This is a genomic window from Kitasatospora sp. NPDC089797 (assembly GCF_040684795.1).
Classification (GTDB): Bacteria; Actinomycetota; Actinomycetes; order Streptomycetales; family Streptomycetaceae; genus Kitasatospora.
In genome coordinates this window covers 1-54,067 of the sequence record NZ_JBFBGS010000064.1, presented here as the reverse complement: position 1 = coordinate 54,067, position 54,067 = coordinate 1, and the positions used below count along the sequence as shown (strand labels likewise).

Genomic DNA, 54,067 nt, shown 5'->3' with positions numbered 1-54,067 from the left:
CCGCTGCTGCGCCGCTGCCGCGCGGTGCGGACCCGCGGCCACGGCATCCACGTCACCGGGCGCTGAAGGGCGGAACCTCCAGAGTCGGTAGGAACCCTCACGCTCGGGAGGCTGCCGGGAATCCTACCGACCTGAGACGCCGCCCCCCCCCCTCCGCAAGGGGGGTGCGGGGCGGCTCGCGTGCTTCTGGGGGTAGGAAATCCTGGGGAGTCTCCAGGGGGAATCAGGGAGCCAGGGAGCCCCCGGGGAGGATTTTTCTGAGGAATCCCGAGGAAGCGTGAGGAATCCCGAGGAATCCAAATCCCCTGTTCAGAGCCCTACCGTCAGCACTCGATGACGTTGACCGCGAGGCCGCCGCGCGAGGTCTCCTTGTACTTGATCTTCATGTCGGCGCCGGTCTCCTTCATCGTCTTGATCGCCTTGTCCAGCGAGACGTGGTGGCGTCCGTCGCCGCGCAGCGCCATCCGGGCCGCGGTGACGGCCTTGACCGACGCCATGCCGTTGCGCTCGATGCAGGGGATCTGGACCAGGCCGCCGACCGGGTCGCAGGTGAGGCCGAGGTTGTGCTCGATGCCGATCTCGGCGGCGTTCTCGACCTGCTCGGGGGTGCCGCCGAGGACCTCGGCCAGGCCGCCCGCGGCCATCGAGCAGGCGGAGCCGACCTCGCCCTGGCAGCCGACCTCGGCACCGGAGATGGAGGCGTTCTCCTTGAAGAGCATGCCGATGGCGCCGGCCGCGAGCAGGAAGCGGACGATGCCGTCCTCGTCCGCCCCCGGGATGAAGTTCAGGTAGTAGTGCAGGACCGCCGGGATGATGCCCGCCGCGCCGTTGGTGGGCGCGGTGACCACCCGGCGCCCGGAGGCGTTCTCCTCGTTGACCGCCATCGCGTAGAGGGTCACCCACTCCATCGCGTTGGCCGGCCCGATCCCCTCGGCGCGCAGCGTCCGGGCCGCGGCCGCGGCCCGGCGGCGCACCTTCAGCCCGCCCGGCAGGATGCCCTCGCGGCTCATGCCGGCCCGCACGCACTCCTGCATCACGGACCAGATCTCCAGCAGCCCGGTGCGGATCTCCTCCTCGCTGCGCCAGGCCTTCTCGTTCTCCAGCATCAGGCCGGAGATCGACAGCCCGGTCTCCCGGGTGAGCCGCAGCAGTTCCTCGCCGGTGCGGAAGGGGTAGCGCAGCGCGGTGTCGTCGGGCTTGACCCGGTCCGCGCCGATCGCGTCCTCGTCCACGACGAAACCGCCGCCGACCGAGTAGTAGGTCTTCTCCAGCAGGGTCGAGCCGTCCGCCGCGAACGCCCACAGGGTCATCCCGTTGGCGTGGTAGGGCAGCGAGCGGCGCCGGTGCAGGATCAGCTGGGTGTCGGGGTCGAAGTCGATGGGGTGCTCGCCGAGCAGGCTCAGCCGCTTCTCGACGGTGATCCGCTCGACGTCCTTGTCGGCCTGGTCGACGTCCACGGTCCGGGGCGAGTGGTTCTCCAGCCCCAGCAGGACGGCCTTCGGGGTGCCGTGGCCGTGGCCGGTGGCGCCCAGCGAGCCGTAGAGCTCGGCGCGCACACCGGTCACCCGCTCCAGCAGGCCCTCGGTGCGCAGCCGGCGGGCGAACATCCGGGCGGCGCGCATCGGGCCGACGGTGTGGGAGCTCGACGGGCCGATGCCGATGGAGAAGAGGTCGAAGACGCTGATGGCCACGGGGACGTCCTTGTCTGGTCTCGTGGAAGGACAGGCAGGCGGGGATGACACGGGACGGGGCACCGCGCGCACTGTCCAGTGTGCGCGGTGCCCCGGGGTCCCAGGTGCACCGGCGGGGTGAGGCCGGTCACCTCATCCCGAACGGGATCACTCCTGGTTGGCCAGGGTGGGGTAGAGCGGGTGCTTCTCGGCGAGGGCGGTGACCCGGGCCTTCAGCGCCGCGGCGACGGTGGCGTCGAAGCCGGGCTTGAGCGCCTCGGCGATGACGTCGGCGACCTCGCGGAAGTCCTCGGCGGCGAAGCCGCGGGTGGCCAGCGCCGGGGTGCCGATCCGCAGGCCCGAGGTGACCATCGGCGGGCGCGGGTCGTTCGGGACGGCGTTGCGGTTGACGGTGATGCCGACCTCGTGCAGCCGGTCCTCGGCCTGCTGCCCGTCGAGCTCGCTGTTGCGCAGGTCGACCAGGACCAGGTGGACGTCGGTGCCGCCGGACAGCACGGTGGCGCCGGCCTCCGCGACGTCGGCCTGCAGCAGGCGCTCGGCCAGGATGCGGGCGCCGTCCAGGGTGCGCTGCTGGCGCTCCTTGAACTCCTCCGAGGCGGCGACCTTGAAGGCGACGGCCTTGCCGGCGATCACGTGCTCCAGCGGACCGCCCTGCTGGCCGGGGAAGACCGCGGAGTTGATCTTCTTGGCGTACTCGGCCTTGGACAGGATGACGCCGCCGCGCGGGCCGCCCAGGGTCTTGTGGGTGGTGGTGGTGACCACGTCCGCGTACGGCACCGGGTTCGGGTGCAGACCGGCGGCCACCAGGCCGGCGAAGTGCGCCATGTCCACCATGAGCAGCGCGCCGACCTCGTCGGCGACCCGGCGGAACGCGGCGAAGTCCAGCTGGCGGGGGTAGGCGGACCAGCCGGCGATGATCAGCTTCGGCTGGTGCTCCTTGGCCAGGCGCTCGACCTCGGCCATGTCGACCTGGCCGGTCTTCTCGTCGACGTGGTACGCGACCACGTTGTAGAGCTTGCCGGAGAAGTTGATCTTCATGCCGTGGGTCAGGTGACCGCCGTGGGCCAGGTTCAGGCCCAGGATGGTGTCGCCCGGCTGGATCAGCGCGAACATCGCGGCGGCGTTGGCCTGCGCGCCCGAGTGCGGCTGGACGTTGGCGTGCTCGGCGCCGAACAGGGCCTTGATGCGGTCGATCGCGATCTGCTCGACCACGTCGACGTGCTCGCACCCGCCGTAGTAGCGACGGCCGGGGTAGCCCTCGGCGTACTTGTTGGTGAGCACCGAGCCCTGGGCCTCCATGACCGCCACCGGGGCGAAGTTCTCGGAGGCGATCATCTCCAGGGTGGTCTGCTGGCGGTGCAGCTCGGCGTCGACCGCGGCGGCGATCTCCGGGTCGAGGGCGTGCAGGGACTGGTTCAGAACCGTCATGGTGTGGTCTTCCCGGGAGGAGGGGGGAAAGGGGCCGGGCAGGGGCGGGGCGACCGCCGGGCGGCCGCCCCGGTCGGGAGCGTCAGCCGCCGATGAAGGCGGTGTAGGCGTCCGCGCTGAGCAGCTCGTCGGTGGACTCCACCCGGACCTTGAACAGCCAGCCGCCCTCGAACGGGGCGCTGTTGACCAGGCTGTTGTCGTCCAGGACGTCCTGGTTGACCTCGGTGACCTCGCCGGTCACCGGGGAGAACAGGTCGCTGACCGACTTGGTGGACTCCAGCTCGCCGCAGGTCTCGCCGGCGGTCACCGCGTCGCCGACCTCGGGCAGCTGCACGTAGACGATGTCACCGAGCGCGTCGGCGGCGTGCTTGGTGATGCCGATCGTCGAGACACCGTCCTCGGCGGCCGTCAGCCACTCGTGCTCCTTGGTGTACTGCAGGTGCTGGGGGTTGCTCATGGCGTCATTCTCCAGGATGGGAAGCGGGCACGGCGCAGCGGGCCGCCGCGCGGACGGCTCCGGGATGCGTCGATCGGGAAAACGGGGGCGGCGACGGCCTCGCCGGGCGCGTCAGCGGGCGCGCTTGTAGAACGGCAGCGCCACGACCTGGACCGGCTCGTGCTTGCCGCGCACGTCCACCGCGACGGTGCCGCCCGGGGTGGCGTGGGCCGCGTCCACGTAGGCCATCGCGATCGGCTTGCCCAGGGTCGGGGACGGCGCCCCCGAGGTGATCCGGCCGATCGGCGCGCCCTCGGTGGAGACCACCGTGTACTCGGCGCGCGGCACCCGCTTGCCCTCGGAGACCAGGCCGACCAGCACCTTCGGCGGGTTGGTCTCGGCCGCGGCGGCGGCCAGTTCCAGGGCCTTGCGGCCGACGAAGGCGCCCTCGTTGGTGGTCTTGTCGAAGCGGACGACCCGGCCCAGGCCGGCGTCGAACGGGGTCAGGTCGGTGGACAGCTCGTGCCCGTACAGCGGCATGCCGGCCTCCAGGCGCAGCGTGTCGCGGCAGGACAGGCCGCACGGGACCAGGCCGCGGCCCTCGCCGGCGGCGGTCAGCGCCTGCCAGACGGCCTCGGCGTCGGCCGGGGCGCAGAAGACCTCGAAGCCGTCCTCGCCGGTGTAGCCGGTGCGGGCCAGCAGCACGTCATGGCCGGCCACGGTGGCCGGGAGGATCGCGTAGTACTTCAGACCGGGCAGGTCGGCGTCGGTGGTCCCGGCCAGGATCGCGGTGGCCTCCGGGCCCTGCACGGCGATCAGCGCGTAGGTGTCGCGGTCGTCGGTGACGACGGCGTCGAAGCCCTTGGCCCGGGCGATCAGCTCGTCCAGGACCAGCTGGGCGTTGGAGGCGTTGGCGACGACCAGGAAGGCGTCCTCGCGCAGGCGGTAGACGATCAGGTCGTCCAGGATGCCGCCGTCCTCGGCGCAGATCATGGTGTAGCGGGCGCGCAGCTCACCGAGGGCGGAGACGAAGCCGACCAGCGCGTGGTCCAGCATCTCGCCCGCCTGCGGGCCGGTGACGGTGATCTCGCCCATGTGGGAGAGGTCGAACAGGCCGGCCTTGGTGCGGACGGCGAGGTGCTCCTCGCGCTCGCTGCCGTAGCGCAGCGGCATGTCCCAGCCGGCGAAGTCGGTCATGGTCGCGCCGAGGGCGCGGTGCAGCGCGTCGAGAGCGGTGAAGCGGAGGGACGACATGGCCAGGAACTCCTCGGTCGGGGCACTCAGGGGTGCACGCGCCGGACCGGACCCGTTCGGGGCCGACCCCTGCGCGCGGGCATGCGGCGGCGTGGGTCTCCCCATCTGTCGTCGGACCTGAGAGCTTCACCGCCCGCCTGCCCTCGGCTGTGACCAGCATCAGCTGGTTCCAGCATCGGGGACAGGACGGCGGCTTGCACCGTGGGTGGGCGCGCGACCGGGCCGTGCGCCGCTTTCCAGATGTGCCTAACCCGCGCGGTAGGGGGGCCTGAGAGATTCCGGGGAGGACTTGCTCCTTCGGCGCCGGCTGTGCCTCCTGAGGGGCACTCCGGGCTCTCCCGCGCGGGTTCGAGCGGCCGGTGTGGAGTTGTGGGGGCCCGCGGCGCATGCCGTCGGACGCGCACATCATGGCACGTCCGCGCGCGCGAGGGGAGGGGGGACCCGGTCACACGGCAGACGGGCGAACGCGAGCCCTAAACTTCTCCGCGTCGGCGCAGCAGTGGGCGGCCGACCGGCACGAGGGCGGATCGCGGCGCATGGGGTACCCGGTGGAGCAGCAGCAGGGGTGGGGCGGGCCGGAGGCGGCGCCGTCGGGCGGTGCGTGGCCGGCGAACGAGCTGGAGCAGGTGCTGACGGCCGCGCTGGGCGATCCCGGGGCGACGCCGCGGGTGATCGAGGTGCTGGCCCGCAGCCAGGTGTGGATCCCGCTGCCGGCCGGGGGCGACCCGGCCGGGCAGGCGCTGGACCTGCCGACCGTCGAGCTGGCCGGGGCCCCGTACGTGCCGGTGTTCTCCTCGCAGGAGGTGTTCCTCCAGCAGGCGCCGGGGATGGCCTTCGCGGTCGCCCCGGCCTGGGAGTTCGCCCGCGGGCTGCCGCTGGGAGTGGGCATCGCGGTCAACCCCGAGGCGGCGGTGGGCATCCCGGTGCCGCCGCAGGGCGTGGCCGAGCTGCGCCGCGGCCCGCGCGACGACCGGTGGGAGCAGGCCGGGGACGCGGTGGAGGCGCCGTCCGGCGGCCGGGTGGCGCTGCGCGAGCCGGTGCCGGGCGAGGACCCGGAGCACTTCCTGGCCGCCTGCCGGGCCGAACTGTCGGCCCTGCCGGGGGTGTTGACCGCGCGCCGGGCGCTGGCCAGCATCGAGGGCGAGCCGACGGTGATGTTCGTGGGCGTGCAGTTGGATCCGGCGGCCCCGGCCGACCCGGGTGCGGTGAACGAGGCGCTGGGGCGGGCGCTGGGAACCGCGCCGCTGCCCGGCGGCGTCCACCTCGTACTGCTCGACCTCGCCGACGACCCGGTGGTCGGGTGGCTGCTCACCCAGGTCATGCCCTTCTACACGCGGGTGTGAGCGGGGATCCTTCACAGGCACGTCGCCGTGGCGGCGGCCGGTGCCGCGCCATAGGGTGCGTGCAGGCGGCTGACGGGCCGGCGGGTTCAGGAAAGAGGCGCGGCGAGGTGGGCGCATGAGTGCGGGAACGGGAGCGGGCGGGGTGCCGGGGCCCTGGGGCCAGGCTCCGGCCGGGCGCCCGGGCGCGGATCCGGGCGCGTTGGAGCAGGTCCTGCGCGAGGTCGCGCCGGAGCGCTTCGACGCGTACGAGCGGCTGCTGCACGCGCTGGCCGAGGGTCGGGTCTGGATGCTGCTGTGGCACGGCACGCCGGGCAGCCCGGACGCGCAGTACGGGAACATGGAGATCAGCGGCCACGGCTACGCGCCGGCCGTGACCTCGCCCGAGCAGCTGACGGCCTCGGGCTGGGCCCGGGCCCACGAGGTCGTCTCGGGGCGGGAGATCGCCGCCTCGCTGTACCGCACCCGCTGGGGCCTCTGGCTGAACCCGCACGCCCCGGGCGGCGGGGTCGGGGTGCCGTGGGCGGACCTGCGGCGGATCGCCGCGGGCCTGGACCGGCTGCCGGCCGGTCCGTTGAAGCTGAGCGAGCCGCAGGTGAACGCCCAGCCGTTCTTCGCGCTGCTGGAGCGGCAGGCCGGTGAGGTGCGCGCGGTGCGGGCGCTGCGCCGGGCCTGGGTGCAGCCCGCGGTGGGGGAGCCGTACCTGGCGATCGGCCTTGACCTGTACGAGAGTTCACCGCCGGCGGTGGAGGCGGTGCGGGCACTGATGCAGCGGGCGATCGCGGTGGCCCCGGAGGGGCTCGCGGTGTCCACGGTGGCGATGGCGGACGAGTACGACCCGGTGGCGCTGTGGATGCGCGCCAACGCGCGGCCGTTCTTCGACCGGGAGGCGGGGCGTCCGCCGTCGGGCCCGTACCCGCAGGGCGCGCCGTACCCGGGGCAGTCGCTGCCGGGACAGCCGGGGCCGGGGCGGTCGGTGGCCGGGCCGGGGTACGCCCCGTACGGCACCCAGCCGCCGGCGCCGGGCTGGGGGCAGCCCCAGCGGCCGTGGCCCGGATACCCGGGCCGTTGATCGGCGAAACCCCTTTTCGATAAAAGCTCCAGCACGAAGCCGACTTGATGGGTCATCAGGTCGGCTTCGGTGCTTTCCGGACGAATTTTCCGGCCTTGATACGGGCACATCTTGACATGGCAGTTACAGCCGTGTGAAGAGGTATATGCCGAAGATCGGGGAGGTGCATGCAGGCAGATCACAGTTGGGCATCTGTCGGTTGGCAGGGCTGGCGCAAGCCAGTTCGGATGGCAGAGAGTTCTGCGCAACGCATAGCGCGTACTGGAAACCCCACGAAGGTGAACGCGCCCGCCGACCGCTCGATCCACGCGATGCCCATCCCGCGTGGTGGCAGTACCCGTGCACGACGTACTGCCGCGAACACCCGCTCCTAGCACCTCCGCACGTCCGCAGCCGTACCGCCGATCCCGGCGCCCGGCGCCCGTGGGCCGGCCACCGTCGGCGAGGGGACCAACTGACCATGACCGCAACCATCTCCACCGCCGGGAACGGACCGGAGGCGCCGTCCTCCCCGACCCCGGTCAAGACGATCGAGGGCCGTTCCCTCGGTCGGATCGCCTGGACCCGCTTCAAACGGGACAAGGCCGCCGTCGCCGGCGGCATCGTGGTGATCCTGCTGATCCTGCTGGCCGTCCTGTCCGGGCCGCTGGAATCCGTGTTCGGGCTCGACCCCGACGCGTCGAACACCGACCTGCTGGACGCCAACCTCGGTGGGATCCCGCTCGGGGACTGGGGCGGGATGAGCGCGGACCACCCGCTCGGCGTCGACCCGCTGCAGGGCCGCGACCTGCTCGCCCGCGTGATCGACGGCTCCTGGGTCTCCCTGCTGGTCGCCTTCGGCGCGACCGTGCTGTCCAACACCATCGGCACCGTGCTCGGCGTGATGGCCGGCTACTACGGCGGCTGGGTGGACACCCTGATCAGCCGGCTGATGGACGTCTTCCTGGCGTTCCCGCTGCTGCTGTTCGCCATCGCGATCTCCGCCTCGCTCCAGGGCGGCGCGTTCGGCCTCCACGGGCTCCCGCTGCACATCATGGTGCTGATCTTCGTGATCGGCTTCTTCAACTGGCCCTACATGGGCCGGATCGTGCGCGGGCAGACCCTCTCGCTGCGCGAGCGGGAGTTCGTCCACGCGGCCCGCAGCCTCGGCGCCCGCGGCCCGTTCATCCTGTTCAAGGAACTGCTGCCCAACCTGGTCGGCCCGATCCTGGTCTACTCGACCCTGCTGATCCCGACCAACATCCTCTTCGAGGCGGGGCTGAGCTTCCTCGGCGTCGGCATCCAGCCCCCGCAGTCCTCCTGGGGCGGCATGCTGGCCGACGCGAAGAACTACTACCAGGTGGACCCCCAGTACATGGTGGTCCCCGGTGTGGCGATCTTCATCACCGTGCTCGCGTTCAACCTGCTCGGCGACGGGCTGCGTGACGCCCTCGATCCCAAGAGCAACTGACCCACGAGCGACTGACTCGGCGTCAGGCATTCCCTCCTCCACATCCTCAAGGGGTTGATCCCACCATGCGTAGGTCCCGCACCGTCGCGCTGACCGCCCTGGCCGCCGCCGCGGTCCTGGTCGTCACCGGCTGTACGTCCAGCTCCAAGAGCGGCGACGGCAGCTCCTCCTCCTCGTCCGGCTCCGGCGACGCGAGCGGCGCCGACGCGGCAACCAAGCAGATCGTCAACGTCTCGGACAAGAAGGGCGGGACGGTCACCTACGAGATGAAGGGCACCCCGGACTCGCTCGACCCGGGCAACACCTACTACGCGTACATCTACAACTTCGCGCGCCTGTACGGCCGTCCGCTGACCACCTTCAGCCCGGGCGCCGGCGCCGACGGCAACAAGCTGGTCCCGGACCTGGCCGAGTCGATGGGCCAGGTCAGCCCCGACGGCCTGACCTGGACGTACAAGCTGCGCGCGGGCCTGAAGTACGACGACGGCACCCCGATCAGCTCCAAGGACGTCAAGTACGCCGTGGAGCGCTCCAACTTCGCGCCCGAGGTGAACTCCAACGGCCCGACGTACTTCCACGACCTGCTGGTCGACAACCCGACGCCGTACCAGGGCCCGTACAAGGACAAGACCGGCGACCTGAAGTCGATCGAGACGCCGGACGACACCACGATCGTCTTCCACCTCCAGCACCCCTTCGCCGACTTCGACTACCTGGTCAGCGCCCCGCAGACCGCGCCGGTCCCGCAGGCCAAGGACACCGGTGCCGACTACGTGAAGCACGTCGTCTCCTCGGGCAGCTACAAGTTCGAGTCCTACGAGGACGGCAAGCAGGCCGTCCTGGTGCCGAACACCAACTGGGACAAGAGCACCGACCCGATCCGCAAGCAGCTCGCGGACAAGATCGTGCTCAAGATGAACGTCGACCAGGCCACCATCGACAAGGACCTGATCGCGGGCAACGCCCAGGTCGACCTGGTGGGCGGCGGCGTCGACCCGCAGACCCAGGCGCAGATCCTGCGCGACCCGAAGCTCAAGGCCAAGACCGACAACGCCTACGGCGGCCGCCTGGTCTACATGGCGATCAACTCCAAGGTCGCGCCGTTCGACAACATCGACTGCCGCAAGGCCGTCCAGTTCGCGATCGACAAGGTCGCGGTGCAGACCGCGCTCGGCGGCCCGATCCGCGGCCAGGTGGCCAGCACCGTGCTCCCGCCGGACATCCCGGGCCACCAGGACTTCAACCTGTACGAGACCAAGGACAACAAGGGCGACGAGGCCAAGGCCAAGGACTCGCTGAAGGCCTGCGGCAAGGACGGCGGCTTCAGCACCGTCCTGACCGCCCGGACCGAGCGCGCCACCGAGGTCGCCGCGGCCACCCAGATCCAGGCCCAGCTGAAGAAGATCGGCATCAACGTCGAGATCCAGCAGTTCCCGCAGGGCAAGTACCTGACCGACTCGGCCGGCGCGCCGCAGTTCACCCAGGACCACAACATCGGTCTGATGATGATGCAGTGGGGCGCCGACTGGCCGACCGGCTACGGCTTCCTCCAGCAGATCGTCGACGGCCGCGCGATCAAGCCCTCCGGCAACAGCAACCTCGCCCAGCTGAACGACCCGGCCGTCAACAAGCTGATCGACGACGCCGCGATCAACCCGGACAAGGCCGCCCGCGAGAAGATCTACGGCGACATCGACAAGAAGGTCATGGAGTCCGCGGTCTACGTCCCGCTGACCGACTTCAAGGTCTTCCTGTACCGCCCGGACAGCGCGACCAACCTCGCCTCCACCTCGGCCTTCAACGGCGAGTACGACTACCTGAACATCGGCAGCAGCAAGTAAAGAGCCTGGCTCCGCATCCCTGAAGGCAGGTGAAGGCAGCGGCGCCCGCCGCCGTCCGGCAGATCCCGGACGGCGGCGGGCCGCCGGAGCCGCCCAACTGTGTTTGCCTACATCATCCGCAGGATCCTCGCGGCCCTGGTGCTGCTGCTGGTCGTCAGCGCCGTCACCTTCGCGATCTTCTTCCTGCTCCCGCGCCTCGCCGGTGAGACCAGCGACCAGCTGGCCGCGCAGTACATCGGGAAGGACCCCGGCCCCGCGGCGATCGCGGCGGTCAAGCAGAACCTCGGGCTGGACCAGCCGCTGTACACCCAGTACTGGCACTTCCTGAAGGGCCTGTTCGCCGGCGCCGAGTACAAGTTCGGGCCGGAACCGGCCACCTGCCACGTGCCCTGCTTCGGCTACTCCTTCAAGAGCCACCTGGAGGTCTGGCCGCTGATCACCAGCCGGATCCCGGTCACCATCTCGCTCGCCATCGGCGCGTCGGTGCTCTGGCTGGTCTCCGGCATCACCACCGGCGTGATCTCCGCGCTCAAGCCGCGGTCGATCTTCGACCGGCTCTCGATGGGCGTCGCGCTGGCCGGCGTCTCGCTGCCGGTCTTCTTCACCGGCGCCCTGCTGCTGACGGTGTTCAGCTACGAGTGGCCGATCCTGGACAACCTGCACTACGTCGACTTCACCGACGACCCGCTGATGTGGGCCCGCAACCTGATCCTGCCGTGGATCTCGCTGGCCTTCCTCTACTCCGCGCTCTACGCCCGGCTCACCCGCGCCGGAATGCTGGAGACCATGAGCGAGGACTACATCCGCACCGCCCGCTCCAAGGGTCTGGCCGAGCGCAAGGTGGTCGTCCGGCACGGGCTGCGCTCCGCGCTCACCCCGATCGTCACCATCTTCGGCATGGACCTCGGCCTGCTGCTCGGCGGCGCCCTGATCACCGAGCAGGTCTTCTCGCTCAACGGCGTCGGCCAGTTCGCCGTCCAGGCGATCAGCGACAACGACCTGCCCAAGATCCTCGGCGTCACCCTGCTCGCCGCCTTCTTCATCGTCGTCTGCAACCTCGTGGTCGACCTCCTGTACGCCCTCGTCGACCCCCGCGTGAGGCTCTCGTGACCGACCTCCAGAAGACCCCGGCGGACACCGCCCCGGCCGGCCCCGCCACCGACGCGGCCGCCGGGGCCGCCCGGCCCCCGCTGGGGGACCCCTTCCTGTCCGTCCGCGACCTGCGGATCCACTTCGACACCGACGACGGCCTGGTCCGCTCGGTGGACGGGGTCAGCTTCGACCTGCACAAGGGCCGCACCCTGGGCATCGTCGGCGAGTCCGGCTCCGGCAAGTCCGTCACCTCGCTCGGCATCATGGGCCTGCACCGCTCCAAGCGGGCCCGGATCAGCGGCGAGATCCGGCTGGACGGCGAGGACCTGATCGCCGCCGGACCGGACCGGGTGCGCCAACTGCGCGGCCGCGAACTGGCGATGATCTTCCAGGACCCGCTGACCGCGATGCACCCCTACTACACCGTCGGCGCGCAGATCGTCGAGGCGTACCGGGTGCACCACCCCCAGGCGAGCAGGAAGCAGGCCCGGACCCGGGCGATCGAGATGCTCGACCGGGTCGGCATCCCGCAGCCCGACCGCCGGGTGGACGACTACCCGCACCAGTTCTCCGGCGGCATGCGCCAGCGCGCGATGATCGCCATGGCGCTGGTCAACGACCCCTCGCTGCTGATCGCCGACGAGCCCACCACCGCCCTGGACGTCACCGTCCAGGCGCAGATCCTGGACCTCATCCGCGACCTCCAGCAGGAGTTCGGCTCCGCCGTCATCATCATCACCCACGACCTCGGGGTGGTCGCCGAGCTCGCCGACGACATCCTGGTCATGTACGGCGGCAAGTGCGTCGAGCGCGGCCCCGCCGAGAGCCTCTTCGACGCGCCCGAACACCCCTACACCTGGGGCCTGTTGGGCTCGATGCCGCGACTGGACCGGGAGCTCCAGGAGCGGCTCGTCCCGGTCCGGGGCACCCCGCCCAGCCTGATCAACGTGCCGTCCGGCTGCGCCTTCCACCCGCGCTGCCCGTACGCCGCCCTGACCGGCGGGCGCTCCACGGGCGAGGTTCCGACGCTGACCGAGGCCGTGCCCGGACACCTCGCGGCCTGCCACCTGGCGGTCGACGAGCGGCACCGCATCTTCGCCGAAGAGATCGCGCCCCGGCTGTGAGCCCGGCCCCGTACCACCTTTCTGGAGAGAACCGATGACGGACACTCAGGGGGCCACGATCCCTTCGCCGGCGCCCGCCGCCGAGCGCGAGCCGCTGCTCAAGGTGACCGGCCTGACCCGGCACTTCCCGATCCGCGGCGGACTGCTGCGGCGCCAGACCGGCGCGGTGCGGGCCGTCGACGGCATCGACTTCACCGTCAACGCCGGCGAGACGCTGGGCGTCGTCGGCGAGTCCGGCTGCGGCAAGTCGACCATGGGGCGGCTGGTCACCCGGCTCGACGAACCGACCGGCGGGACCATCGAGTTCGAGGGCACCGACATCACCCACCTGAGCGTCGGCGGGATGCGCCCGCTGCGCCGGGACATCCAGATGATCTTCCAGGACCCGTACTCCTCGCTGAACCCCCGGCACACCGTCGGCACCATCGTCAGCGCGCCGTTCAAGCTCCAGGGCGTCCAGCCCGAGGGCGGGGTCAAGAAGGCCGTCCAGGACCTGCTGGAGCTGTGCGGACTCAGCCCCGAGCACTACAACCGCTACCCGCACGAGTTCTCCGGCGGCCAGCGCCAGCGCATCGGCATCGCCCGGGCGCTCGCCCTCAAGCCGAAGATGATCATCGCGGACGAGCCGGTCTCGGCGCTGGACGTCTCCATCCAGGCCCAGGTGGTCAACCTGCTGGACGACCTCCAGCAGGAGCTCGGCCTGACCTACCTGATCATCGCCCACGACCTCTCGGTGGTCCGGCACGTCTCGGACCGGGTGGCGGTGATGTACCTCGGCAAGATCGTCGAGATCGCCGACCGGGACTCGCTCTACCGCAGCCCGATGCACCCGTACACCAACGCCCTGATGTCCGCCGTCCCCGTCCCGGACCCGCGCCGGCGCCACTCCGCCGGGCGCGAGCGGATCCTGCTCAAGGGCGACGTGCCCTCGCCGATCAACCCGCCCAGCGGCTGCCGCTTCCGCACCCGCTGCTGGAAGGCCCAGGACGTCTGCGCCTCGCAGGAGCCGCCGCTGACCGCGCTGAAGACCGGGCACCAGGTCGCGTGTCACTTCCCTGAGCGCAGCGAGGGGAACGACTAGCACCGCCCGGAGCGCGGCGAGGGGAACGACCAGCGCCGCCCGGAGCGCGGCGAGGGGAACGACCAGCGCCGCCCGGAGCGCGGCGAGGGGAACGACCAGCGCCGCCCGGAGCGCGGCGAGGGGAACGCCCAGCGCCGCCCTGAGCGCGGCGAGGGGAACGCCCAGCGCCGCCCCGACCGGCACGAAGGCCGCCCGACCCCGGAGAGGGGCGGGCGGCCTTCTCGCCGTGTCCCGGTGCGGCCGGTCGGCCCCGGCGGCCCGCGGCCGCCACGAGACGATTTCATCCGGACTGTGACCATGGTCCGGAAAGTCGCGCCGGATCGGGTACACATGGACGGTGAGTTCGCAGATCTTCCCCGCCGACGTGCAGCAGTCGCTGGACCTCGTCGGCATCTTCGTCTTCGCGCTCTCCGGAGCGCTGCTCGCCGTCCGCAAGAACATGGACATCTTCGGGATCTGTGTGCTGGCCGAGGTCACGGCCCTCGGCGGCGGGGTGATGCGTGACCTGGTGATCGGGGCGACGCCGGTGGCCGCCTTCACCAACCTCGGCTACTTCGTCACCCCGCTGGCGGCCGGGCTGGTGGTGTTCTTCCTGCACCCCGAGGTCGAGCGGATCAACCGTGCGGTGCAGACCCTGGACGCCCTCGGCCTCGGGCTGTTCTGCGTCACCGGCACCGCGAAGGCGCACGACTACGGGCTGGGCGCGGTCGCCTCCGTCGCGCTCGGCATGGTGACAGCGGCCGGCGGCGGGGTGATCCGCGACGTGCTGGCCGGGGAGATCCCCTCGCTGCTGCGCTGGGACCGCGAGATCTACGCCGTGCCGGCGCTGGTCGGCGCCGCCCTGGTGGCGCTGCTGATCGGTGCGGACCGGCTCACCGGGGCCACCGGCACCGCCGCCGCGCTCACTGCCTTCGGGCTGCGGATGCTCGCCCTGAAGTACGGCTGGCGTGCCCCGCGGGCCTGGCACCGCAACGGTTCTCGCACCAGCGAGGAGTAGGCGAGCCGCCGTAGGCGAGCGAGATCGCCTCGGCGGTGCAGAGCAGCTCCGGCAGCATCCGGGCCAGCTCGGCCGGTGGCACCCGGCTGGCCGGGGCGCTCAGCGCACAGGCCGCGACCGTCCGCCCGCCGCTGCCCGCGACCGGCGCGGCCACGCAGGTCACCGGCTCCCGGTGCTCGGCCGACTCGGCCGCCCAGCCCCGTCGGCGCACCGCCGCCAGCTCGGCCTCCTCGCCCGGCCCGGCCGGCGCCAGTCCGGCGAGCAGCACCCGCCCGACCGCCGTCCCGGTCACCGGGGCGCGGCGCCCGATCCGGGGCGGTCCGGTGTCGGCGGGCCCGGCCACCTCGTCCAGGTAGAGCACCTCGCCGTCGGCCAGCACGGCCAGCCGGACGGTGTAGCCGCAGCGGGCGTTGAGCGCGGCCAGGTAGGGCGCGGCGACCTGTCGGACGTCGAAGTCCTCCAGTGCCCGGTGGGCCAGCGACAGCACCTTGCCGCCGACCCGGTAGCGCAGGTCGGGCTGGCGGCGGACGAAACCGTGCTCCTCCAGGGTGCGCAGCAGCCGCAGCGCGGTGGACTTGTGCACCCCGAGGCGGCCGGCGGCCTGGTCCAGCGAGAGCGGTCCGTCGCCGAGCGAGCCGAGCAGGGTCAGCGCGCGGTCGACCGACTGCGACATAGCACCCCCTGGACCTCGTGCGAGACGTGTCCGTCAGGCTAACCGCTGGGCGGTGCAGTGGTACAAACCAGTGCCGGACGCCGGTGTCCGCGCGGTGGCCGGATCAACGCGGGCTCTGGATCGGGGCGCCGGGGCGCCCTCTACAATCGGGGGGTTATGCCATACCTGGACCATGCGGCGACCACGCCGATGCTGCCCGAGGCGATCGCCGCGATGACGGCGCACCTGGGGGTGGTCGGCAACGCCTCGGCCCTGCACGCGGCCGGCCGCCGGGCCCGCCGGGTGGTCGAGGAGTCCCGCGAGTCGCTGGCCGACTCGCTGGGCGCCCGCCCGAGCGAGATCGTGTTCACCGGTGGCGGCACCGAGTCCGACAACCTGGCGGTCAAGGGCCTGTACTGGTCCCGCCGGGACGCCGACCCGGCCCGCACCCGGGTGCTGTGCAGCCCGGTCGAGCACCACGCGGTGCTGGACGCGGTGCACTGGCTCTCCGAGCACGAGGGCGCGACGGTGGAGTACCTGCCGGTCGACGGCCACGGCCGGGTACACCCCGAGGCGCTGCGCGGCGCGATCGAGCGCGACCCCGCGTCCGTCGCCCTGGTCACCGTGATGTGGGCCAACAACGAGGTCGGCACCGTCCAGCCGGTGCGCGAACTCGCCGCCGTGGCGGCCGAGTACGGCATCCCGATGCACGCCGACGCGGTGCAGGCGCTCGGCCAGGTCCCGGTCTCCTTCGCCGACTCGGGGCTCACCGCGCTCACCGTCACCGGGCACAAGGTCGGCGGCCCGTTCGGCATCGGCGCGCTGCTGCTCTCCCGCGGTGCCGCGCCGGTCCCGCTGCTGCACGGTGGCGGCCAGGAGCGCGACGTGCGCTCCGGCACCCTGGACGCCCCCGCCGCCGCCGGTTTCGCGGCCGCCGCGGCCTGGGCCGTCGAGCACCGGGCCGAGCAGGCCGTGATGCTGGGCGCGCTGCGCGACGAGCTGGTGGCCGGGGTGCTGGCGGCCGTGCCGGACGCGGTGCTCAACGGCGATCCGGCGGGGACGGGCCGGCTGCCCGCCAACGCCCACTTCTCCTTCCCCGGCTGCGAGGGCGACGCGCTGCTGATGCTGCTGGACGCCCAGGGCATCGAGTGCTCGACCGGCTCGGCCTGCTCGGCCGGGGTGCCGCAGCCCAGCCACGTCCTGCTGGCGATGGGCGTCGACCCGCTGCTGGCCCGGGCCTCGCTGCGGTTCTCGCTCGGCCACACCTCGGTGGGGGCGGACGTCGCGGCACTGACCGGGGCGATCGCCCCGGCCGTCCAGCGGGCGCGCAACGCGGGCCTGGCATCCGTGCGGCGCTGAGATCGACTCCGGGAACAGCCGCTCCAGCACGTACGCTTGTCGGCATCATGACTGACTTCCCGGGGGCCCCGACCACACCGTCCACCGGCCGTCTGCGCGTGCTCGCGGCGATGTCCGGCGGAGTCGACTCCGCCGTCGCCGCGGCCCGTGCCGTCGAGGCCGGCCACGAGGTGACGGGCGTCCACCTGGCGCTGTCCGCGAACCCGCAGTCCTTCCGCACCGGTGCGCGCGGCTGCTGCACCATCGAGGACTCCCGGGACGCCTGGCGGGCCGCCGACGTGATCGGCATCCCGTTCTACGTCTGGGACCTCGCCGAGCGCTTCCGCGAGGACGTGATCGACGACTTCGTCGCCGAGTACGCCGCCGGGCGGACCCCGAACCCCTGCCTGCGCTGCAACGAGAAGATCAAGTTCGCCGCGCTGCTGGACAAGGCGATCGCGCTGGGCTTCGACGCCGTCTGCACCGGCCACTACGCCCGCGTCGTCGACCTGCCCTCCGGGGAGCGCGAGCTGCACCGCGCGGTGGACGGCGCCAAGGACCAGTCCTACGTCCTCGGCGTGCTGGACGCGGAGCAGCTCGCCCACTCGCTCTTCCCGCTCGGCGACACCACCAAGGAGGAGATCCGGGCCGAGGCCGAGCGCCGCGGCCTGGCCGTCGCCAAGAAGCCGGACAGCCACGACATCTGCTTCATCGCCGACGGCGACACCCAGGGCTTCCTGGCCCGGCACCTGGGCACCGCCACCGGCGACATCCTCGACGTGGACGGCACCAAGCTGGGCGAGCACGACGGCGCGTACGGCTTCACCATCGGCCAGCGCAAGGGCCTGCGGATCGGCCGCCCGGCCGCCGACGGCAAGCCGCGCTACGTCCTGGACATCTCCCCGGTGAACAACACCGTCACGGTCGGCCCGGTCGAGGGCCTGGACGTCACCGCCCTGACCGCGATCCGCCCCCGCTGGTGCGGCACCGAGCCGCTGACCGAGGGCCGCTACACCGCCCAGCTGCGCGCCCACGGCGAGGAGGTGCCGGTCACCGCCTCGATGGTCGACGACACCCTGCACGTCCGCCTCGACGCCCCCGCCCGCGGCATCGCCCCCGGCCAGGCCGTGGTCCTCTACGACGGCACCCGGGTCATCGGCTCCGCCACCATCGCCACCACCGAGCGCCCGGCCGTGCACGCCTGAGGACGGCGGGTGACGACGCCGGTGGAAGGGACCGCGCGATGAACGAAGGCGCCCGGGGCGAGGCCCCCGACGAGCGCGGAGGGACCGGGCCGGGGGAGGCCGCGCCCGGGGAGACCCGGCGCAAGGACGCCCGGCGCAACCGGGAGGCCCTGCTCGACGCGGCGGCCGCGGCCTTCGTCGCCGCCGGCGTGGAGGCTCCGGTGCGCGACATCGCCGCCCGGGCCGGCGTCGGGGTGGGCACCATCTACCGGCACTTCCCGACCCGGGCGGACCTGGTCATCGCCGTCTACCGGCACCAGATCGACGCCTGCGCCGGGGCCGGCCCGGCCCTGCTGGCCGAGGGCCCCACCCCGCACGCCGCGCTGGCCCGCTGGATCGACCTCTTCGTCGACTTCCTGGTCACCAAGCACGGGCTGGCCGCCGCGCTGCAGGGGGACAACGCGACCTTCGACGGTCTGCACGCCCACTTCCTGGACCGGCTGCTGCCGGTCTGCGCCGAACTCCTCCGGGCCGCCGAGGCGGCCGACGGGATCCGCCCCGGCCTGGACGCCTACGCGCTGCTGCGCGGCGTCGGCAACCTCTGCATCGGCGCCGACAGCGACCCCCGCTACGACGCGCGCCGACTGGTGCGGCTGCTCGTCGCGGGGCTCCGCCCGGAATGACGGTGGGCGGGGGCGGCCGGGCGTGATAAACCAGACGACACTATGAACATCTGTGTCTTCTGCTCCGCGTACTCGCTCGACGACCGCTACTCCGCCCCCGCCGCCGAGTTCGCCCGGCTCCTCGGGGAGGGCGGGCACACCCTGGTGTGGGGCGGTTCCAACGCCGGACTGATGGGGCTGCTCGCCGACGAGGTCAAGGCCGCCGGCGGCCGGCTGGTCGGGGTCATGGTCGAGATGCTGAAGCACAAGGGGTACGCCGGCGCCGACGAGCTCGTGATGACGGCCGATCTGGCCGAGCGCAAGCGGGAGTTGGCGGCCCGCGCGGACGCCGTCGTGGTGCTGGTCGGCGGCCTGGGCACGATGGACGAGGTCACCGAGGTGCTGGAGCTCAAGAAGCACGGGATCTTCGACAAGCCGGTCGTCCTGCTGGACACCGAGGGCTTCTACGCGGGCCTGCGCACCCAGCTGGAGCGGATGGACGCCGAGGGCTTCCTGCCCCGGCCGCTCGCCGAGCTGGTCGGCTTCGCCGACACACCGGCCGAGGTGTTCGCGCAGCTCAAGGCCTGAGAGGATCGGGACCATGGCTGCACATCTGATCACCGGCGCCGGCTCCGGCATCGGCGCCGTCCTGGCCGGGAAGCTCGCCGAGCGGGGGGACGAGCTCTGGCTGCTCGCCCGGGACGCCCGGCGGGCCGGCGAACTGCGCGACCGGTTCCCCGGCGCCCGCACCCTGGTCGGGGACCTCGGCGAGCCCGGCAAGCTGTCCTGGGCCTTCGGGCACCAGGCGCTGCCCGTCGAGCTGGACTCGGTCCTGCACGTGGCCGGCGCGGTGGAGCTGGGCACCGTGGGCGAGCTGCCGGTGAAGGCCTGGCAGGACACCCTGAACGTCAACCTGGTCGCCCCCGCCGAACTGACCCGGCTGCTGCTGCCCTCGCTGCGCCTCGCCAGGGGCCACGTGGTGTTCGTCAACTCCGGCGCCGGCCTCACCGCCCACGCCGAGTGGTCGGCCTACGCGGCGAGCAAGCACGGCCTGAAGGCGCTCGCCGACGCGCTGCGCCAGGAGGAGCACGCGAACGGCGTCCGGGTCACCTCGGTCTACCCGGGCCGCACCGCCACCGCGATGCAGGCCAAGGTGCACCAGCAGGAGGGCAAGGAGTACGACGCCGGCCGCTGGATCGAGCCGGAGTCCGTCGCCCGGGCGGTGCTGGCCGCCCTGGACGCCTCCCGGGACGCCGAGATCACCGACCTCACCGTCCGCCCCGGGTACTGAACCGGAGCACCGGCGCCGCGCACTGGTGACACGGCACTAGGCTCGGACGGGTGACCACCGGACACCCCTTCCCCGACCTGCGCGGCGCCGCCACCGGCGTCGGCTCGCTGCCCGGCACCGACGCCCGGGAGGCCGCCAGGACCGCCACCGGCGCGCTGGAGCACCTGCCCTTCCTGCCGGAGCTGCCCGCCCGCGGCCCGGGCGCCGACATGATCGGCCGCGGCGCCGGCCTGCTGGTCGAGCTGTTCGCGCAGACCGAGCCGAGCGGCTGGCGGTTCACCGACCACCCCGGCCGGGACACCCGGCGGGCCCGCTCCTGGCTCGGTGAGGACCTGGACGCCCTGGAGGAGTTCACCCAGGGCCACCGGGGCCCGCTCAAGGTGCAGGCCGTCGGGCCGTGGACGCTGGCGGCGAGCATCGAGCTCAAGCACGGCGAGAAGGCGCTCGCCGACCACGGCGCCTGCCGGGACATCGCCGGCTCGCTCACCGAGGGGCTGCGCCGGCACCTCGCCGAGGTGCGCCGGCGCGTCCCGGGCGCCGAGGTGGTCCTCCAACTGGACGAGCCCTCGCTGCCCGCCGTGCTGGCCGGCCGGGTGCGGACCGCCAGCGGCTTCCAGCGGCTGCGGGCGGTCGACCGGCAGGTCGCCGAGGAGGTGCTGCGGGAGCTGGTCCGCGGCCTGGACGCGCCCGTGGTGCTGCACTCCTGCGCCCCGGACGTCCCCGTCCCGCTGCTGCGCCGGGCCGGCGTCGCCGGGATCTCGCTGGACTTCTCGCTCCTCACCGAGCGCCAGGACGACGACCTCGGCGAGGCGGTGGAGGGCGGCACGGTGATCCTCGCCGGTGTCGTCCCCGCCACTGACCAGGCAGTGTCCGACCCGGCCGGTAGTGTCCAGGGGATCAGGACCTTGTGGCGCAGGCTCGGGTTCGCTCCGGAGCTGCTGGGCCGCCGCGTGCTGGTGACGCCGACCTGCGGTCTGGCCGGGGCCTCCCCGGCGTACGCCCGCACGGCGCTGTCGCTCGCGGCGCGGGCGGCGCAGAGCCTGGTGGACAACCCGGAATGAGAACGTAGGAGGGCTTGCGGTGACGGCTGTCGAGGGCTGGGAGGACGTCCCGGCGGAGGTGCGCCGGCGGCACGCCGACCTGGCGAAGGAGATCACCGACCACCGCGCCCGCTACTACGAGCAGGACGCGCCCGTCGTCAGCGACGCCGAGTTCGACGCGCTGATGCGCGAGCTGGAGGCGCTGGAGGCCGAGCACCCGGCCCTGGTGACGCCGGACTCGCCGTCGCAGCGGGTCGGCGGCGCGCCCACCGCGCTGTTCGCCGAGGTCGAGCACCGCGAGCGGCTGCTCAGCCTGGACAACGCGATGGACGACGAGGAGCTCGGCGCCTGGGCGGACCGGGTCGCCGGCGAGCTGGACGGCATCGACTACCACTACCTGTGCGAGCTCAAGGTGGACGGCCTGGCCGTCAACCTCACGTACGAGAACGGCCACTTGGTGCAGGCGGCGACCCGCGGCGACGGCCGGGTCGGCGAGGACATCACCGCCAACGTCCGCACCATCAAGGAGATCCCGCACCGGCTCAGCGGCGAGGACGTCCCCGAGCTGGTGGAGATCCGCGGCGAGGTGTACTTCCCGACCGAGGAGTTCGACGCGCTCAACGCCTCCTTCGCGGCGGAGAACGAGCGCCGCCGGCAGGAGAACGAGGAGCGCGCCGCGGAGGGCCGGCGGCCCCGGGCCCTGATCCGGCTGTTCATGAACCCCCGCAACGCCGCCGCCGGTTCGTTGCGCCAGAAGGACCCGCACGTCACCGCCTCCCGCCCGCTGCACATGGTGGTGCACGGCATCGGGGCCCGGGTCGGCTTCGACATCGACAACCAGTCGCACGCCTACCGACTGCTGCACGACTGGGGCCTGCCCACCGCCCGGCACAACCGGGTGGTCGGCACGCTGGCCGAAGTGCGGGCCTTCATCAAGCACTTCGGCGAGCAGCGGCACTCGGTCGAGCACGAGATCGACGGCGTCGTGGTCAAGGTCGACGAGATCGCCCTCCAGGGCCGGCTCGGCGCCACCTCCAAGTCCCCGCGCTGGGCCATCGCCTGGAAGTACCCGCCGGAGGAGGTCACCGGCAAGCTGGCCGAGATCAAGGTCGGCATCGGCCGCACCGGCCGGGCCACCCCGTACGCGGTGCTGGCCGAGCCGGTGAAGGTGGCCGGCTCGATGGTGCAGTACGCGACGCTGCACAACCAGGAGATCGTCAAGGCCAAGGACGTCCTGCTCGGCGACACCGTCGTGCTGCGCAAGGCCGGCGACGTGATCCCCGAGATCCTCGGCCCGGTCTACGACCTGCGGGACGGCACCGAGCAGGCCTTCGTGATGCCCTCGCACTGCCCGGAGTGCGGCACCGAGCTGCGCCCGATGTCCGAGGGGGACATCGACCTGCGCTGCCCGAACGCCCAGCACTGCCCGGCCCAGATCCGGGAGCGGATCGCCTTCCTCGGCGGTCGGTCGTGCCTGGACGTCGAGGGGCTGGGCTACGTCGCGGCCACCGCGCTGACCCAGCCGCTGGAGCCGGCCGAGGCGCCGGTGCGCAACGAGGGCGACGTCTTCGGGCTGACCGAGGAGCAGCTGCTGCCGATCAAGGTGCTGGTGCGCGACCAGAAGACCGGCATGCCCAAGCTGGACGACCGGACGGGCACGGAGAAGGAGGTCTTCTTCTTCGCGACCACCAAGGGGGAGCCGAAGAAGTCGTTGCAGACCCTGCTGGACAACCTGGAGGGGGCGAAGGACCGCCCGCTCTGGCGCTTCCTGAACGGCCTGTCGATCCGGCACGTGGGCCCGGTCGCGGCCCAGCAGCTGGCCCGGGAGTTCCGTGACCTGGACAGGGTCTTCTCGGCCACCGAGGAGGAGCTGGCGGCGGTCGAGGGCGTCGGTCCGACCATCGCCCGCTCGATCAAGGAGTGGTTCGAGGAGGAGTGGCACCGCGAGATCCTGGAGAAGTGGCGCGCCGCGGGCGTGCGCTTCGTCGAGGAGTTCGCGGACGAGGAGGAGGCGGAGCGTCCGCTGGAGGGCCTGACGGTGGTGGTGACCGGAACGCTGGCCGGCCACACCCGGGACGGCGCCAAGGAGGCGCTGACCTCGCGCGGAGCGAAGGTGACCGGTTCGGTTTCGAAGAAGACCGACTTTGTGGTCGCCGGCGACAATCCGGGATCCAAGTACGACAAGGCCGTTCAGCTCGGACTGCCGGTGCTGGACGACGCGGGCTTCGCCGTGCTGCTCGCCGACGGGCCGTCCGCCGCCCGCGCCCACCTGGGGCTTCCGGAGCCGGAGCCGGCCGCGGAGCCCGCGCAGGCCGCCGCGGAGGGCTGATCCGGGACGGCCCCGATCGGCCGGGGGCCGGATCCGTGTTGTTATCGTCCTGATGCAACGTCATCGGGTGTCGTCCCGTGAAAGCGGGCATTGTGTCACTGTGCGACACCCGGGCGCGGTGGCGCGTTTCCGGTTGTCCGAAAGTCTGCCCACCGGGTGGACCCCGGCATACCCTGGAGCGCAACAGAGTGTCAGCAGGGGTGGGGGCACCGGCTGAGCCGGTGCTCCTCGGGGTCGCTCCATGCCCGGCAGCTGTCGGTACCGGCACGGTGCCTCACCGTAAGGCGGCCTGACGGGGCGGGCCCGACGGAGGACAGGGCTTATGGATCGTACGACCGGCGGCGTGCCCACACGCCCGCCGCAGGGGGTGGCAGGTGCGGTCCTGCTGCTCGGCGTGCTGCTGGCCGGAGCCGCGCCGCTCATCCCGCTGGCCGTCCTGGTCTACCGGTACGAACCCGAACTGCTGCCGCTCTTCGCGGTGCCGCTGGCCGTCCTGGTGGCGGCCTGGCGGATCGCCCGGGATCGCGCCCGCGACCAGCTGACCGACCCGCTGACGGATCTGCCCAACCGTCAGGCCCTTCTGCTCGCCGCCCAGGAGGCGATCGCCGAGCGCGAGGAAGGGTGCAGCGTCGGTCTCATCCTGCTTGACCTCGATCGATTCCGATCACTCAACGACACACTTGGTCATACGGCCGGTGACCGGTTGCTGGTTCACATCGCCCGCCGACTGCACCGGGCGCTGCGCTCCGGCGGGCCGGCCGGCAGCGCCACCCGGGAGTCCATCGACGACGTCTTCGCCGGCCTGCCCCGGCACTACCGCCGCGGCCGCCCGATGGTGGCCCGGATGGGCGGCGACGAGTTCGCCGTCCTGCTCCCCGGCATCAACTGCCCGGACAGCCTGGAGCGCGTCGCCAAGGCGCTCATCGCCGAACTCGCCGCCCCGATCCGGCTGGACGGGCTGCTGCTGGTGCTGGAGGCCACCGCCGGCGTCTGCGTCCACCCGCAGCACGCCCAGGACGCCGAGTCGCTGCTGCGCCGCGCCGACGTCGCGATGGGCCACGCCCAGCGCGAGTGCAGCGGGGTGGCCCAGTACGACGAGACCCAGGACGCCGACACCCCGTACCGGATCGGTCTGCTCGGGGACCTCCGCCGGGCCCTGGAGACCGGCGAGGTGCAGCTGCACTACCAGCCGAAGGTCGCCTTCGACGGCCGGGTGGTCGGCCTGGAGGCGCTGCTGCGCTGGGAGCGGCCCGGGCAGGGGAAGGTCTCCCCGGACGAGTTCGTCGGCCTCGCCGAGTCCAGCGGCCTGATGCCCCGGCTCACCGACTACGTGCTGGAGGCGGCCGTCGGCCAGCTCGCCTACTGGCGCGACCAGGGCCTCCAGGTACAGGTCGCGGTGAACGTCTCGCCGCGCGACGTGCTCAACCCCGGGTTCGCCCAGCGCGTCGCCGGCCACCTGGTCCGCCACCAGGTCCCGGCCCACGCGCTCCAGCTGGAGATCACCGAGCGGCTGCTGCTGGACGACTCGCGGCGCGCCGCCGACACCCTCGCCGAACTGCGCGGCTACGGCGTCGGGATGTCCCTGGACGACTTCGGCACCGGCCACTCCTCGCTGGTGCGGCTGCGCAGCCTGCCGGTCGGCGAGCTGAAGATCGACCGCTCCTTCGTCTCCCGGATGGTCGCCGACGACCACGACGCCGCGGTGGTCCGCTGCTCGGTGGAGCTGGCCCACTCGCTCGGCCTGACCGTGGTCGCCGAGGGCGTCGAGGACGACGAGACCTGGGAACGGCTGCACTGCATGGGCGTGGACGCCGTCCAGGGCTGGCTGGTCTCGGCCGCGCTGCCCGCCGAACAGGCCACCGCCTGGCTGCGGGTGCACCGCACCACCGGCGCCCCGACGGTGGAGCGCTTCGGCCCCGCGTCGCAGCTCCCGCCGGTCGTCAAGCCGGTCGACCGGCCCACCGGGATCAAGCCGGCCGCCCAGCCCGGCGCGCTGCCCCCGGTGCTGCCGCCGACCCTCCCGCCGGTGCTGCCGCCCGCCCTCCAGGCGGTGCCGCGCACCCAGGCCGTGGCGCGCACCCAGGCGCTGCCGGCCGCGCAGATCGGCTTCCGGGCGCCGGGCGCGGCGGGCTGGGCCCGCACCGGGCCGCAGTGAGGACAGCGGCGCGGACCGCGCCGGAGGCCGCGGTGTCGGGGGCGCGGGTCCACTCGTTGGCCGGTGGCCGGGTCGGGCCCCATAGGATGGGGTGCAAAGACCACGAGGACGGAGCGCCGAACCCGGCTGCTCCTGCCCGGGCCCGGCACCGCCGCAGGCGTCGCCGGGTCTCACCAGAACTCACCCTGAGGATCGCTGCATGCCTGGCATCACGCGCGAGGAGGTCGCCCACCTCGCCCGGCTGTCGCGTCTTGAGCTGAAGCCCGAAGAGCTGGACCACTTCGCCGAGCAGCTCGACGTGATCATCGGCGCGGTCGCCCGCGTTTCCGAGGTCGCCGGACAGGACGTCCCGCCGACCTCCCACCCGCTGCCGCTGACCAACGTCATGCGCGCGGACGAGGTGCGGCCCTCGCTCACCCCGGAGCAGGCGCTGTCCGGCGCCCCCGCCGCCGAGGAGCAGCGTTTCCGTGTGCCGCAGATCCTCGGGGAGGACTGACCGAGATGACCGAGCTGATTCACTACACCGCCGCCGAGACCGCGGGCGCCATCGCCAAGGGCGAGGTCTCCGCCGTCGAGGTCGCCCAGGCGCACCTGGACCGCATCGAGGCCGTCGACAAGAAGGTCAACGCCTTCCTGCACGTCGACACCGAGGGTGCGCTGGCCGCCGCCAAGGCCGTCGACGAGAAGCGCGCCAAGGGCGAGGAGCTGGGCCCGCTGGCCGGCGTCCCGCTCGCGCTGAAGGACGTCTTCACCACCAAGGGCATCCCGACCACCTGCGGGTCGAAGATGCTGGAGGGCTGGATCCCGCCCTACGACGCCACCCTGACCACCCGTCTCAAGGACGCCGGCGTCGTCATCCTCGGCAAGACCAACATGGACGAGTTCGCGATGGGCTCCTCCACCGAGAACTCCGCCTACGGCCCGACCGGCAACCCGTGGGACCTCACCCGCATCCCCGGCGGCTCCGGCGGCGGCTCGGCCGCCGCGCTGGCCGCCTTCGAGGCCCCGCTGGCGATCGGCACCGACACCGGCGGCTCGATCCGCCAGCCCGGCGCCGTCACCGGCACCGTCGGCGTCAAGCCGACCTACGGCTCGGTGTCCCGCTACGGCCTGGTCGCCTTCTCCAGCAGCCTGGACCAGGGCGGCCCGTGCGCCCGCACCGTGCTGGACGCGGCGCTGCTGCACGAGGCGATCGCCGGGCACGACCCGCTGGACTCCACCTCGATCGACGCGCCCGTCCCGGCCGTGGTCGAGGCCGCGCGGATGCGCGACGTCCGCGGCATGCGGATCGGCGTCGTCAAGGAGTTCGCCGGCGAGGGCTACCAGGCCGGCGTGATGCAGCGCTTCGACGAGTCGGTGGAGCTGCTGCGCGAGCTGGGCGCCGAGGTCGTCGAGGTGTCCTGCCCGTCCTTCACCCTGGCGCTGCCGGCGTACTACCTGATCGCGCCCTCGGAGTGCTCCTCCAACCTGGCCCGCTTCGACGCCATGCGCTACGGCCTGCGGGTCGGCGACGACGGCTCGCGCTCGGCCGAGGAGGTCACCGCGCTGACCCGCGAGGCCGGCTTCGGCGACGAGGTCAAGCGCCGCATCATCCTGGGCACCTACGCGCTCTCCTCGGGCTACTACGACGCCTACTACGGCTCGGCCCAGAAGGTCCGCACGCTGATCTCGCGGGACTTCGACGCCGCCTTCGCCGGCGTGGACGTCCTGGTCTCGCCGACCACGCCGACCACCGCCTTCCCGATCGGCGAGCGCGCCGACGACCCGATGGCGATGTACCTGGCCGACCTGTGCACGATCCCGTCCAACCTGGCGGGCAACGCGGCCATGTCGCTGCCGGTCGGCCTGGCTCCGGAGGACAATCTCCCGGTCGGCCTGCAGATCATCGCTCCCGCGATGGCGGACGACCGCCTGTACCGCGTGGGCGGCGCCGTCGAGGCCGCACTCAACGACAAGTGGGGGCACACCCTGCTGGAGGAGGTACCGGCACTGTGAGCAAGATCGAGAAGGCCAAGGCCCCGAGCTCCGTCAAGACCCCGGGCTCGAGCTCCCTCAAGGGCTTCAAGCACAGCAAGCCCGGCCTGTGGCTGTCCATCGGCACCAGCGCGTTCGGTGCGGTCTCCGTCGTCAAGGACGTCCGCAAGGCCCGCGAGGAGAGCGACACCCTCAAGCTGGTCAACGCCCTGGTCGGCGCCGCCGCGCTGATCACCGGCACGGCCCTGCTGGTGCGCGAGCTGCGCCAGCTCGCCTCCGACGACGTGCTGCTGGGCTGACGCCCCGGCCCGGCCCCGCGTGCTGTGCGGGGCCGGGCCCGTACCTCCCAAGCTTCAAGTGAGAAGGGACGCTGTGAGCGTCATGAACCTGGTCTCCTACGAGGACGCTCTCGCGTCGTACGACCCGGTGATGGGCCTTGAGGTCCACGTCGAGCTGGGCACCAAGACCAAGATGTTCTGCGGTTGCTCGACCGAGCTGGGCGCCGAGCCGAACAGCCAGACCTGCCCGACCTGTCTGGGCCTGCCGGGTTCGCTGCCGGTGGTCAACGCGGTGGGCGTGGAGTCGGCCGTCAAGATCGGCCTGGCGCTGAACTGCGAGATCGCCGAGTGGTGCCGGTTCGCGCGGAAGAACTACTTCTACCCGGACATGCCCAAGAACTTCCAGACCTCGCAGTACGACGAGCCGATCGCCTTCAACGGCTACCTCGACGTGCAGCTGGAGGACGGCTCGACCTTCCGGGTGGAGATCGAGCGCGCCCACATGGAGGAGGACACCGGCAAGTCCAGCCACGTCGGCGGCGCCACCGGGCGCATCCACGGGGCCACCCACTCGCTGCTCGACTACAACCGGGCCGGCATCCCGCTGATCGAGATCGTCACCAAGCCGATCGTCGGTGCGGGCGAGCGCGCCCCCGAGGTCGCCAAGGCGTACGTGGCCGAGCTGCGCGAGCTGATCAAGGCGCTGGGCGTCTCCGAGGCCCGGATGGACAAGGGCCAGATGCGCTGCGACGTCAACCTGTCGCTGCGCCCGAACGGCACCGAGACCTTCGGCACCCGCTCGGAGACCAAGAACGTCAACTCGCTGCGCAGCGTGGAGCGGGCCGCCCGGTTCGAGATCCAGCGGCACGCGACCGTGCTGACCGACGGCGGCACCATCGTCCAGGAGACCCGTCACTTCCACGAGGAGGACGGCAGCACCACCTCGGGCCGGATCAAGGACAACGCCGAGGACTACCGCTACTTCCCCGAGCCGGACCTGGTGCCGGTGGCCCCCGCCCGGGCGTGGGTCGAGGAGCTGCGGGCCGGTCTGCCGGAGCTGCCGCGGGTGCGTCGCGCCCGGCTGCAGGCCGAGTGGGGCCTGTCCGACAAGGACATGCAGTCGGTGCTCAACGCCGGTGCGGTCGAGCCGATCCTGGAGACCATCGCGGCCGGCGCCCCCGCCGACCAGGCCCGCAAGTGGTGGATGGGCGAGCTGGCCCGTCGCGCCAACGAGACCGGCACCGAGCTGAGCGAGCAGCCGATCACCCCGGCGCAGGTCGCCCGGGTCACCGCGCTGGTCGCCGAGGGCAAGCTGAACGACAAGCTGGCCCGGCAGGTCATCGAGGCCGTGCTGGCCGGCGAGGGCGAGCCGGACGAGGTCGTCGAGAAGCGCGGCCTGGCCGTGGTCTCGGACGACTCCGCGCTGGGCGCCGCCGTCGACCAGGCCATCGCCGAGAACGAGGCGATCGCCGCCAAGATCCGCGACGGCAAGGTCCAGGCCGTGGGCGCGCTGGTCGGCGCGGTCATGAAGGCCACCCGCGGCCAGGCGGACGCGGCCCGGGTCAAGGACCTCATCCTGGAGCGGCTCGGCGTGGAAGGACAGTAGACCCGGCCTGGAGCGGCTCGGCGTCTCGGCCTGAGCAGCTCCGCGGTCTGAGCTGTCAAGGCGGCCTTCCTAAGGCGTCTAAGGCATCTAAGGCCCTCTAAGTAAGGCCTAAGGCCCCATCTCACCTACGTATCTAGGTGAGATGGGGCCTTAAACCTTTTTTCGCGCCCCATCTAAGGCGTCCGGCCTTCGGAAGATGGGGCACGCTCCCGATGTGGCACCCCCTGCTGGGGGAGGAAGCTCTTACTCGTCAGGGAAACGAAGGTGAAACCCGAGGGGGAACCCGAAGTGATCGAGTACCAGCTCATCCAGCAGCAGGCCCACGAGCTCGAGCTCCGCGCCGAGCACGAGCGCCTGGTCCGCGAGGCCCGCCAGGCCCGCCGGCTGCGCCGCCGTCCGGTGGCCGCCCGCTTCCAGCGGCGCCCCGTGCGTCAGCCGGAGTGCTGACGGTGCGGCACCACGGCGGTGTCGAGGGAGTTGCGGAGGGGGAGGCGCTGCGGGAGAGCGCCTCCCCCTCCGGGCGTCCACCCCGTTCGCCTGGGGAGATAACCCCTCTCACCCGCGGCTCCGGCTATGGCATGCTCGCCTCCATGCAGCAGATATCGGTCAGTCCCGTCTTCGTCGGCCGCGGCAGCGAGATCACCGAACTGACCGATGCGCTGCGCCGGGCCGGCAGCGGCAGCCCGCAGGCCGTGCTGATCGGCGGCGAGGCCGGCATCGGCAAGACCCGGCTGCTGGAGGAGTTCCTGCAGCGGGCCGCCGACGGGGGAGCGGTCACCACGCTCGGCCGCTGTCTGGAGGTCGGCGCCGAAGGACTGCCGTACGCGCCGCTGGCGGCCGCGCTGCGCCGGCTGCACCGCTCGCACGGCGCCGAGTTCGAGGCCGCGGCGGCCGGCAGCGAGGGCCATCTCGCCCGCCTGCTCTCCGAGTTCGGCGAGGCGGACGGCGAACCCAACGACGAGTACGGCCGGGCCCGACTGTTCGAGCACACCGCGAGGCTGTTCGAACGGTTCGGCGCGGAACGTACCCTCGTGCTCGCCGTCGAGGACCTGCACTGGTCCGACCGCTCCACCCGTGAGCTGCTCTCCTTCCTGGTGCGCACCCTGCACCGCTCCCGGGTGCTGCTGGTCGCCACCTACCGCACCGACGACCTGCACCGCCGCCACCCGCTGCGCCCCTTCCTGGCCGAGCTCGAACGGCTGCGCACCGTCCAGCGGTTGGAGCTGGCGCGGTTCGTCCGCCGCGAGGTCGCGGCCCAGCTGGCCGGCATCCTCGGCACCGCCGCCCCCGACCGCCAACTGGTCGACCGCATCCTGCGCCGCTCGGAGGGCAACCCGTTCTTCGTCGAGGAGCTGGCCACCGCCTTCGAGGACGGCTGCGGCGCCGGGCTGACCGACTCGCTGCGGGACATCCTGCTGGTCCGGGTCGAGGGCCTGGACGAGGCGGCCCAGAAGGTGGTGCGGATCGCCGCCGAGGGCGGCTCGCACGTCGAACACGCGCTGCTGGCCGCCGTCCTGGCCGGTGACGAGGAGGCGCTGATCGAGGCCCTGCGGATGGCCGTCGGCGCCAACATCCTGCGCCCGGACAGCGAGGGCGAGGGCTACCGCTTCCGGCACGCGCTGGTCCGCGAGGCGGTCTCGGACGACCTGCTGCCGGGCGAACGGCACCGGATCAACCGCAAGTTCGCGCTCGCCGTGGAGGCGCAGCCGCAGCTCGTCCCCGCCGACGCGCTGCCGGCCCGGCTGGCCAACTACTGGTACCACGCGCACGATCCGGCCCGCGCCCTGCCGACCGCCCTGGACGCCGCCCGGGCGGCCCGCCGGCGCAATGCCTTCGCCGAGCAACTCGGCATGCTGGAAAGGGCCCTGGAACTCTGGGACCTGGTCTCCGAGGAGGTGCTGGCGCATACCCTGCGCCCGTACGACTGGGCCGAGACCTACCCGCCCGGCGCCTGTGACCACAGCCCGGCGGACGCCGACTGCGACCGGATCCAGCTGGTCGACGTGCTGGCCGAGGCGGTGGTCGCGGCCCGGCGCTGCGGCGACCGCGAGCGCGGGCTGAGCCTGGCCAAGCGCGGCCTGCGGCTGGTCGACGAGGTGGAGCACCCGGTGCGCGCGGCCTGGTTCCGGATCAACCGGGCCCGGATGCTGGGCAATCTGCGGCGCTCCGGGGACGACGAGGAGATCGCCCGCGCGCACCGGCTGGTGGAGGACCTGCCGCCGTCCGCCGTACAGGCTGAGGTGTTCGCGCTGGCCGCCGGGGTGGCGGTGGTCCGCAAGCCGCGCGCCGAGCACATGGAGCTGGCCGAGCGGGCGATCCGGATCGCCCGGGAGGTCGGCGCCCACTCCGTCGAGGTACACGCCCGGATGACCCTCGGCAGCCTGCGGCACGACCTGCTCGGCGACGCCGAGGGCGGGCTGGCCGAGCTGACGGCGGCGATCGAGCGGGCCCGGCAGCTGGGCATCCCGGACCTCCTGCTGCGCGGCATCAACAACCTGGCCAGCATGCAGCGCGGACTGGGCCGGGCCGAGGAGGCCGTCCGGCTGGCCCGGGAGGGCCTGGAGTTCGCGGACGGCAACGGGCTGCGGCGCAACATCGGCAACATCCTGGCCGGCAACCTCGTGGAGGCGCTGGCCGACCTCGGGCAACTGCGGGAGGCCGAGGAACTGCTCGCCGCCAGCGAGCTGATCAGCCTGCCCGGCTCGCACGCCGAGTTCCTGGACCGGATGCGCGGCGACCTCGCGGTGCTGCGCGGGGACCTGCCCACCGCGGCGACCATGCTGGCCCGGGCCCGGGCGGCCAACCGGGTCGGCCAGGCGCAGCACGGCGTGCCGATCAGCCGGCTGGCGGTGCGGATCGCCGCGCACGGCGGGCGGCCGCTGGAGGCCCGGGCGGAACTGCTCGCCGCGCTGGCGGAGGGCGGGCGGCTGGGCTACGACTCCGACGTCTACCCGCTGCTGGTGGAGGGCGCCGCGGTGGAGGCGGACATGCTGGGGCTGCCGGCGGCCGGACCGGGCCGGGCCGGGGTGCTGGCGGCGATCGCCGAAGCGGCCGCCGGGCTGCGGCCCCAGTCGCCGCTGCACCAGGGCTGGGCCCGGTTGCTGGAGGCCGAGCTGGCCCGGGCGGCGGCCGCGGACACGACCGACCAGTGGGACCGGGCGGTCGCCGAGCTGCGGTCGACCGGCCTGCCGTACCCGCTGGCGCTCGCCCTGCTGCGCGCGGCCGAGGCCCGGGTGCGGGCCGGTCGGCGGGAGGACGCCACCGAACTGCTGCGCGAGGCGGCCGAACTGGCGGGCGTCCGGGGCGACCGGCCGCTCGGGGCGCAGGTCACCGCGCTGGCCGAGCGGGCCGGGCTCGGTCTGGCCCCGGCCGGGCGCCCGGCGGCCGCGGTGGCGCCGGCCCCGGCGGTCGGGGACTCCTTCGGGCTCACCCCCCGTGAGCGGGACGTGCTCCGGTTGCTCGCGCGGGGCTGGACCAACCGGCAGATCGCCGAGGAGCTGTACATCTCTCCGAAGACCGCAAGCGTGCACGTGTCCAACATCCTGGGCAAGTTGGAGGTCGGCGGCCGTGGTGAGGCCGCCGCGCTGGCCCACCGGCTGCGGCTGTTCCCCGACGACCTGGCCCCCTCGGGGCGGTGAAACCGCAGGTCGCCGACCGTACGCGGGTGATCGGCGACCACCCCGGGCGGGGTGGCCGGGCGCCGTCGCGTGCTCCCGTGCGCGCCGCGTGAGCCCCTGCCCGCGCGCCGCCGCCAACCGGGCCGATCGGTCGGAACCGGGTGCATTTCCGCGCCCTGGCGCCATTACTCTAAGTTGAGTGTGCGTGTCATTGAGTGACGGAATTGGTGTAGGGTCCCGGTCGGGAGCATCGGTGCGGTGCGGCGGCCCGGAGGCCGCCCGCCCCCTGGGCCGCCGTCCCGACGGGGCCCCAGGCCGCCGCGTACGGTCGAGAGCTGCGCGGCCGGTGGTCCGTGGCCGGGGCGCCGGGCCCCGGGCCGGAGGGGGAGAGGCCGAGTGAGCTCCACCGATACGGTGCTGCCCGGCGCCGGTCGACCGGGCGTACCGCCCGTCGACGCGTCCGTCGCCGATCTGCCCGGGGTGGTCGGACGCGGCCCGCTGGGCCGGCTCCGGGGCAGCGGGACGCTGCCCGGGCTCGCCCTCGGCGGATTCTGCCTGGCCTATGCGACGGGCGCCTCGGCCGGTTGGGGCTCGCACCAACTCGCCGTCTTCATGGGTGACTTCGGGCTCGCCGCGGCTGCCCTGGCGGCCGCGCTGTCCTGTCTGGTGTACGGCTGCACGGTCGGTGGCCACGCCCGCCCGGCCTGGCTGCTGTTCGGCCTCTCCTCGCTCACCGTCGCCCTCGGCAACGGCACCTGGGGCTGGTACGAACTGGTGCTGCGGGTCCAGTTGCCGCAGGGCACGCTCGCCCAGTACGCCTTCCTGCTGTTCGCCCCGCTCGCCATCACCGGCGTGCTGGTGCTCGCCCAGCACCCGCGCTCCGCGGCGGGCTGGCTCTGCCTGCTGCTCGACGGCTGGCTGATCGCCGGCTCGCTGTTCACGCTCAGCTGGAGCCTGGCGCTCGGCCGGATCGCGGCCGTGGGGCACGGCTCCCCGCTGCTGCTGGCCCTCAACCTGGCCTACCCGGTGCTGGACATCCTGCTGGTCAGCCTGGTGGTCGGGCTGCGCTTCGGCGGCCGGGACGGCAACCGGGCGGCGGTGCACACCGCGATGGTGGCGCTCGCCGTGACGGTCACCTGCGACGCCCTGTTCACCTCCCCGGAGCTGCACAGCAACTACCACTCCGGCGACCTGCTGGACGCCGGCTGGTTCGCCGGCAGTCTGCTGCTCGCCTGGGCGCCGTGGTCCCCGCGGCGGCGCCGCCCGCTGCGCGAGCACCCCTCGGCCGGCGGCCTGCCGCGCCGCCGAGTGGCCACCACCTTCAGCGCGCTCACCCCGTACGCGGCGGCCGCGGTGTGCACCGCCGGAATCCTCTACAACGCCGTCGGCGGGCGCCAGTTGGACCGGGTGGTGGCCGCGGCCGCGTGCACCGTCGGGCTGGCGCTGATCCTCAGGCAGGGCGTCATGCTGCTCGACAACCTGTCACTGGCGCAGGAGCTCGCCCACAAGGAGGCGCACTTCCGCTCGCTGGTGCAGGGGTCCAGTGACGTCATCATGATCGCCGGGGCGAACGGCGTGCTCTCGTACGTCTCCCCGGCGGCGCTCGGCGTCTACGGGCGGGACCCGGAGGAGCTGGTCGGCGGCAACCTGCTGGACCTGGTCCACCCCGAGGACGTGGACCGGGTGCTCGCCGAGGTCCGCCGCTACCTCGCGCGGGTGCGGCTCGCCGCCCACCGCACCCCGGGCGCCGTCGTCCCCTCGGCCCGGGTGGAGTGCCGGATCGGCTCCGGCGTCGGCGAGTGGCTGCACGTCGAGTCGACGGTCAGCCGGCACCGCGACGGGCTGCTGCTGAACAGCCGGGACGTCACCGAACGCGTCATGCTCCAGGCCCAGTTGCAGCACAACGCGTTCCACGACCCGCTCACCGACCTGCCCAACCGGGCGCTGTTCACCCAGCGGCTGCGCGGCGCCCTCGGGACCCGTGGCCAGCAGGGCGGGACGGGCGCGGGCATCGCGGTGCTCTTCCTCGACCTGGACGGCTTCAAGGCCGTCAACGACAGCGCCGGGCACCAGGTCGGCGACGAACTGCTGGTGCAGGCCGCCCGGCGGCTGCAGGGCGCCGTCCGCTGCGGGGACACCGTCGCCCGGTTCGGCGGCGACGAGTTCGCCGCGCTGGTCTGCGGCCCGCTCGGCCGGCTCCAGGTCCAGGAGCTGGCCGACCGGCTGCGGCTCGCGCTGTCCGAGCCGTACTGGATCGGCGGGGTGGAACTCGGCGTCGCCGCCAGCATCGGCATCGCCTTCGGCACCCCCGAGCGCGGCCCGGCCGCCGACCCCCGGGCCGCCGCCGACGAGCTGATGCGCAACGCCGACCTGGCGATGTACCGCGCCAAGTCGGAGGGCAAGGGCCGGGTGGTGCTCTACGCCCCCGCGATGCGGGCCGACCTGGAGCGCCGCACCGAGCTGGAGGAGCGGCTGCGGGTGGCCGTCCGGGAGGGCGGCTTCACCCTGCTCCACCAGCCCGTGGTGGACCTCGCCAGCGGCACGGTGACCTGCGTCGAGGCCCAGGCCCGCTGGCGTTCGGCGGGCGGCCTGCTGCTCACCCCGGCCGAGTTCCTGCGCTCGGCCGAGCACGGCGACGCGGCGACCCGGTTCTCCCGCTGGCTGGTGCACGAGGCGGTCACCGCCGCCGCCGACCGGCGCGACCTGTCCGGCCGGGGCCGCGGCGCGCCGGTGCCCGTCCCGGTGGCCGTCCGGCTCTCGGTCGAGCGGCTCTGCTCGCCGGGCCTGTACGAGACGGTGGCCGCCGCGCTGCGCGACAGCGGGCTGCCGGCCGGCGAGCTGGTGATCGAGGTGGCCCGGATGGGCCCGGACCCGCTGGCCGACGAACTCGGCCGCCGGCTGGCCGCGTTGCGCAGACTCGGGGTCTCCACCTGGCTGGCCGGCTACGGCGCGGGCAGCGGCTCGCTGGGGGCGCTCGCCCGGCTGCCGCTGGACGGGCTCACCCTGGACCGCACGCTGGTCCAGGAGTTGGGGGAGTCCGCGCTCAGCCGTACCCTGGCCGGGCACGCGGTGCGGCTCGGCCGGGACCTCGGGATGGTCACCGCCGCCGAGGGGGTGGACCTGCCCCGGCAGGTCTCCGTGCTCCAGGAACTGGGCTGCCGGCTGGCCCAGGGCTCGGCCTTCGCCCCGCCGCTGGACGAGACCCGGCTGCGCCGGGCGCTGGCCCGCCGCGGCTACCCGCTGCCCAAGCCGCTCGGCCCGCTCTCCGCCCGTCGCGCCCAGCCGGCCGCGGACACCCGGACGGGTGGCCGGCCGGACGCCCCGGGCGGACGTGTCGTACCTCACCACGGGGCCTGCGACCTGCCCGAACACCAGGCCGTCAGCGGTCCGGCGGCCGGTCCGCATGGCGAGACGGTCATCCCACCTGCTTGACACGCCACCCCGGACGGGAGGAAGGTCGTTGCCATGCGCACCCGAATTCTCGTACTTGGCGGGCGCGTCGGCTGAGTGGGCTCGCACGCCCCGCTCGTGACAGACCGACGCGCCACCCCTCGCATGCCCTTGGGCACGAGGGGTTTTTTGTTGCACTGACGCTGTTCCCACCGCAAGACCCCTGGCCCCGGCCGACCCGAAGAGTCCGACGCACCGGATCGAGCGGGACGATCGAGGCAGAGCCGGCGATCGGCCCGGACCGGGACCCCACCCTCGCAGCACCGGGGCCCGCAGCACCGGGTCGGCAAGAACCGAGAAGAGACAGGCAGATGACCGAGCACGCCGCATCCCCCCGCCGCGGGGACAACCCGGCCGCCCACGCTCCCCAGCACGTCGTCGAGACCATGACCGGAGCCCAGTCGCTCATCCGCTCGCTCGAGGCCGTCGGAGCGGACACCGTCTTCGGCATCCCGGGCGGGGCCATCCTTCCCGCGTACGACCCGCTGATGGACTCCGTCAAGGTGCGCCACATCCTGGTCCGGCACGAGCAGGGCGCCGGCCACGCCGCCACCGGCTACGCCCAGGCGACCGGCCGGGTCGGCGTCTGCATGGCCACCTCCGGCCCCGGTGCGACCAACCTGGTCACCCCGATCGCCGACGCCTACATGGACTCGGTGCCGATCGTCGCGATCACCGGCCAGGTCTCCTCCAAGGCGATCGGCACCGACGCCTTCCAGGAGGCGGACATCTGCGGCATCACCATGCCGATCACCAAGCACAACTACCTGGTCACCGACCCGGCCGAGATCCCCCGGGTGATCGCCGAGGCCTTCCACATCGCGGCCACCGGCCGCCCCGGCCCGGTCCTGGTCGACATCGCCAAGGACGCCCTCCAGGCCACCACCACCTTCCGGTGGCCGGTCGAGACCGCGCTGCCGGGCTACCGCCCGGTCACCAAACCGCACGCCAAGCAGATCCGCGAGGCCGCGAAGATGCTGGTGAGCAGCAAGCGTCCGGTGCTGTACGTCGGCGGCGGCGTGCTCAAGGCGCAGGCCACCGCCGAACTGCGGATCCTCGCCGAGCTGACCGGCGCCCCGGTCGTCACCACCCTGATGGCGCTCGGCGCCTTCCCGGACAGCCACCCGCAGCACCTGGGCATGCCCGGCATGCACGGCTCCGTCCCGGCCGTCACCGCGCTGCAGAAGTCGGACCTGCTGTTCACCCTCGGCGCCCGCTTCGACGACCGGGTCACCGGCAAGCTGGACAGCTTCGCCCCGTACGCCAAGATCGTGCACGCGGACATCGACCCGGCCGAGATCGGCAAGAACCGCCCGGCCGACGTGCCGATCGTCGGGGACGCCCGCGAGGTGCTGGCCGATCTGATCGTCGCCGTCCAGGCCGAGTTCGACGCCGGACACAAGGGCGACTACGCGGAGTGGTGGGAGAAGCTCGACGAGTGGAAGCGGACCTACCCGCTGGGCTTCGAGTCGGCCCCGGACGGCCGGCTCTCCCCGCAGCAGGTCATCGAGCGGATCGGCCAACTGGTCGGCCCGGAGGCGATCTACGCCGCGGGCGTCGGCCAGCACCAGATGTGGAGCTCGCAGTACATCCGCTTCGAGAAGCCCGGCACCTGGCTCAACTCCGGCGGCGCCGGCACCATGGGCTACGCCGTCCCGGCGGCGATGGGCGCCAAGGCGGGCCGCCCGGAGTCGGCGGTCTGGGCCATCGACGGCGACGGCTGCTTCCAGATGACCAACCAGGAGCTGGTCACCTGCGCCCTGAACGACATCCCGATCAAGGTCGCGGTCATCAACAACGGCTCGCTGGGCATGGTCCGGCAGTGGCAGACGCTGTTCTACAACCAGCGCTACTCCAACACCGTCCTGCACTCCGGCCCGGAGCACGACGGCATCGCGCCGCCGGCCCAGGGCACCCGGATCCCCGACTTCGTCCTGCTGTCCGAGGCGATGGGCTGCGTCGGCCTGCGCTGCGAGCGCCCCGAGGACCTGGACGCGGTCATCAAGCAGGCGATGGAGATCAACGACCGCCCGGTGGTCATCGACTTCATCGTCCACCAGGACGCGATGGTGTGGCCGATGGTCGCGGCCGGCACCAGCAACGACGAGATCCAGTTCGCCAAGGGCGTCCGCCCCGACTTCGGCGACGACCTCGACTGACGGCCCCTTCCCAGAACGACTGAGGAACCACATGTCCAAGCACACCCTCTCCGTCCTGGTCGAGAACAAGCCCGGCGTGCTCGCCCGCATCGCCGCCCTGTTCTCCCGTCGGGGCTTCAACATCGACTCCCTCGCCGTCGGCCCGACCGAGCACCCGGACGTGTCCCGGATGACGATCGTGGTCAACGTCGAGGACCTCCCGCTGGAACAGGTCACCAAGCAGCTCAACAAGCTCGTGAACGTGATAAAGATCGTCGAACTCGACCAGTCCGCTGCGATCCAGCGGGAACTGGTCCTGGTGAAGGTCCGCGCCGACAACGAGACCCGGTCGCAGATCGTCGAGATCGTCCAGCTGTTCCGTGCCAAGACCGTCGACGTGTCGCCGGAAGCGGTGACCATCGAGGCCACCGGCAGCTCGGACAAGCTGGAGGCCATGCTCCGGATGCTGGAGCCTTACGGCATCAAGGAGTTGGTCCAGTCCGGCCTGGTCGCCATCGGCCGCGGCGCGCGCTCCATCACGGACCGCTCGCTGCGCGCCCTCGACCGCAGCGCCTGACCCGCGCTGCTCAGTCCGTCAGTAGCAAAGACCCGCACCCGCGCCGGGTGCACCTACGGTAGGAACCGCGCACCCGGCACCCATACGCAAGGAGATGTGCCCCCGTGGCCGAGCTGTTCTACGAAGACGACGCCGACCTGTCCATCATCCAGGGCCGCAAGGTCGCGGTCATCGGCTACGGCAGCCAGGGCCACGCCCACGCGCTGTCCCTGCGCGACTCCGGCGCCGACGTCCGGGTCGGCCTGAAGCCCGAGTCCAAGTCCCGTGCCAAGGCCGAGGAGGCCGGCCTGCGCGTGGTCACCCCCGCCGAGGCCGCGGCCGAGGCCGACGTCATCATGATCCTGGTGCCGGACCCGATCCAGTCCGACGTCTACGAGGCGGACATCGCCCCGCACCTGAAGGCCGGCGACGCCCTGTTCTTCGGCCACGGCCTGAACATCCGCTTCGGCTTCATCAAGCCCCCGGCGGACGTCGACGTCTGCATGGTCGCCCCGAAGGGCCCGGGCCACCTGGTCCGCCGCCAGTACGAGGAGGGCCGCGGCGTCCCGGCGATCGTCGCGGTCGAGCAGGACGCCTCCGGCAAGGCCTTCGACCTGGCGCTGTCGTACGCCAAGGGCCTGGGCGCCACCAAGGCCGGCGTCATCAAGACCACCTTCACCGAGGAGACCGAGACCGACCTGTTCGGTGAGCAGGCCGTTCTCTGCGGTGGCACCGCCGCCCTGGTGAAGGCCGGGTTCGAGACCCTGGTCGAGGCCGGCTACCAGCCGGAGATCGCCTACTTCGAGTGCCTGCACGAGCTGAAGCTGATCGTCGACCTGATGTACGAGGGCGGCCTGGAGAAGATGCGCTGGTCGGTCTCCGAGACCGCCGAGTGGGGCGACTACGTCACCGGCCCGCGGATCATCACCGCCGACACCAAGGCCGAGATGAAGAAGGTCCTCGCCGAGATCCAGGACGGCACCTTCGCCAACACCTGGATCGCCGAGTACAAGGCGGGTCTGCCCAAGTACAACGAGTACAAGAAGGCCGACGAGGACCACCTGCTGGAGACCACCGGCAAGAAGCTGCGCTCGCTGATGAGCTGGGTCAACGACAAGGCCTGACCCCGCTTTTTGCAACGCTCTTTTGTCACGCCCTTGTACAAGTAGGCTGCTCTCGTCCGGGTGATTTCGCCGGACGGGAGCAGCCTGCTACCCAGCCCGTCGATACACTCCGAGTGCGCGTCAGGCCCACAGCGTCGTGCGTCTACCTACGCGGCATGCCACCTTCCCCGCCCTCACACGCCACCTCCGTGCGCACCGGGGAACCGGACAGTTAAGGACCACTGTCGTGAGCAAATCCGTCGTTCTGATCGCCGAAGAGCTGTCGCCCGCCACCGTCGACGCCCTCGGGCCCGACTTCGAGATCCGCCACTGCAACGGCGCCGACCGCACCGAGCTGCTCACCGCGATCGCCGACGTGGACGCGATCCTGATCCGCTCCGCCACCAAGGTCGACGCCGAGGCGCTGGCCGTCGCCCGCCGGCTCAAGGTGGTCGCCCGGGCCGGCGTCGGCCTGGACAACGTGGACGTCGCGGCCGCCACCAAGGCCGGCGTGATGGTGGTCAACGCGCCGACCTCCAACATCGTCACCGCCGCCGAGCTCGCCTGCGGCCTGCTGATCTCCGTCGCCCGCAACATCGCCCCGGCCAACGCGGCGCTCAAGCAGGGCGAGTGGAAGCGCAACAAGTACACCGGCGTCGAGCTGAGCGAGAAGACCCTCGGCGTGGTCGGCCTCGGCCGGATCGGCGTCCTGGTGGCCCAGCGGATGTCCGCGTTCGGGATGAAGATCGTCGCGTACGACCCCTACATCCAGGCCGCCCGCGCCGCGCAGATGGGCGTGAAGCTGGTCTCGCTGGAGGAGCTGCTGGCGGTCTCGGACTTCATCACCGTCCACCTCCCCAAGACCCCCGAGACCATCGGCCTGATCGGCGACGAGGCGCTGCACAAGGTCAAGCCGAGCGTGCGCATCGTCAACGCCGCCCGCGGCGGCATCGTGGACGAGGAGGCGCTCGCCGCCGCCCTGCGCGAGGGCCGGGTGGCCGGCGCCGGCCTGGACGTGTACGCCAAGGAGCCGTGCACCGACTCCCCGCTGTTCGCCTTCGACAACGTGGTCGCCACCCCGCACCTGGGCGCCTCCACCGACGAGGCGCAGGAGAAGGCCGGCATCGCGGTCGCCCGGTCGGTGCGGCTGGCGCTGGCCGGCGAGCTGGTGCCGGATGCCGTCAACGTCCAGGGCGGCGTGATCGCCGAGGACGTCCGCCCGGGCCTGCCGCTGGCCGAGAAGCTCGGCCGGATCTTCACCGCGCTGGCCGGCGAGGTGGCCGTCCGGCTGGACGTCGAGGTCCGCGGCGAGATCACCCAGCACGACGTGAAGGTGCTCGAACTGTCCGCGCTGAAGGGCGTGTTCGAGGACGTCGTGGCGGAGACGGTGTCCTACGTCAACGCCCCGCTGTTCGCCCAGGAGCGCGGCGTCGAGGTCCGGCTGACCACCTCCAGCGAGAGCGCCGAGCACCGCAACGTGATCACCGTGCGCGGCACCCTGGCGGACGGCGAGGAGATCGCCATCTCCGGCACGCTGGCCGGCCCGAAGCAGACCCAGAAGATCGTCGGCGTGGACACCTTCGACGTGGACGTCGCGCTCACCGACCACATGGCCTTCTTCAAGTACGAGGACCGCCCCGGCGTGGTCGGCGTGCTCGGCCGCCACCTCGGCGACGCGGGCATCAACATCGCGGGCATGCAGGTCGCCCGGGACGGCGGCAGCGCCCTCGCCTCGATCACCGTGGACAGCGAGATCCCGCAGGACGTGCTGGCGGCGATCGCCGCCGAGATCGGCGCCCGCTTCGCGCGCTCGGTCGACCTGGGCTGAGCCCCACCGCCCCGACAGGGCCCGGACCGCCGTTCCCGCGGCGGTCCGGGCCCTGGTGCGTGCTCCCGGGTGACGGCCGTCTCAGATACTAGGAAATCCAAGTATTCGTGCAGACACGGCCGGGGCCGGGTCGTACCGTGGAAGGGCCAGACGGTGTGCCGCCCCTGTAGCCAGGGTGTGCGGCCCGTGTGCGCGTGCGCCCCGACGGGCAGGCGACCCCTGCTCCGCGCTCCCGCCGTCGCCCGCCGCCCCTCCCGGGGCGCGCTCCCCGCGACGGCCCCCCGACCCCTCCCGCCGCGCCCGACGCGCGCCGCTTCCAAGGAGCCCGGTATGCCCGCCACCGCCGACCGCCACGCCACTCCCGCCGCCACCGCCACCCCGGTCCGCGCCCCGCGCCGCCGGCGGGCCGCCGAGCGGAACCCCTTCGCCGCCGCCGCGCTGCAGCGCTCGCTGGACCGCCGCGACAACGGCGGCGTCACCGGCCACAGCTGAGCGGCACCGACGATGGCGTTCATCCGCCTACTGGGCCGATCAGGTCGGTTCCGGGTCACCCCGTAGAGTGCAACCGAGGTCCATCCGAGGGAAGTTGCTCGCCGAGCTCGCCGCGATCATCCTAATTTGGGGCCCCCGGAAGGGTGATCGACGTCCGCGCGGGCGGGCGTCAGCGACCTCCTCGGTATGCGGATCATTCCCCCTTGCCGGGGAGAGGGTCCCTCGTGCGCCTGCCTCCCGTCCGCCGACCGCTCGCCCGGATCGGCCTCACCCTGACCCTGCTCGTCGGGACCGTGGCGCTCGCCGCCGCCCCGGCCTCCGGCGGTCCACCGACGGCCGGGCCGCCCTCCGGGCGCCGGACGTCCGTCCTGCTCGAACTCACCACCGAGGCGGCCGCCCCCGCCTGGCGGCGGGCCGGCGAGAGCGCCCGACGGGCCCAGCGCCCGGCGGAGACCGTCCGCCAGGAGGCCGCCCGGGCCGGCGCGGGCCAGCGGTCCCGGGCCGGTGAGGCGCTCGACCGGCTTGCCGACGCCGTCCACCGGTCGGCGCCCGCCGCCCGCGAGCTCTACCGCACCCGCACCCTGCTCACCGGACTGGCGGTCAGCGCCCCCGCCGAGCAGCTGCCCGCGCTGCGGGCCCTGCCCGGGGTCCGGGCCGTCCACCCGATCGTGAACAAGCAGCGCGACAACGCCTACTCCGTCCCGCTGACCGGTGCTCCCGGGGTGTGGGAGGGGGCCGGCGGGAACACCGGCCAGGGCGTGCGGATCGGCATCATCGACAGCGGCATCGACTACACCCACGCCGACTTCGGCGGCCCCGGCACCGAGGAGGCCTTCCGCTCGGTCGAACGCGGCAAGCCCGCGCCGGCCGCGCTGTTCCCCAACGCCAAGGTCGTCGGCGGCAAGGACCTGGTCGGCGACGACTACAACCCCGACCCGAGCGCCCCGAACCACCAGCCGGTGCCGCACCCCAGCGACAACCCGCTCGACTGCGTGCGCAACGGGCACGGCACCCACGTCGCCGGGACGGCCGCCGGCTACGGCGTCACCGCCGACGGCCACCCGTACACCGGCCCGTACCGCTCCGGCCTCGACCCGGCCTCGTTCCGGATCGGCCCCGGCGCCGCCCCCGGCGCCCAGCTGTACGCGATCCGGGTGTTCGGCTGCGACGGCTCCACCGACCGGCTCGCCCAGGCGCTCGACCTGGCCGCCGACCCGAACGGCGACGGCGACCTCGGCGACCGGCTCGACGTGGTCAACCTGTCGCTGGGCAGCCGCTTCGGCAGCCCCGACGACGCCGACTCGCTGGCTGTCGACCGGCTCGCCGAACTGGGCACCGTGGTGGTCGCGGCGGCCGGCAACGAGGGCGACGTCTACGGCGTCGGCGGCAGCCCGGGCACCGCGGTGCGGGCGATCACCGTCGCCGCCTCCGTGCACGGCCACGCCGACGTCGACGGCATCACCGTGCTCGCCCCGGCCGCGCAGGCCGGGGTCGTCCCGGGCCACTGGAGCGAGCGCTACCAGGGCTGGAGCAGCACCGAGGTGAGCGGCGGGCTCGCCGTGCCGGTCGACCAGACGGACGGCTGCGCCGACTTCAGCGAGGCCGACAAGCAGCGGCTGAAGGGCCGGATCGCGGTGCTCAGTTGGACCACCCGCGACCCCGACCGGGCCTGCAACTCCGGCCCGCGCGCCGACCACGCCGCCGACGCCGGGGCGATCGGCGCGCTCTACGCCGCCGACACCGACCACCTCGCCGAGATCTCCGGCAACGACCGGATCCCGGCCGTCCTGCTCGGCCGCGCCGACGGCGAACGGCTGCGGCAGGCCGCCGCCGACGGCGACACCCGGGTCCGGCTGGCCACCCCGGGCAACCCGCTGCACGGCTCGGTCGCCCAGAACCAGCCCGCCCGGGTGGACACCCTCACCGACTTCACCTCCCGCGGCATCGGCGTGCCCGGTGTGGTCAAGCCCGACCTCGCCGCCCCCGGGGAGGGCATCTGGTCCGCCCTGGTCGGCAGCGGCGCCGGCGGTCAGCGCGAGAACGGCACCTCGATGGCCACCCCGCACGTCGCCGGGCTGGCGGCGCTGGTCCGCGCCGCCCACCCGGACTGGCCGGTCGAGCAGGTCAAGGCCGCGCTGATGAACACCAGCACCGACACCTACCTCGGCGACGACCACGGCGGACCGGTCTACGGGCCCGAGCGCACCGGCGCCGGGCGCGCCCGGGTCGACCAGGCCGTCCGCACCCCCGTGGTCGCCTACGCGACGGGGGAGGACGCCCGGCCGGGCAGCGTCGGGGTCTCCTACGGGCCGGTCGCGATCAGCGGGCCGACCGCCCTCGACCGCACCGTCGAACTGAGCAACCACGGCCCGACGCCGCTGACGTACCGGACCGGCTACGCTGCGGCCACCGAACTGCCGGGCGCCGCTTTCGCGGTGACGCCGGCCCGGGTGGAGGTCCCGGCGGGCGGCACCGCGCAGGTGCGGGTGACGCTGTCCGTGCCCGGGCGGCTGGGGCGCGCACCGGACCCGACCATCGACACCGTGCAGGGCGGCCGGGCCCGCAGCTACCGGGGTGAGATCTCCGGGCAGGTGCTGTTCACCCCGGCCGACGACACCGGCCTGCCGCAGCTGCGCGTCCCGGTGCTCGCCGCCCCCCGCCCGACCGGCGACCTCGGCGCCACCGCCTCCGTCCGGACCGCCCGGGACGGCACCCTGGTCACCCTCGGCGGCAGCGCGGCGCCCGGTGCGGCGCCCGGTCTGATCAGCGCCCTCGCCCTCGGCGGCGAGGGCGCCCGCTGGCCCGACTGCCCGTCCGGCGGCGGCAAGGCCGTCGGCCCCGGCGCGGGGGTGCGCCCCGAGGGCGCCCCGGAGGCGGCCGACCCGCCGCCGGACCTCTGCGTCGAGCACCCCGGCGACCGGGTCGCCGACCTGCGGGCCGCGGGCGCGGCCGTCGACTCCGACCTGCTGTACGTGGGCGCCCGGCTGTGGGCGCCGGCGGCCACCCCGGTCGGCGTGTACGGGGTGCGGGTCGCGCTGGACACCGACGGGGACGGCGTCACCGATGTGATCCTCAAGGCCGACCGGCTGCGCGGCAGCGACGTCCTGGTCTCCCGGGCCCTCGACGCCCGCACCGGGGCCGAGCTCGACGTCCAGCCGCTCAACGCCCACTGGGGCGACACCGACACCGGGCTGCTGGACAGCGACGTGGTGGTCCTCCCGGTCCGGCTGAGCGCCCTGCCCGGCGTCACGCCCGGCCACAGCACCGTCCACTACGGCGTCTGGACCGGGGTCACCGGCCCCGGCACGCCCGACCCGGCCGACTCCTACGCCACCATCGGCCTGAGCGGCACCCGCCCGACCGTCCCGCTGGACGTCCTGCAGCCGGCCCTCACCGTCCGGGCCGGGCTCACCGGGCCGGTCGCGGTGGTCGCCCCGGCCGGCCCGGGGACCGTCCTCGACGTGCACCGCGTCCCGGGCGACACCTCCCGGCTGCTGCTGCTCCACCACCTCAACCCGGCCGAGCGCCGGGCCGAGGTGGTCGACCTGCCGTGATCCCGCGGTGGGTGACCGCCCGGCGGTGACCCAGCCGCGAACGGGCGGTCCGTCGACTCCGGTCGGCGGGCCGCCCGTTCGCCGTCGGTGGCCCGGCGCGGCCCGCTACCGTCCGGTCGCGGCCGCCCGGCGGCGTTCCCGGCGGGGGGTGTGGGCGGGCCGCCGCCGGGCGAGCCGGGCGAAGCCGGCGACCAGGGCGAGGACGGCGGCGGTGCCGGAGGTGACGGTGAGGCCCTCGGTCAGGCCGGGCGGGCGGAAGGCGCAGGAGATGCGGTCGGCACCGCCGCCGAGCGGGACGCCGATCATGCCGAGCACCGGGGTGGGCGCGGCGCTGCCGCCGCCGTCGACCGCGCAGGTCCAGCCCTCGGTCGCGGGGACGGAGACCAGCGCCGTCCCGGTGGAGCCCGGGGGGAGGGCGGCGGTGAGGGTGTGGCCGCCGGCCTCGACCCGGGTGGCGCCGGTGGCGGTGAGCCGGGTGACGGCGGCGGCCAGGGCGTCGGTCCGCAGGCAGCCGATCGGGCGGGCGGGGACCTGGCTGACCGCGTCCGACCGCAGCGTCACCCGGACCACCCCGTCGGCCGGGACGGTCCCCAGCCGGTGCACGGCCACCGCCGTGCTGGGCTGCTCGCCGTCGCTGCGGTAGTCGGTGCCCAGGCCGCTGACCGTGCCGGAGTACCAGAGGGCGTGGAAGTACGCCGTCGAGCCCGGGGTGCAGGCCGCGGTGAACACCGTGCCCTCCGTGCCGCCCGGCACCGACCAGCCGCTGGTGCCGTGCAGGGTCGGCGCCGGGCCGCCGGCCGGGACGGGCAGCGGGGCGTCGTACACCTGGCTGCCGAGCAGCGACTCCTGGCGGGCCCACACCGAGGAGGTGCCGGTCCGGGCACCCGGCGGCAGCACGGTGACCAGCGGCGGCGCGGGCGCCCGGACGGCGGCGAAGCCGTGCGGCGGCGGCCCGTCGTCCAGGTGGGCGACGACCCCGAACAGCGCCTGCCCGACCGGGTCGGTGACGCTCCCGGTCTGCCGCCCGCCCGCCGTCCAGCCCGCGCCGAGGTCGTGCAGCAGCAGGGCGGTGACGGTCGGCAGGTAGCCGCTGGAGTAGCCGCCGCCCTGGCCGTTCAGCAGCAACGGGTCGTTCGGGGTGTAGGCGTGCGGGCCCGGGTCGCTGCGCCCGTCCGGCCAGTCGGCGCCGGCCCGCACGGCGGCGTGCCCGGCCCGCATCGCCGAGGGCGGGACGCTGTCGTCGGGCGTCGCGCCGAACGCCGTGTACCCGGACCAGACGGCGTTGCCGAGCACCGCGCCGCCGAGCATCCAGGTGGCGAGGGCGCTCGCCCGGCGGTCGGTGTGCCGGCGGTCCAGCAGCAGGAGCGCGGCGAGCACGACGGCCCCGCCCACCCCCAGCAGCACCCAGGTGGAGGCGTGCACCGGGTGCCGGGCGGCCGCCAGCGCGGCCACCGCCGCGACCAAGGCGGCACCGCCGGCCAGGGTGAGCCGGTCCGGCCGGTGGGCGAGCGACACCCAGCCGGCCAGCACCAGCAGCCCGCTGAGCGCGAAGGCGGCCCGGTACGGCCCGCCGGCCGGGATCGCCAGGCCGTGCCAGACCAGGACGGTCGGGGTCCAGACGAAGGTGGCCACCACCAGCAGCAGCGCCGTGCACCAGACCGCCCGTTCCCGGACCCGCACCCGCCGGTTGAACGGAAGCCCGCACACCAGCAACAGCCCGAGCACCCCGATCGCCACGTCCGGCAGCGGCTGCCCGCCGCTGGTGGCGGGCAGCAACTCGGCGAGGTGCCCACCGAGCCCCGCGGGGCCGGGCGACTGCACCGGGGACTCCGGCTGGGCGCCGCCCGCCGCCCGGACGGCGACGAACAGCACGGGGGAGGCGAGCAGGACCCCGGTCAGGGTCAGCGTGACGGCCCGCCCGGTGGCCCTGGCCCGGTGCCGGACGGTGCGCGGGGTCGCGAACAGCCGTACGGCGAAAAGGAGTCCGGCGATCAGGGTGGCCAGCGCGGCGGTGTACAGGTTGCCCGCCCAGGCGAGCGCGACGCACAGCGCGCCGGCCACCCAGCGGCGCTCGTGCAGGCACCAGTCCCCGACCAGGCCGAGCAGCGGCAGCGAGACCAGGCCCCACAGCCACATCGGCGCGCCCCCGCCGACGTCCAGCACCCAGGCGCACAGCCCGTACCCGACGGCGGTGAACACCCGCAGCCAGTGCGGGCCGGGGTGCAGCCGGCCGAGCAGGTGGGCCATCAGGGCGGTGCCGAGGCCGATGGTGGCCAGGGTGACCAGCAGGACGGCGAGTTGGCCCTGGCTGCGGGGGAGCAGGGCGGTCGGCCAGGAGAACGGGTTCATCAGGTAGGCGAAGAAGTCCGCCAGGAACGGCGCGCCGTAGCCGCTGTTCCAGTTGAACAGCAGGTCGCCGGAGGCCTGCCCGTGCAGCAGGTCCCACAGGTGCGCGTGGTACGGCACGGCCACCGCGCCCGCCCCGGCCGGCCACCGCCCGCGCACCACCGCCGCCAGCGCGAACCCGCTCATGGCCAGCCCGGCCGCGACCCCGCAGACCAGCAGCTCCCGCCGCCGCTCGCTCCTCACCCGTGCGCCCCGTTCTGCCAGGAATCCCGGACCACGCCACCCTAAACGCGCCCCCGGCGCACCGCGGCCCGCACGCGCTCCCTCGGAGGAGTGGCGTCCGGGGGCTCCTTGCCGAGTAGCCTGGGAGGGCCACCAGGATGCCCGTATGGGAGGAACCATGAGCATCGCGCCGTACCCCGACTGGATCCGGCCTCCTGCTGGTGGCTACACCGCAGACGATCTCGACCGCCTGCCCGATCTCCCGCCGCATACCGAGCTGATCGACGGGAGCCTGATCTTCGTGAGTCCGCAGACCGCGTTCCACATGCGCACTCTCCGAAGGCTGGAGCGGGCCTTGGAGGCTGCGGCACCGGAGGGGTGGGACGTCTGGCGGGAGATGACGGTCAAGCTGGACCGCCGCAACCGGCCTGAGCCGGATCTGCTCGTCGTCGACGAGCAGGGGGTGACCGGCCCGAAGCAGACCTTCTGCGAGGCCGACGACGTCCTGTTGGCCGTTGAGGTCGTGTCCGAGGAGTCCGAGGAACGGGACCGGGAGACGAAGCCCCGAAAGTACGCGGCCGCGGGCATCCAGCACTTCTGGCGGGTGGAGAGCGGTGATGACGGGAACCCGATCGTCTACACCTATGAACTGGATCCGGCGGCGCGGAAGTACTTCCCGACCGGTATCTTCCACAAGCAGTTGAAGGTCGATCAGCCGTTCCCGGTCGAGATCGACCTGAGTTGATCGTCCGGATGCTGGACGTGAGGTGTCAGTCCCTGGGACACCGCAGTAAGGTCCGAGCATGTCTCGCACGATTCGTCTCGCAGTTGTCCCCGGTGACGGCATCGGCCAGGAAGTGGTGGCCGAGGGCCTGAAGGTCCTGAGGGCCGTCCTTCCCGCCGACGTGAAGCTGGAGACCACCGAGTACGACCTCGGGGCCCGGCGCTACCACCGGACCGGGGAGACCCTGCCGGACAGCGTGCTGGAGGAGCTCAAGGGCTCCGACGCGATCCTGCTGGGCGCCATCGGGGACCCGAGCGTCCCGTCCGGGGTGCTGGAGCGGGGCCTGCTGCTCAAGCTGCGGTTCGCCTTCGACCACCACATCAACCTCCGCCCCGGTCGGCTGTTCCCCGGGGTGACCTCCCCGCTGGCCGGTCAGCCGGAGATCGACTTCGTGGTCGTCCGCGAGGGCACCGAGGGCCCGTACGTCGGCAACGGCGGCTCGCTGCGCACCGGGACGCCGCAGGAGGTGGCCACCGAAGTCAGCCTGAACACGGCGTACGGCATCGAGCGCGTGGTGCGCGACGCCTACCGCCGGGCCCAGGCGCGGCCGCGCAAGAAGCTCACCCTGGTGCACAAGAACAACGTGCTGGTGCACGCCGGCCACCTGTGGTCGCGGATCTTCGCCGAGGTCGGCCGGGAGTTCCCCGAGGTCACCACCGACTACCTGCACGTCGACGCGGCCACGATCTTCTTCGTCACCCAGCCCGAGCGCTTCGACGTCATCGTCACCGACAACCTGTTCGGCGACATCCTGACCGACCTGGCCGCCGCCGTGACCGGCGGCATCGGCCTCGCCGCGAGCGGCAACATCAACCCGAGCGGCGCGTTCCCGTCCATGTTCGAGCCGGTGCACGGTTCGGCGCCGGACATCGCCGGCCAGGGCAAGGCCGACCCGACCGCCACCGTGCTGTCGGTCGCCATGCTGCTGGAGCACCTCGGCTTCGCCGCCGAGGCCGCCACGGTGGAGGACGCCGTCGCGGCGGACCTCGCCGAGCGCACCGGCACCCGCAGCACCTCGCAGGTCGGCGACGCGCTCGCCGAGCGAGTATCCGGCTAGCGGGCCGGATCCAAGGAAGCGGGGCGCCGGCCGACCGGCCGGAACCCCGGCGGATCCGCCCAGCTGGGCCGGACCGCATAACCGCAGCTTGCAGCTCCCCAAGGAGCGGGCAACTGTTCGGCACGGCCCTCTGGATGCGAGTATCGACAGTGGGCCGTGCCGTTGTGCGTTCGTTCCGGCGTTGGATCGTCGGGACGTCCTTCGACGGTGGTGGCCCGAACGAACCCCACGGTGAAGGAAACAGCCATGAGCACGCCCACCCAGGCGCCCATCACGTTCGATCTCAAGCCCTCCGCCCACCCGCTCCCCGCGGCGGAGCGCGAGGCCCGGCTGACCAACCCCGGCTTCGGCCGCGTCTTCACCGACCACATGGTCACCATCCGCTGGACCGAGGGCCGCGGCTGGCACGACGCGCAGCTGGTCCCGTACGCGCCGGTGGAGATGGACCCGGCGAACATGACCCTGCACTACGGCCAGGCGATCTTCGAGGGCCTGAAGGCCTACCGTCAGGCCGACGGCTCGATCGCCACCTTCCGCCCCGAGGCCAACGCGCTGCGCTTCCAGGCCTCGGCCCGCCGCCTGGCGATGCCGGAGCTGCCGGTGGAGGCCTTCGTCGAGGCCGTCGAGCTGCTGGTCCAGCAGGAGCGGGCGTGGGTGCCGAACGAGCCGGAGCAGAGCCTGTACCTGCGCCCGTTCATGTTCGCCACCGAGGTCGGCCTGGGTGTCCGTCCGGCGGACTCCTACCTGTTCATGATCATCGCCTCCCCGGCCGGCGCCTACTTCCAGGGCGGCATCAAGCCGGTCTCGGTCTGGCTGTCCAAGGAGTACGTCCGGGCCGCGCCCGGCGGCACCGGCGCCGCCAAGTGCGCGGGCAACTACGCCGCCTCGCTGGTCGCCCAGGCCCAGGCCGCCGAGAAGGGCTGCGACCAGGTGGTCTGGCTCGACGCCGCCGAGCACCGGTGGGTCGAGGAGATGGGCGGCATGAACCTGTACTTCGTCTTCGGCGAGGGCGCGGACGCGAAGATCGTCACCCCGGAGCTGTCCGGCGCGCTGCTGCCCGGCATCACCCGTGACTCGCTGCTCCAGCTCGCCACCGACCTGGGCTACGCGGTCGAGGAGCGGAAGATCTCCACCGACGAGTGGCAGCAGGCCAACGCCGACGGCACCCTCACCGAGGTCTTCGCCTGTGGCACCGCCGCCGTGATCACCCCGGTCGGCTCGGTGAAGTCCGCCGCCGCCGACTGGACCGTGGGCACCGGCGAGCCCGGCCCGATCACCATGGAGCTGCGCCGCGCCCTGCTGGCCATCCAGGGCGGCCAGCAGCCGGACACCCACAACTGGCTGCACAAGATCGTCTGATCCGGCGGGCCGACGCGCCCCCGCCGGCCCGTCCGTTTCGGATCGCGAGACGGGCGGGCCGGATTCCGGATGGTGTGCCAGACTGCCGACGTGTCCTCGCTTTCGCTGATTATTGGCAGCAGGCGCGCCGGTCCGCAGTGACCGCTCCCGCAGGACCCGATGCGGAGCGACCACGAGCGTCCAGACCCGCGCGCAGACCTCTCGCACCCGCGAGGGGTCTTTTCGCTTTCCGGGGGCAGCCCCGGTGAGCGCACACTCCGGACCGGCCGACGGCCCCCACAAGGGGCCCGGGGACACCGGGGCCGCGCGCGGGATCCTGGACAGTGGAGCCGGGACGAGAATCCGGCCGAGCAGTACCACCTCCCCGAACGGAGAACCAGGGGTCATGACCGAGGTCAGCCGTACCGACGACAGCTTCCACGTGTTCGACACCACCCTGCGCGACGGCGCGCAGCGGGAGGGCATCAACCTGACGGTGGCGGACAAGCTGGCCATTGCCCGGCACCTCGACGAGTTCGGGGTCGGCTTCATCGAGGGCGGCTGGCCCGGGGCGAACCCCCGGGACACCGAGTTCTTCGCCCGCGCCGCCGCCGAGCTGGAGCTGCGCACCGCCCGCCTGGTCGCCTTCGGTGCCACCCGCCGGGCCGGCGGCAAGGCGGCCGAGGACCCGCAGCTGGCCGCGCTGGTCGCCTCCGGCGCACCGGTGATCACCCTGGTGGCCAAGGCCCACGACCGGCACGTCGAACTGGCGCTGCGCACCACGCTGGACGAGAACCTGGAGATGATCCGGGACAGCGTGGAGTTCCTGCGCGCGCAGGGCCGGCGGGTCTTCCTGGACTGCGAGCACTTCTTCGACGGGTACCGGGCGAACCGCGAGTACGCCCTCGCGGTGGTGCGCACCGCGCACCGGGCCGGGGCGGACGTGGTGGTGCTGTGCGACACCAACGGCGGCATGCTGCCGGCCGGCGTCCGGGACACCGTCGCGGACGTGATCGCGGCGACCGGCGCCCGGGTCGGCATGCACGCCCAGGACGACACCGGCTGCGCGGTGGCCAACACCCTGGCGGCGGTGGACGCCGGCGCGACCCACGTGCAGTGCACCGCGAACGGCTACGGCGAGCGGGTCGGCAACGCCAACCTGTTCCCGGTGGTCGGCGCGCTGGAGCTGAAGTACGACCGCCGGGTGCTGCCGGCCGGCCGACTGGCCGAGATGACCCGGATCTCGCACGCGATCGCCGAGCTGGTCAACCTGACGCCGTCCACCCACCAGCCGTACGTCGGCTTCTCGGCCTTCGCGCACAAGGCGGGCCTGCACGCCTCCGCGATCAAGGTCGACCCGGACCTGTACCAGCACACCGACCCCGAACTGGTCGGCAACACCATGCGGATGCTGGTCTCCGACATGGCCGGCCGGGCCTCGGTGGAGCTCAAGGGCAAGGAGCTCGGCTACGACCTCTCCACCGACCGCGACCTGGCCGGCCGGGTGGTGGCCAAGGTGAAGGAGCAGGAGAACCTCGGCTACACCTACGAGTCCGCCGACGCCTCGTTCGAGCTGCTGCTGCGCGACGAGGTGCGCGGAAGCCGGGACCGCTTCTACCGGCTGGAGTCCTGGCGGACCATCAGCGAGCAGGGCCCGGGCGGGGTTTCGGGCAACGAGGCGACCGTCAAGCTGTGGGCCAAGGGCGAGCGCCGGATCGCCACCGGCGAGGGCAACGGCCCGGTGAACGCGCTGGACCAGGCGCTGCGGGCGGCCCTGGAGGGCACCTACCCGCCGCTGGCCACCTTCGAGTTGGTGGACTACAAGGTGCGCATCCTGGAGGGCCAGCACGGCACCGGGTCCAAGACCCGGGTGCTGATCGAGTCCACCGACGGCACCACGACCTGGTCCACGGTCGGTGTCGCCGACAACGTGATCGCCGCCTCCTGGCTGGCACTTGAGGACGCGTACAGCTACGGCCTGATCCGGGCCGGGCTGGAGCCGACCGAGTAACCCGCCCCGACGCGCCCACGGCCCACGGGAGTTCATCGGCTCCCGTGGGCCGTGGGCGTGCTCGTCCGGTTCAGCGGAGTCGGGCGAGGAGGGCGTGTTCGACGAGGGTGATGAGGGCGCTCTTGGCGCTGTCCCGGCGGCGGGCGTCGAGGGTGATCACCGGGGTGTCGGGGCCGAGTTGGAGGGCTTCGCGGACTTCGTCGGCGGTGTGGGGCTGGTGGCCGTCGAAGCCGTTGAGGGCGACGACGAAGGGCAG

Annotated in this window: 38 protein-coding genes, 2 pseudogenes and 1 riboswitch; of the genes and pseudogenes, 33 read left to right on the top strand and 7 right to left on the bottom strand. The window is 73.1% G+C overall.

Annotated elements, in window-relative coordinates; all coding sequences use genetic code 11:
• Positions 1 to 323: 323 nt before the first annotated feature.
• From AB0O91_RS36070 to gcvT, 4 genes are all read right to left on the bottom strand, one after another.
• Positions 324 to 1,691, bottom strand: coding sequence for an L-serine ammonia-lyase (locus AB0O91_RS36070; protein ID WP_363442278.1), 1,368 nt, complete (start codon positions 1,689 to 1,691; stop codon positions 324 to 326).
• A 147-nt stretch (positions 1,692 to 1,838) separates the two neighbouring features.
• Entirely contained in the window at positions 1,839 to 3,119 is a 1,281-nt protein-coding gene (gene glyA / locus AB0O91_RS36065; protein ID WP_363442276.1) for a serine hydroxymethyltransferase, read from the bottom strand.
• A gap of 82 nt (positions 3,120 to 3,201) precedes the next feature.
• The gene (gcvH, locus tag AB0O91_RS36060; protein WP_363442274.1) at positions 3,202 to 3,576 is read right to left on the bottom strand and encodes a glycine cleavage system protein GcvH; all 375 of its coding nucleotides are present in this window, start codon (positions 3,574 to 3,576) and stop codon (positions 3,202 to 3,204) included.
• 111 nt (positions 3,577 to 3,687) lie between these two features.
• On the bottom strand, positions 3,688 to 4,809 hold the full coding sequence (gcvT, locus tag AB0O91_RS36055) for a glycine cleavage system aminomethyltransferase GcvT (RefSeq protein WP_363442272.1): 1,122 nt from the start codon (positions 4,807 to 4,809) through the stop codon (positions 3,688 to 3,690).
• Positions 4,810 to 5,055: 246 nt separating this feature from the next.
• Positions 5,056 to 5,160, bottom strand: a riboswitch (glycine riboswitch).
• 185 nt (positions 5,161 to 5,345) lie between these two features.
• Between gcvT and AB0O91_RS36050 the strand changes: the two genes are divergently transcribed.
• From AB0O91_RS36050 to AB0O91_RS36015, 8 genes are all read left to right on the top strand, one after another.
• Positions 5,346 to 6,152, top strand: coding sequence for an enhanced serine sensitivity protein SseB C-terminal domain-containing protein (locus tag AB0O91_RS36050; protein WP_363442270.1), 807 nt, complete (start codon positions 5,346 to 5,348; stop codon positions 6,150 to 6,152).
• A 115-nt stretch (positions 6,153 to 6,267) separates the two neighbouring features.
• Positions 6,268 to 7,221, top strand: coding sequence for an enhanced serine sensitivity protein SseB C-terminal domain-containing protein (locus tag AB0O91_RS36045; protein WP_363442268.1), 954 nt, complete (start codon positions 6,268 to 6,270; stop codon positions 7,219 to 7,221).
• Between the two features lie 460 nt (positions 7,222 to 7,681).
• Positions 7,682 to 8,671, top strand: coding sequence for an ABC transporter permease (locus tag AB0O91_RS36040; RefSeq protein WP_363442266.1), 990 nt, complete (start codon positions 7,682 to 7,684; stop codon positions 8,669 to 8,671).
• 65 nt (positions 8,672 to 8,736) lie between these two features.
• Positions 8,737 to 10,512, top strand: a complete 1,776-nt coding sequence (locus AB0O91_RS36035) for an ABC transporter substrate-binding protein (RefSeq protein ID WP_363442264.1) — start codon at positions 8,737 to 8,739, stop codon at positions 10,510 to 10,512.
• Positions 10,513 to 10,611: 99 nt separating this feature from the next.
• Complete coding sequence (locus AB0O91_RS36030) at positions 10,612 to 11,622, top strand: ABC transporter permease (protein ID WP_363442262.1); 1,011 nt, start codon at positions 10,612 to 10,614, stop codon at positions 11,620 to 11,622.
• Between the two features lie 80 nt (positions 11,623 to 11,702).
• On the top strand, positions 11,703 to 12,728 hold the full coding sequence (locus AB0O91_RS36025) for an ABC transporter ATP-binding protein (RefSeq protein ID WP_363442284.1): 1,026 nt from the start codon (positions 11,703 to 11,705) through the stop codon (positions 12,726 to 12,728).
• Between the two features lie 34 nt (positions 12,729 to 12,762).
• On the top strand, positions 12,763 to 13,809 hold the full coding sequence (locus AB0O91_RS36020) for a dipeptide ABC transporter ATP-binding protein (protein ID WP_363442260.1): 1,047 nt from the start codon (positions 12,763 to 12,765) through the stop codon (positions 13,807 to 13,809).
• Positions 13,810 to 14,146: 337 nt separating this feature from the next.
• Complete coding sequence (locus tag AB0O91_RS36015; protein WP_363442258.1) at positions 14,147 to 14,806, top strand: trimeric intracellular cation channel family protein; 660 nt, start codon at positions 14,147 to 14,149, stop codon at positions 14,804 to 14,806.
• Here the strand turns inward: AB0O91_RS36015 and AB0O91_RS36010 are convergent.
• Positions 14,712 to 15,479, bottom strand: a complete 768-nt coding sequence (locus AB0O91_RS36010; protein ID WP_363442256.1) for an IclR family transcriptional regulator — start codon at positions 15,477 to 15,479, stop codon at positions 14,712 to 14,714. The genes AB0O91_RS36015 and AB0O91_RS36010 overlap by 95 nt on opposite strands.
• A gap of 156 nt (positions 15,480 to 15,635) precedes the next feature.
• On the opposite strand from AB0O91_RS36010, the gene AB0O91_RS36005 reads away from it, so the two are divergent.
• The 21 genes and pseudogenes from AB0O91_RS36005 (at position 15,636) to AB0O91_RS35905 (ending at position 46,053) form a co-directional block, all read left to right on the top strand.
• Positions 15,636 to 16,817, top strand: a complete 1,182-nt coding sequence (locus AB0O91_RS36005; RefSeq protein WP_363442254.1) for a cysteine desulfurase family protein — start codon at positions 15,636 to 15,638, stop codon at positions 16,815 to 16,817.
• A 47-nt stretch (positions 16,818 to 16,864) separates the two neighbouring features.
• Positions 16,865 to 18,001, top strand: coding sequence for a tRNA 2-thiouridine(34) synthase MnmA (gene mnmA / locus AB0O91_RS36000; protein WP_363442252.1), 1,137 nt, complete (start codon positions 16,865 to 16,867; stop codon positions 17,999 to 18,001).
• Positions 18,002 to 18,039: 38 nt separating this feature from the next.
• The gene (locus AB0O91_RS35995; RefSeq protein WP_363442250.1) at positions 18,040 to 18,663 is read left to right on the top strand and encodes a helix-turn-helix domain-containing protein; all 624 of its coding nucleotides are present in this window, start codon (positions 18,040 to 18,042) and stop codon (positions 18,661 to 18,663) included.
• A gap of 42 nt (positions 18,664 to 18,705) precedes the next feature.
• Positions 18,706 to 19,230: a TIGR00730 family Rossman fold protein gene (locus AB0O91_RS35990; RefSeq protein ID WP_363442248.1), complete on the top strand. Its 525-nt coding sequence runs from the start codon at positions 18,706 to 18,708 to the stop codon at positions 19,228 to 19,230.
• Positions 19,231 to 19,243: 13 nt separating this feature from the next.
• Entirely contained in the window at positions 19,244 to 19,933 is a 690-nt protein-coding gene (locus tag AB0O91_RS35985) for an SDR family oxidoreductase (RefSeq protein WP_363442246.1), read from the top strand.
• 50 nt (positions 19,934 to 19,983) lie between these two features.
• Positions 19,984 to 20,994 carry a methionine synthase gene (locus AB0O91_RS35980; protein ID WP_363442244.1) on the top strand — a complete coding sequence of 337 codons (1,011 nt, stop codon included), beginning with the start codon at positions 19,984 to 19,986 and terminating at the stop codon, positions 20,992 to 20,994.
• Positions 20,995 to 21,013: 19 nt separating this feature from the next.
• Positions 21,014 to 23,302: an NAD-dependent DNA ligase LigA gene (ligA, locus tag AB0O91_RS35975; RefSeq protein ID WP_363442242.1), complete on the top strand. Its 2,289-nt coding sequence runs from the start codon at positions 21,014 to 21,016 to the stop codon at positions 23,300 to 23,302.
• Positions 23,303 to 23,687: 385 nt separating this feature from the next.
• Positions 23,688 to 25,457: pseudogene (locus AB0O91_RS35970) on the top strand (bifunctional diguanylate cyclase/phosphodiesterase); the annotation flags it as partial.
• Positions 25,458 to 25,656: 199 nt separating this feature from the next.
• Positions 25,657 to 25,953, top strand: coding sequence for an Asp-tRNA(Asn)/Glu-tRNA(Gln) amidotransferase subunit GatC (gene gatC, locus AB0O91_RS35965; protein ID WP_030057414.1), 297 nt, complete (start codon positions 25,657 to 25,659; stop codon positions 25,951 to 25,953).
• 5 nt (positions 25,954 to 25,958) lie between these two features.
• Complete coding sequence (gatA, locus tag AB0O91_RS35960; RefSeq protein WP_363442240.1) at positions 25,959 to 27,452, top strand: Asp-tRNA(Asn)/Glu-tRNA(Gln) amidotransferase subunit GatA; 1,494 nt, start codon at positions 25,959 to 25,961, stop codon at positions 27,450 to 27,452.
• Positions 27,453 to 27,457: 5 nt separating this feature from the next.
• Entirely contained in the window at positions 27,458 to 27,730 is a 273-nt protein-coding gene (locus AB0O91_RS35955) for a hypothetical protein (protein ID WP_363442282.1), read from the top strand.
• 73 nt (positions 27,731 to 27,803) lie between these two features.
• The gene (gene gatB, locus AB0O91_RS35950) at positions 27,804 to 29,315 is read left to right on the top strand and encodes an Asp-tRNA(Asn)/Glu-tRNA(Gln) amidotransferase subunit GatB (RefSeq protein ID WP_363442238.1); all 1,512 of its coding nucleotides are present in this window, start codon (positions 27,804 to 27,806) and stop codon (positions 29,313 to 29,315) included.
• A 288-nt stretch (positions 29,316 to 29,603) separates the two neighbouring features.
• On the top strand, positions 29,604 to 29,762 hold the full coding sequence (locus AB0O91_RS35945; RefSeq protein WP_363442236.1) for a hypothetical protein: 159 nt from the start codon (positions 29,604 to 29,606) through the stop codon (positions 29,760 to 29,762).
• Positions 29,763 to 29,905: 143 nt separating this feature from the next.
• Entirely contained in the window at positions 29,906 to 32,953 is a 3,048-nt protein-coding gene (locus AB0O91_RS35940; RefSeq protein ID WP_363442234.1) for an AAA family ATPase, read from the top strand.
• A 504-nt stretch (positions 32,954 to 33,457) separates the two neighbouring features.
• Entirely contained in the window at positions 33,458 to 36,364 is a 2,907-nt protein-coding gene (locus AB0O91_RS35935) for an EAL domain-containing protein (protein WP_363442280.1), read from the top strand.
• A gap of 329 nt (positions 36,365 to 36,693) precedes the next feature.
• Entirely contained in the window at positions 36,694 to 38,541 is a 1,848-nt protein-coding gene (locus tag AB0O91_RS35930; protein ID WP_363442232.1) for an acetolactate synthase large subunit, read from the top strand.
• A 31-nt stretch (positions 38,542 to 38,572) separates the two neighbouring features.
• Positions 38,573 to 39,097, top strand: coding sequence for an acetolactate synthase small subunit (ilvN, locus tag AB0O91_RS35925; RefSeq protein WP_030286969.1), 525 nt, complete (start codon positions 38,573 to 38,575; stop codon positions 39,095 to 39,097).
• Positions 39,098 to 39,201: 104 nt separating this feature from the next.
• On the top strand, positions 39,202 to 40,200 hold the full coding sequence (ilvC, locus tag AB0O91_RS35920; RefSeq protein WP_363442230.1) for a ketol-acid reductoisomerase: 999 nt from the start codon (positions 39,202 to 39,204) through the stop codon (positions 40,198 to 40,200).
• Between the two features lie 226 nt (positions 40,201 to 40,426).
• Positions 40,427 to 42,007: a phosphoglycerate dehydrogenase gene (serA, locus tag AB0O91_RS35915; protein ID WP_363442229.1), complete on the top strand. Its 1,581-nt coding sequence runs from the start codon at positions 40,427 to 40,429 to the stop codon at positions 42,005 to 42,007.
• 330 nt (positions 42,008 to 42,337) lie between these two features.
• The gene (locus AB0O91_RS35910) at positions 42,338 to 42,499 is read left to right on the top strand and encodes a hypothetical protein (RefSeq protein WP_363442228.1); all 162 of its coding nucleotides are present in this window, start codon (positions 42,338 to 42,340) and stop codon (positions 42,497 to 42,499) included.
• A gap of 224 nt (positions 42,500 to 42,723) precedes the next feature.
• Positions 42,724 to 46,053, top strand: a complete 3,330-nt coding sequence (locus tag AB0O91_RS35905) for a S8 family serine peptidase (protein ID WP_363442226.1) — start codon at positions 42,724 to 42,726, stop codon at positions 46,051 to 46,053.
• A 105-nt stretch (positions 46,054 to 46,158) separates the two neighbouring features.
• Here the strand turns inward: AB0O91_RS35905 and AB0O91_RS35900 are convergent, their stop codons facing one another.
• Entirely contained in the window at positions 46,159 to 48,642 is a 2,484-nt protein-coding gene (locus AB0O91_RS35900) for a YfhO family protein (RefSeq protein ID WP_363442224.1), read from the bottom strand.
• Positions 48,643 to 48,799: 157 nt separating this feature from the next.
• On the opposite strand from AB0O91_RS35900, the gene AB0O91_RS35895 reads away from it, so the two are divergent.
• From AB0O91_RS35895 to cimA, 4 genes are all read left to right on the top strand, one after another.
• Positions 48,800 to 49,366: a Uma2 family endonuclease gene (locus AB0O91_RS35895; protein ID WP_363442222.1), complete on the top strand. Its 567-nt coding sequence runs from the start codon at positions 48,800 to 48,802 to the stop codon at positions 49,364 to 49,366.
• Between the two features lie 58 nt (positions 49,367 to 49,424).
• Positions 49,425 to 50,462: a 3-isopropylmalate dehydrogenase gene (locus tag AB0O91_RS35890; RefSeq protein WP_363442220.1), complete on the top strand. Its 1,038-nt coding sequence runs from the start codon at positions 49,425 to 49,427 to the stop codon at positions 50,460 to 50,462.
• 246 nt (positions 50,463 to 50,708) lie between these two features.
• Complete coding sequence (locus AB0O91_RS35885) at positions 50,709 to 51,821, top strand: branched-chain amino acid aminotransferase (protein WP_363442218.1); 1,113 nt, start codon at positions 50,709 to 50,711, stop codon at positions 51,819 to 51,821.
• Between the two features lie 385 nt (positions 51,822 to 52,206).
• Positions 52,207 to 53,811, top strand: a complete 1,605-nt coding sequence (gene cimA / locus AB0O91_RS35880; protein WP_363442216.1) for a citramalate synthase — start codon at positions 52,207 to 52,209, stop codon at positions 53,809 to 53,811.
• A gap of 70 nt (positions 53,812 to 53,881) precedes the next feature.
• Here the strand turns inward: cimA and AB0O91_RS35875 are convergent.
• A pseudogene (locus AB0O91_RS35875) lies at positions 53,882 to 54,067 on the bottom strand (ATP-binding protein); the annotation flags it as partial.

What these genes read in the sequence shown, in the direction of transcription:
- glyA (WP_363442276.1), bottom strand. Translation starts at nt 3,119, where the DNA reads ATGACGGTTCTGAACCAGTCCCTGCACGCCCTCGACCCGGAGATCGCC.
- gcvH (WP_363442274.1), bottom strand. Translation starts at nt 3,576, where the DNA reads ATGAGCAACCCCCAGCACCTGCAGTACACCAAGGAGCACGAGTGGCTG.
- gcvT (WP_363442272.1), bottom strand. Translation starts at nt 4,809, where the DNA reads ATGTCGTCCCTCCGCTTCACCGCTCTCGACGCGCTGCACCGCGCCCTC.
- AB0O91_RS36050 (WP_363442270.1), top strand. Translation starts at nt 5,346, where the DNA reads ATGGGGTACCCGGTGGAGCAGCAGCAGGGGTGGGGCGGGCCGGAGGCG.
- AB0O91_RS36045 (WP_363442268.1), top strand. Translation starts at nt 6,268, where the DNA reads ATGAGTGCGGGAACGGGAGCGGGCGGGGTGCCGGGGCCCTGGGGCCAG.
- AB0O91_RS36040 (WP_363442266.1), top strand. Translation starts at nt 7,682, where the DNA reads ATGACCGCAACCATCTCCACCGCCGGGAACGGACCGGAGGCGCCGTCC.
- AB0O91_RS36035 (WP_363442264.1), top strand. Translation starts at nt 8,737, where the DNA reads ATGCGTAGGTCCCGCACCGTCGCGCTGACCGCCCTGGCCGCCGCCGCG.
- AB0O91_RS36020 (WP_363442260.1), top strand. Translation starts at nt 12,763, where the DNA reads ATGACGGACACTCAGGGGGCCACGATCCCTTCGCCGGCGCCCGCCGCC.
- AB0O91_RS36010 (WP_363442256.1), bottom strand. Translation starts at nt 15,479, where the DNA reads ATGTCGCAGTCGGTCGACCGCGCGCTGACCCTGCTCGGCTCGCTCGGC.
- AB0O91_RS36005 (WP_363442254.1), top strand. Translation starts at nt 15,636, where the DNA reads ATGCCATACCTGGACCATGCGGCGACCACGCCGATGCTGCCCGAGGCG.
- mnmA (WP_363442252.1), top strand. Translation starts at nt 16,865, where the DNA reads ATGACTGACTTCCCGGGGGCCCCGACCACACCGTCCACCGGCCGTCTG.
- AB0O91_RS35995 (WP_363442250.1), top strand. Translation starts at nt 18,040, where the DNA reads ATGAACGAAGGCGCCCGGGGCGAGGCCCCCGACGAGCGCGGAGGGACC.
- AB0O91_RS35990 (WP_363442248.1), top strand. Translation starts at nt 18,706, where the DNA reads ATGAACATCTGTGTCTTCTGCTCCGCGTACTCGCTCGACGACCGCTAC.
- AB0O91_RS35985 (WP_363442246.1), top strand. Translation starts at nt 19,244, where the DNA reads ATGGCTGCACATCTGATCACCGGCGCCGGCTCCGGCATCGGCGCCGTC.
- gatC (WP_030057414.1), top strand. Translation starts at nt 25,657, where the DNA reads ATGCCTGGCATCACGCGCGAGGAGGTCGCCCACCTCGCCCGGCTGTCG.
- gatA (WP_363442240.1), top strand. Translation starts at nt 25,959, where the DNA reads ATGACCGAGCTGATTCACTACACCGCCGCCGAGACCGCGGGCGCCATC.
- AB0O91_RS35940 (WP_363442234.1), top strand. Translation starts at nt 29,906, where the DNA reads ATGCAGCAGATATCGGTCAGTCCCGTCTTCGTCGGCCGCGGCAGCGAG.
- AB0O91_RS35930 (WP_363442232.1), top strand. Translation starts at nt 36,694, where the DNA reads ATGACCGAGCACGCCGCATCCCCCCGCCGCGGGGACAACCCGGCCGCC.
- ilvN (WP_030286969.1), top strand. Translation starts at nt 38,573, where the DNA reads ATGTCCAAGCACACCCTCTCCGTCCTGGTCGAGAACAAGCCCGGCGTG.
- AB0O91_RS35910 (WP_363442228.1), top strand. Translation starts at nt 42,338, where the DNA reads ATGCCCGCCACCGCCGACCGCCACGCCACTCCCGCCGCCACCGCCACC.
- AB0O91_RS35895 (WP_363442222.1), top strand. Translation starts at nt 48,800, where the DNA reads ATGAGCATCGCGCCGTACCCCGACTGGATCCGGCCTCCTGCTGGTGGC.
- AB0O91_RS35890 (WP_363442220.1), top strand. Translation starts at nt 49,425, where the DNA reads ATGTCTCGCACGATTCGTCTCGCAGTTGTCCCCGGTGACGGCATCGGC.
- AB0O91_RS35885 (WP_363442218.1), top strand. Translation starts at nt 50,709, where the DNA reads ATGAGCACGCCCACCCAGGCGCCCATCACGTTCGATCTCAAGCCCTCC.
- cimA (WP_363442216.1), top strand. Translation starts at nt 52,207, where the DNA reads ATGACCGAGGTCAGCCGTACCGACGACAGCTTCCACGTGTTCGACACC.